We start from the raw sequence: 50710 nt of genomic DNA on the forward strand, positions 1-50710 counted from the left end.
AGTTAGCTCAGCAATACTTTGTTGCGTAAAACCACTTTTCTTTAGAACGGCGATCTGGCATCTTTGCGCATAGGTCAGTTGTTTGTAATGTCTCATTGTAAAATCTCTTGCCGGAGAAAAAGCAGTTAGCTTATGAGCAACTGACCACTTAATCTAGCCAAAACAAGTTATGCACTTACAATTTGAATCTAGGTGAGTTTTAAAATCATATCTTGATGAGGTATACCGTCTTCTAAATATTCACTTTTATAATCCTCAAAGCCAAAAGAGCGGTAAAAATCAAGCAAGTAAGTTTGTGCACCTATATAAATATCTCGCTCAGGCCATTGTGCTTTGCAGCAGTCTATAGCTTCAGTAATAAGTAAAGTAGCATACCCATTGCCACGCGCTCTTTCACTTACTAGCACGCGACCTATTGCGCTGTATTGCTCACTTTTGTCATAACAACGCGCATAAGTTTGTAGTTGCCCATTATCCAATGTATATAAATGCTGTGTATTTAAAGCAATATCTACATCATCAAGTTCAGGGTAAGGACATTTTTGTTCTACAACAAACACATCAACCCTCCCACGCATAATAGTAAAAAGAGTCTGTGTATCAAAAGCGTCAAACTGCTCACATTTAAACTGCATATTAAATCCTATAAGCAAAAAACCCAGCTTAGGCTGGGTTTATTAAAATCACTCGTTAGCTTAGTTAGCTTATACTAAGTAAATAAGCGCTCTAGCTGATCACACAACTGCGATAGATTCACATGATCGTGCTCTATGGTCAAATCTACATAACCATCGCCTTTAAAGGCTCTGTCTAGCTCTATAAGCACATGTGTTTTATGTGCCTCTGGTACAAACGATAATTCAATCTCCTGAATGCCAAATAAGCTGCGGCTATTAGGTTTATACTCAAGTTCTTGGTAACACCCAGATAATGACTGAAAAGTTGAAGCCCGTAAGTGGCCTTTTTCTACGTCAGCTTTCATTAAACTAAAACCTAACTTTTCCATCGCTTGCATACACGTTTTAACCGCTTCATTAGGGTAAATGTGTAAATGATCTTTATCTGTTGGGTCAAGTGCTAAGTCTATATCTAGGCCTGTTTCTAGCCATACATGTGATTGATTATAACCTGCATTAATTTCTGTAATAGGTGTTTCAGAATGAAGACGTGCTTCAAAAGGGATGTTTTTAACTTCGCCTGGCTCAATTGTACCAATATCTGTAATTCGCCATTGCTCAATTACATGATTAGTAAAATAATCGCCATCATCACCCGCAACTTTAACACGAGTCATTAATAATAAATCTAAGCCTGCGATATCTTGGCTAACATCCCCAGCTGTGATAACTATTTGTGCGTTAAAAAGTTGACCTGGTTGTAGGTGTTCAGTTTCTAAAATAGTGTCTACTTTTGCAGCACCAATACCTACCGACGCTAAAATCTTTTTAAACATATCTCTCTCCTTAAGCTGAGCTGCTCTATTATTTGCTCTGGCTTAAACTTCTTCGTTATCGCATCTTAACCATATTTAAAAGCTAATGTCAGTGAAAAAATGTTATTTACATACTATTTACGATTAAATAAGTGTTTAATGCGCATTTTTCATACGCAGCAAGGCAAGTAATTGATTAGACGCGTTCATTTTTAGGTCTATTATATTTTCAATGGCATAAATTTTTCGTTACACTGCAACACCAAATGAAGTGATATTAAGAATTATGGAACTAATCTATTTTGCTGCCGCGTTTGTTTGTGGTTTTGCCGTTTATCAATTAAAACTACCTCCTCTTATTGGATTTTTATTAGCAGGCTTTGCTTTAAATTTATCAGGATATAAAAGTACAGAGTTGCTCGATACAATTGCAGCCCTTGGCGTTACCCTTCTTCTTTTTAGTATTGGCTTGAAACTTAAAGTTAACAGTTTAATTAAACCTCAAGTTTGGGCACCTGCAACATTGCATATCATTTTTAGCAGTGCGTTATTTAGTGGTTTTATGCTGTTACTTGGCGTATTCGCTATTCCACTATTTGTTGATTTAAGTTGGCAAAGTGCTTTATTAGTTGGGTTTGCACTGAGTTTTTCGAGTACTGTATTTGCAGTAAAAGTGCTTGAAGAACGCGGGGAAATGGCAAGCTTACACGGTAAAATAGCCATTGGTATATTGGTAATGCAAGATATCTTTGCTGTTATCTTTTTAGCTATTAGCACCGGTAAAGTCCCAAATTTATGGGCAATTGCACTAATAATTGCTTTGCCTTTATTACGACCTGTAATGTATGGCGTATTGAACCGATCTAAACATGGTGAACTATTACCATTGTTTGGTTTTTTCTTTGCTCTAGTTGCTGGTTATCATGCATTTGAATTTGCAGGCCTAAAAGGCGATTTAGGTGCATTAATAATAGGAATGATGTTTGCCCCTCACAAAAAGGCAGGCGAGCTATCAAAATCCCTGCTTAATTTAAAGGACATATTGCTAGTTGGCTTCTTCTTAAGTATTGGTTTGAGCGCAGAGCTAACCACTAACTCCTTGATTGTTGCTATTATACTTATTTTAGTATTACCCGTTAAAATAGCGCTTTATTATGTGTTCACTAATATATTTAAACTACGCGCGCGTACATCATTACTTACTGCTTTTAGCTTATCTAACTACAGTGAGTTTGGTTTAATTGTATGTGCAGTGGCTGCAACTACAGGCATGATCACCTCTGAGTGGCTAGCTGTAATGGCAATTGCTGTTTCTATTACCTTTATAATTGCCTCCCCATTAAATAAGCGTTCAAACGAGTTGTACGTAAAAATAGAGCACTGGTTATTAAAGTTCGAAAGCAAAACTCGTTTAGCTGAAGAGCTACCTGTTAACCTTAACGATACTAGAATAGTCATTTTTGGCATGGGACGGATTGGTACTGGTGCTTATGAGACTATCAACGCGACTCACCCAAATGTTGTTGCAGGTATAGATATAAAACCTGAGGTGGTAGATAAGCACGTTAACAGAGGCCGCAACGTCTTAATTGCTGATGCAACCGACCCTGACTTTTGGCAACGAGTAAATCACTCGCAAGTAGAAATGGTTATGCTTGCGATGCCAAAACACATGCAAAATATTTTTGCCTTAGAGCAACTACAAGCCTCCGGTTATAAAGGTCAAGTAACAGCTATTGCAAACTACCCTGATCAACAAAAAGAACTAGAAGAAATGGGTGTTCATTCTACTTATAACTTTTACCTAGAAGCCGGTAGTGGTTTTGCAGAGCACGTTAAACAAGAACTATTTAACGAATAATTACTTTTTATGACGTCTATAATATAACAAGGCCTTAATCAGTTAAGGCTTTGTTATTAGTTTTTAAATAAAAAGCAATTCTATTTACATTCCTTTACAAGCCAATTCACCACAACAATGAAAAACAGGTAGACTAACTGTGTTGGTTAAATAAGAACCCATGTTCTAATAATAACTTAATTAGATCCCAGCTAATTAAAGTTCAACTAGGTTTATATCAACATAAAATTATTAAATCAGAGGGCCTACTCCCTCGCAAAATAGGCTGTTTCTTGCCCGTCACAGCCTATTTTATATCTCTAAAATCCCTTACACTTACGCATACTTTAAATACATAAGTAGTTTTTATGGATCCAAAACAACTAAAAATAGCTATTAATACCATAATGCCGTTTGGAAAATATGCAGGACGGCCATTGCTTTTACTGCCAGAGCCTTATTTAGTCTGGTTTAATCAGCAAGGGTTTCCTGACTCAAAACTAGGGAGTCAACTTGCGATGATGTATGAGGTAAAACTAAATGGCCTTGAGCAAATGTTAATGCCATTACTTGAAAAAAATAAAAATAGTTGAGAACTTTTTTAAGTACTTGCGGTCTATTATATTGCTACTTGTTGATTTTGGTTTTTAACCGCAAAAAAAGCGCCTCTAGGCGCTTTTTTTATGTCTTTAATTTGAGGGGTAAATATACAATAAATTTAGCACCACCTAAGCTTGAGTTTTCTGCTTTACACTCTCCTTGGTGCCACGATACAATTTTAGCAACTATAGCGAGTCCTAAACCAAAACCACCGGTATCCTTGCCTCTACTTTTATCTAGTCGAGTAAAAGGTTTAAATACATTTTCTCGCTCAGCGGGAGCTATCCCCTCACCATCATCTTCAACAATCAATACGATGTGTTTTGTCTCTTGTAGCAATGAAATTTTAACTTGTTTATGAGTGTATTTGAGCGCATTGCCAATTAAATTTTGAAATACTCGCGCCATAAAGTGACTATCACAGTAATAATTTAAATGCTCAGGGAGGTTTACAGAGAGCGTTGTTCGGGCTTCAAAGTTTAGCTTTTCAACAGTTGTTTTTACCAGCCCAGCTAAGTCACAGTTTATTGGCTGTAAACTAGGTTGTTGAGAGTCTAATCGCGCGTATTCAAGCATTTCAGAAACTAGTGACTCAAGCTCGCTAATGTCTGTTTGCATATTTGTTAGGTATTTCTCACCTTTTTCGTCAAGCATTTGTTCTTGCAGCATTACTATTGCAAACTTTAAACGTGCTAGTGGTGTTCTAAACTCATGCGACACCGATGAGGTAAGTTCTTGCTGCGCACTAAGTAAAAACTCAATACGTTGCTGCATTACCTTTAATGTATCAGTAATAGGTAAAAAGAAAGACTTAGAAGAGTCGTTTAGTTGAAAGTCTTGCAAACCCTCTACCGCTTCACACGCTTTACGTAGCTTTGCAAAGTCGCGCCATAGTAAAAAGCTCCACAGCCCAACAGGTATACCTACAATAATAAGTAGTAATAAATACGGCCAAACAGAAGATGATTCCTGCGTTAATACACCTACCGGTCCTACTTGAAGTAATGAATCATTACCGAGATCTACATACCAAACAATGCGTTGTTGCTTATCGTATAAGTATAAGTAGTGGTTTTGGTTGAGCTGCGATTGTTGTTTTTGAGGGAGTATTAAATCACGTCGTTCAATCACTTTACTTTCAAAGTTGTGCTTTAACTTTTTAAGACCATTTGAAGTTTGTGAGAGCAACCAGAGTGATTGCCCAAACTCATCATCTAAGAAGACCTGCTGTTGCGACTCTTCGTAAGGCCACAATTGCTCTATAACACCGCTCACTACAAACAAAGAAACGATGATATATAAATATAAGCTGGTAAACAGTTTTCCCATTAAAGCCGACTAACCTTAAATAGTTCTAAAGATCCCATGCATCAGAAACAAATAAGTAGCCTTGTCCCCATACAGTTTTTATACGATATGGCTTATCGCTGTTGTCGCCTAATTTTTTACGAATTCGTGATACGCGTACATCCACCGTTCTATCAAGTCCATCGTATTGGCGACCAATCATATGTTGGTGCACATGTTCTCGACTTAGTACTTCACCCGCATTTGACGCTAATAGCCATAATAACTCAAACTCGTGCGAAGTTAATACAATCTCCGAATCACTTAGTTTTACAATACGACTTGTTTTATCAATGACTAAATCACCAAACTGGAGCTCTTCGCTTGATTTTACCATGGGTTGTCCACGACGCAGTAATGCATTAATTCGCGCTAGTAATACACGTGGCTCTGCTGGTTTTATTACATAATCATCAGCGCCAAGCTCTAAGCCAAGTACTTGGTCGAAGTCTTCACCTTTAGCAGTCAACATTAAAATTGGTAGAGTAAATTTATCTCTTACTTGGCGGCAAACGCTAAAGCCATCTTTACCTGGCAGCATAACGTCTAAAATCATTAAATCGGGTGTATTGTTTTCTAGGTAATTAAACACTTCGTCACCACGGTCTAATACTTCGACTTCAAGGCCATTATGTTCAAGGTAATCTTTTGTTAGTTGTTGTAAACCGAGATCATCTTCAACAAGTAAAATTTTTGGCATTAGTTGCTCCTAAATTAAAAAAAGCTCCACGGAGAGCGAAGCCTACGCCTGTTTTTTTTAGCATGGGCGCTTTGTACTTCAACCTGTGTTTTTGCTATTAACACACCCGTATGAGGATTGATTAAGGAGTATATGGTCTCCACCTGAACACGCGCTTTATAATTAAATTGCCCAGAAAGTTGTTGCTCCCAGCATTGAAGCCGTTGCTCTTGCTGATACAAACAGACATCACTGTAGGTGTTTAATTGCCATTTAAATTGTAAATCAAGATCGCAAAAACCCTGCTGTTCAGAGACAACGCAGACTTTTGGAGAAACGCTAAAAAAAGGGGTTTGTGCCACACTAAAACCACTAAAAAAAGTGGTAATAAAGACAACTAATATTGAATACTTCATATTAAAAAGTACGATCGAATCCTATAAATGCAGTCATTGAATAAGTACGTTCAAAGAGCGGACTGCCATCCATAGCCGAATAGTCGTAATATGCTACATGAAAACGAAGAGAGTCAGCCTTACTCAGTGGCCAACGGGCGTCGATTTTAGCATAAGGTTGCCAACTACTACCAACGTCTATTTTGCCAAATTGAGTTTCACCCTCATTAAGTCCATAAAAATAGCTATTTAGTTCCGCAGATTTATAGTTTATTCCAAGTGTTGGCTTTATTTTGAGTTTTCCTATCACAGTATGATACTGCCACTGTAATGCTGCGCGTACACCTCGATAAACATCGGTTATATCATGCAGAGCCTGAACCGAAAAAACATGGTCTTCATTTACATAGTGATATGCAATACCCGCATCCAGTGCAATTTGCCGTTTATGTAAATTATCAATATCAACATAGCGAGAGGACGAGGCTTCATCTTGCATTACGAACTGATTGTTGAGGGCACTACTTTGTAGTGTAAATACATTTTTAGGGTGCCAGTCTATAAAAAAGCGAGACTCAGAGTTGAGTTCACCAACTAGATTAAAGTGATGCTTAGGGGTTTGCAAAAATGAATAACCAAGACGGCCATTATCAAAAAACCATTGCTCTGCATAAAACGCAACTTGAGGAATAAGCACGAGCGGAATATTATCTCCACCATGCAAAGGGTTGGTTATAACTCCAGCCCCCACGCTTAAACTCAAATGCAGACGATCGGTTGTTATATCTTGCTCTGTATAATCGTCAGCATGCTTGCTTGCCTGTGTTGCTTGCACCGAAAGGCAAACAAACAAAGTGCTAAAACATAGAGCTGTTAATAATGAGAAGGCATACCGCATCAGCGTAAATCAAAGTATCAAAATAAGTGAGTTCCCCATACTAGCAAGGTCTTTTTAAACTAGCTCTAGCTGGTTACAATTATTCACAATTTGTATACAAAAATGTTAACTTTATGCTTTTCGGACTATTTATCTTTCAAGGTAGTTGTGTCTAAGGATTGTACTTTGAGTTGCTTGTGCAGTTTTTGACTAATAGTACTTTAAGATACTTTGAAAATGAGGCACTACGTAGCAAATGCAATTATTCAAATAAAAAATTACTAAGAGCTAACTCGCTACAGCTCTATTGGGTTTTACCTGCTTGTTTACCAAAACTGAAGTTGGATTAAATCGCCCTAAATTGAGCGGCTTTAACCCAAATAAATCAGAAACCTCTGGCACTTATTAAATATCAGGGGCTATTTCTATACGATTTCGTCCATGTGTTTTGGCAATGTATAAGGCTCTATCTGCACGCTCAACTAAAACAGAACTATTTGTAAATGGCCGTAAAATTGCTAAGCCAAAACTTGCTGAAATAGCACGTTTTGCAGTTACATCATGCTTTTTACGAATCGCCAATTTTGCTATTGCTAAACGAATACAATCTGCAAATGCTATTATATCGTTAATAGTGTCAAAGTAGGCTGTTATGCAAAACTCCTCGCCACCATATCTATACACATTTGCAGCTTCAGTTGTATTTTCTCTCACTTTTTTAGCAACTAGCCTAAGGACTTCATCACCCTTTTGATGGCCAAAATCATCGTTAAAGCGCTTAAAATGATCAATATCAAACATAATGAGTACGGCAAGAGAGTCTTCTTGCGCTTGCTCTGAGTATTCGAGGCAAAAGTTTACAATATCAGAATCAAACTTACCTCGATTATAAAAACCCGTAAGCGTGTCGGTATCGGCTGNGCTGCTTCCTTTGAAATATTGAGTGCTTCTTTTAAATCTTTTATTTCATTGTAGGCAACGGCTAATTTAGTCTGAAACTCCCGAGCATAATCTTGCATTGCAATAGAATCGTCGGTTAAACGCTCAACACAACCTAGTATCTCATTGTAAGAGTTTACATCAACAAGCATATTTAATTCATTTTGTGAGTCGACTAAACTCGTCGTAAAGCTTTTAGAGTGATCAAGCGTTGTGCTTATATCTTGCTGAACTTGCTCCATAGTTGTATGAAATTTTTCAGTCATTTCTTGAAAAAAAACGAGATCGTCTTGCGTTAAATGTTTATCAAAAATTTCTTTTGCTTTGTCTTGTGAACATGTTTGTTGCAGAGCAATAACATGGTCTAACTCAGCATTTAATGAAGGTTTGTTTCCTTGAATATAACAGTACCAAATTGCATAGTTGATGGGTGTAACCGGCATTCGGTATTTTACCATCAAAGGAATCGCCTTTTTTAGGCATTGAGCAGAATGAGCAAGTGATACGGCGTGGTTCATAAATAAACTCTCAAGCGTCATTGTTTTTATTATTAGCGCTCAATGTTAAGTAATAGTAAACTTATACGCAACCTATATTCATACTATTTAACCAACTTGCTTATTCTCTGCGCGCATTAAATCGCTTTTGCATCTAAAGTTTGCGCAATATTCCACAAAGCACTGATTGCAGGGTCATTTAACTCTTTCCTTAATACTGCCAAACCAATATCAAACCCATCAGGCGCTTGCATTTTTGGTGTTAGTATTTGTACTTTATCTTGCAGCGGGCTGTTATCTAGCACTATTTTAGGGACCATTGCGACACCTAATCCTAAGCTCACCATAGATACCATTGCTTCGTGCCCAGCAACTTGTGCGTAAATTTTCCCGTGAATATTATTTTTGCGCCACCAGTGTTCTAACCTTTGGCGAGAAAAACCTTGTTCTGGCACAATAAATTCTAAATCAGACCAATTAATGTCATCACCATTCTGCGTTAGTTTTTGTGTGATCGGGCATTGAATTTTTGGTCCAATTAATAAAAGTGGAGAATGCCCTATATCTACAAAAGCAATTTGCGCCGGTAACTTATTTGGCTTAGCTGCAATAGCCATTAATTCATGCCCATCTAACACACGGTTTATAGCAAGTGCAGGGTCGCCTGTATTTAATGTTATTTCTATATACTGATGCTGCGCACGAAGCTGCTCTAATATTTGATGTAAAAAACTATAAGATGCAGTAACCGAGCAATAGATACTTACTTTGCCGTAAATATGTTGTTGTGGGTCTTTTACATTCGTTTTAAAACGCTGCCAATTAGCAAGCGTTGCTGTGGCGTAATCAATAAACGACTCACCCTCACGCGTTAATTTAACACTGCGGTTATCGCGTACAAATAATGCAACACCTACCTCTTCTTCCAAGTGTTTTATATTGCGGCTTAAAGTGGGTGCGCTTATATGACAAAGCTCGCTTGCGCGTCCAAAATGAAGTGTTTTAGCCAGTGCTAAAAAGTAGTTTAAATGTTTATGATCCATGCCAAACCCAGTATTTCATATTATGAAACACTTTAATTCAAATATATCATTTTACGCAAGCAACGATTTTACATATGGTGTTTGTAAGCGCAATAAATCTTGCGCATCTAACAAACATGACTTTATAGGACACTAACAATGGCGAATTATTTCAATACCTTACCTTTACGCGAGCAATTAGCGCAATTAGCGCAATGTGAATTTATGGACGCAGGCGAATTTGCCGATGGCGTTGACGCACTTAAAGGTAAAAAACTAGTTATTGTAGGCTGTGGCGCACAAGGTTTAAACCAAGGCTTAAACTTACGTGACTCTGGTTTAGATGTTTCTTACACATTACGTGCTTCAGCTATTTCTGAGCGTCGCCAATCATTTTTAAATGCGTCTGAAAACGGCTTTACTGTTGGTACTTATGAAGAATTAATTCCTACCGCTGACGTAGTACTTAACTTAACGCCAGATAAACAACATACCGCTGTAGTAAGTGCAATTATGCCACTTATGAAAAAAGACTCTACACTTGCTTACTCTCATGGTTTTAATATCGTTGAAGAAGGCATGCAAGTACGTGAAGACATTACTGTAATCATGGTTGCACCTAAGTGTCCTGGTTCTGAAGTACGTGAAGAATACAAACGCGGTTTTGGTGTACCAACTCTGATCGCAGTTCACCCAGAAAATGACCCTCAAGGTCTTGGTTTAGCACAAGCTAAAGCGTATGCAGCGGGTACGGGCGGACATCGCGCAGGTGTACTTAAATCATCATTTATCGCTGAGGTTAAGTCTGACCTAATGGGCGAGCAAACCATTTTATGTGGCATGTTACAAACTGGCTCTATTTTATGTTTTGATAAAATGGTAGAAAAAGGCGTTGATGCGGGTTATGCATCAAAACTAATTCAATACGGCTGGGAAGTAATTACCGAAGCACTTAAGTACGGTGGCGTTACTAACATGCTTGACCGCCTTTCAAACCCAGCAAAAGTAAAAGCGTTTGAACTAAGTGAAGAGCTAAAACTAATTATGCGCCCGCTTTATAATAAGCATCAAGATGACATCATCGACGGCACTTTCTCACGCACTATGATGGAAGACTGGAATAACGATGACGTAAACTTATTTAAATGGCGCGCAGAAACAGCAGAAACTAACTTTGAAAAGACCCCTGCTGGCGATGTAGAAATCTCTGAACAAGAATTTTTTGATAACGGTATTTTAATGGTAGCAATGGTTAAAGCAGGTGTTGAACTTGCATTTGAAACCATGACAGCAGCAGGCATTATCGAAGAGTCAGCTTACTACGAGTCATTACACGAAACGCCATTAATCGCCAATACTATTGCGCGTAAAAAGCTTTTTGAAATGAACCGTACTATCTCTGATACTGCAGAATACGGCTGTTATTTATATAACCATGCATGTTTACCATTACTTGCTGATTTTATGAAAAACGTTGATACAGACATTATCGGTAAAGGTCTTGGCGAGCACAGTAACCAAGTTGATAACCAAACATTAATTCAAATTAACGCTGCATTGCGCGAACACCCAGTTGAGAAAGTAGGTGCTAAATTACGTGGCTACATGTCAGCAATGAAAAAGATTGTTTAACCCTAAACAATAAATGTTTCGCTTGTTAGAAACCAAGCCCGTATGCTTTTTGCATGTGGGCTTTTTTATGCCTGTTAATAAAACTTTAACCAATCTGGTATATCTTTGCCTATTCTGCTTAGCCAATATTTAGTTCCAAATAAATAATGTGCTAATATGTTTTTCTATTTAGTTGTAAAATTAATTAATTAATATCATGACGATACAAAATCTTTCGATCACTCAAAAAATCACAGCTTTAGGCAGTGTTATTGCTATATGCGTAGCCGCACTGATTGGTTTGACTTCCCTACACAGCTCAGAGGATATTATTGAGCGACGTATGATTGAGTCAGAGCTCCCTAGTAAACTGCAAACAATCAGCAATCACATAGGCGGTGAAATCAACGAGTTACTCGGTGCTGCTCAGCAACTATCATCAAACGAATTTATTTTACAATGGGCTCAATCAAACAACCAAGACGATACATTACTATTAAAAGAATTAAATCGCGTTGCCCAGCAATACGATTTAGCCACAGCATCTTGGGCAAATAGAGACACTGCACAGTACTGGAACCAGAATGGGTTTTTGCGTGTGTTAAAAAACGATGCAGCCGATGGCTGGTTCTTTGCTTTTAAGCAATCAAAACAACCTTACTCTATCAGTATTTATCAAGAGTCAGCCAATGATGTGAAAATGTTTGTAAATCATCAGCAGGCTAATGGGACTGGTTTAGCAGGTCTTGCAAAAAGCATCACTGATATGCAAAAGCTATTACAGCAATTTAAAATTGAGCAAACAGGCTTTGTATTCATTGCAGATAAAAGTGGATTGATTCAGCTTCATAAAGATGCAAGTAAAGTAGCTAAAGCAAACATTGATGATTTATATACTGCAAATATCCACAGCCAACTATTTAATAGTAATGGCTTTGCACTAGAAGAAATTAATTTAAATGGCGAACCGACACTTGTAGCTGCTATGCCTATTAAAAACACCGATTTATATGTTGTAGCCCAAGTGCCAAAAAGTGAAGTTTTCGCAAGCGTAAACACCCTGCAATGGCAAATATTTACTTTTACGGTAATTACAGCATTGGTTGCGAGTTTAATCAGTTATTTGCTTGCTCGCTCACTTTCATCTCCACTTTCTAAAATGGCTGAGTTATTTTCACGCCTAGGCTCCGGCGATGCAAATTTAGCGTACCGCTTACCAGAATCGAGCCAACCAGAGCTTAACAATCTAAGTAACGGCTTTAACCAGTTTATAAATAAAATAGAAACAGCGATTACTCAAGTTGCCAGCGAAAGTCACGATATTAGAAAAAGCTCTGATCATGTATTTGAACAAGCAAAACGGAACTCCCAAGCAATAGACAACCAAAAAGAACAAACAATATCTGTCGCAGCAGCAATCAACGAAATGGGCGCTACAGTACAAGAAATAGCGCAAAGCGCAGCAAATACAGCTAAGTTAACCGATAACAGCCGCGAAAACACCATTCAAAGTCACAAACAAGTACTCCAAAGCCAAGCAACTATATCAGCCCTTGCCAGCGATATTGATGGCATAACAGAGCAAGTTACTTTGCTTTCTAAAAAAACGGTTGATATTGCAAGTATTGTTGACTCAATTAGAGGCATATCGGATCAAACTAATCTACTTGCTTTAAATGCTGCAATTGAATCTGCTCGCGCAGGTGAACACGGACGCGGCTTTGCTGTTGTTGCTGATGAAGTACGTGCACTGGCAAACCGTACATCGCAATCAACCACCGAAATTCAATCTATGATTGAAGAACTTACAAAAATATCTGATGATGTAGTTAATGATATTAGCCAATCGAAAGATAAAGCTCAGCAAAGCGTTGGTGCAATGCAAAGCTCTGTTGAATTACTTGATACGATAACCGAAACAGCAAATCAAATAAACGATATGGCTACGCTTATAGCGACTGCAACTGAGCAGCAAAGTAATGTGGTTGCCGACGTAAGTCGCAATATTGAGCAAATTAGCGAAATTAGCGATAAAGCAATGAGCGAACAAATCAATACAGAGCAAGCGATTCGCGACTTAGCCAACAGTGCACAAACACTTGATGCGCTTGTAGCTACCTTTGAAAAGCATCGCTAAGCAGCTCTGATATTACACGCCAGCTATGAGCAAAAACTATATTCGAAGATAGTTTTTGCTCATAACGAATATGCTTAATTTACACAAACTAAGTACTTTTGCTATCGCCAGTATTAAATGCTGAAACATACGCTTCCTTTTTAGCTCTAGGGAGCTTTTTTAATTGATACTCAAGCTTACTTGCTTCACTTTTATTACCTACTTGTTGTTGATGGATAAGTAAAAGAGGCCCTTTTCCTCTAAGGTTTTTAGCCCCTTTACCAGCTTGATGAGTTGCAAAGCGTTTTTCAACATTAGTCGTGATCCCTGTGTACCAATGACCAAATCGTGTTTCAACTATATATAAAAACCAAGTAGACTCAGTTTTTAAAATATTCGTTTCAATATGCTGTAAACTTTTTTCATTATCAGTGGTCAAAACATTACCTTAACGCCCTTAACATAAAACAATTGCTTAAAAGGGTTTTACCTTCAGTGACTAATCGGTATCATGCAGATTATAAAAAATAAGGATCACAACTAACAATGCAGTCGTTAAAAACTTTTTCTCTTTGGCTTATCGTCGCTTTAACACTTAGCTCAGCAGCAGGTTGCTCTAGCTGGGTATACCGAATTAACATTCCACAAGGCAACTTTTTAGAGCAATCGGATGTTGAAAAACTTCGTGTAAATATGACCCGAGAGCAAGTTGTTTATGTATTAGGTAGACCTATTGCCGAGGACGCCTTTGATAACAATACTTGGCGCTATATTTACAGCTTTAATAAAGGCCGTAAAAACGAACAAAATAAAGAGTTAGTAATTAACTTTGAAAATGAAAAGTTAGTTTCAATCTCAGGTGATTATGACCAACCTGAAAACTTTACTACACCGCTAGAGCAATAAACGTCTCAGGTAGTAAAAAAGGTGAGCATGGCTCACCTTTTTTATTGGTTTACTTAAAAAGCTTTTACCATTTTAAACGACGTTAGCGTGTGATTTAATCTGTTAAATTGTTCGAAGTTTATGCCGATTGGTATTACTTCTCGAGTGGGCGACCACCCGTTATTTTATTTGCACGCCCCTCTTCTTTTGCTTTTTCTGCACGTTTTCTGCGGGCATCTTTAGGATCTGCAATTAATGGACGGTATATTTCTATACGGTCACCGTCTTTTAATTCATAGTTAGCTTTTACAGTTCGATTCCACACACCTAACGTTAGCGATGTGGCATCTATTTCTGGGCACTTTTCTATAATACCTGACTGAATAACAGCTTGCTCGACTGTAGTCCCTTGTGGCACTTCAATTGATAAACACGTGGCCGTGGTCGGTAATGCAAAGACCACTTCAACATTAATCATACTCGCGCTCCATAAACCTGTTTTGCACGTTGAGTAAATGCACTCACCATATTTTTTGCTACATCGTTAAAAATCTTTCCAAAGGCAAGCTCTATTAACTTACTTGAAAATTCAAACTCTAGGTGCAAATGAACCTTACATGCTTTGGCGTCAAGCTCTTGAAAATGCCAGCGCCCTTTTAACGTCTTAAACGGACCATCAACAAGGCGCAGTAACACGGTTTGTTCATCAACAAAGGTGTTTTCGGTGGTAAACCACTTTTTTATACCCGCCTTAGATATTTCTAAACTCGCGGTCATGTTATTATCGTGCTGTGAAACAATTTTTGAGTCTGAGCAATTTGGTAAAAACTGTGAATAAGCTTCTACATCATTAACTAGATCAAACATCTCTTTAGTGCTGTACATAACCAGCGCACTTTTTTCTATTTGTGGCATACTCACTCCCAACTGTGTGGGCGAATTTTAGCAAGCTTTGCGCGTTTCCCCAAATTTTCATGCGGCTTAAATTAAAGCTAAATTTTTAAAAGCATTATTAAAAAAATCGATGTAAAACATCTCACATTACGTATATTATAGGGCACTATGGCTAAGAAAAATTCATCAAAATCGACAAGTAATACCATCGCGCTAAACAAAAAAGCGCGACATGAGTATTTTTTACACGATAAGTTTGAAGCAGGTATTGAACTACAAGGCTGGGAAGTTAAAAGTATCCGAGCTGGTAAAGTAAATATCACAGAAACTTATATTCATCTTAAAAATGGCGAAGCATTTCTACTTGGCAGTCAGATTCAGCCACTTATTAGTGCCTCGACCCATGTAATTTGCGACCCGCTACGTTATCGTAAATTGCTATTAAGCAGACGCGAACTTGACCGTTTATTCGGTGCTACAGAGCGCGATGGCTATTCTTTAATAGCTACAGCGATGTACTGGAAAAACTGCTGGGTAAAACTTGAGTTTCATCTAGCAAAAGGTAAAAAGCTACACGACAAACGCGAAGACGGTAAAGATAAAGACTGGTCGCGTGAAAAAGAACGCTTAATGAAGCATAAAGCATAATTAAAAACGCCTAATTTATTAGGCGTTTTTAATTTCACCTATATAAAAACTCAAATAATACCAGCTCGCTTAATTAAGTAATCTGTTTTGAGATAAGAAAATCGTGTCGATAACAAGACAAAACTTGTTATACCAATCTGCTTATATATGGGGTCTATTTAACGTTAAGAAAATTACGCTAGAACTAGGCAAAAATTTTTATATCTAGTTGTTCTAAATAAAAAATTTTTAACGACGTTATAGTGCAATTTAATTCGTTAAATTGATCAAAGATTTATGCAGGTTGGTATTACTTAGCCATTATCAGCAATTGCTCCTGCATTACCCCACCTCCTGTATCTAGCAGTCGTAAATCAGAAAATTTCAATGCCTTTAGCATCAACTTTAACCCCTCAAATTGATTAAGTATTACTGCGAATTGGTATTACATAATTGAATAAATTAAAAGCAGAAAAACAAACATAAGTTTTAATTTATAGAAATAAATTATTACAAATTATTTCTATCACTAGCTATTCCACACATGGCTTCATCTAGCTATATAACAATTATTAACTCTATGTCCTATTCACGCTTAGTTTCACCTAGAAAACAAAGTATAAATAAGGTCATAAAACCCACAAAAAAGCATTGAAACTAATACTTAAATCACAAATTAAGCTAATTGCTAACACTTAAGTTACATGATATTAATACCCGCGCTTGTTAAGCAAATAATTTTATAATATATCAACAAGGACTTAAGGATGAAGCAATCAACTGCATTTACACCAAGCATTATTGTGGGCGCAACACTCGCATTATCAGCAGGTTTTACAACAACAGCCTACGCAGCAGAAGAAGCTAAAAAAGTAGAGCGAATTCAGGTTACTGGTTCTCGTATTAAGCGAACTGATATTGAAGGGCCTTCTCCGGTACAGTCAATCGGTAGAGCTGAAATCGAAAACATGGGTTACGATAATTTACAGCAACTTCTAGAAAGAATGCCTGTAGCAGGTAGCGGTACTTTCTCTACTCGTGGTAACAACCAAGATTCAACCGCTAACGGTTCAGCTGCAGTAAGCTTACGTGGCTTAGGAGCCGATGCAACACTGGTATTAATTAATGGTCGCCGTGTATCAATTAGTGCCTTTGCTGAAGGTATCACCAACTCATTTGTAGATATTAACAGTATTCCTGTTTCTGCTATTGAGCGTATCGACATACTAAAAGATGGCGCTTCAGCTATCTATGGCTCAGATGCAGTAGCGGGTGTAGTTAACGTTATCTTAAAGAAAGATATTGATGGTGTTGAGATTAACCTAGGCTATGGCGGTACGGATGGTCCAAATTATGAAGAAACAACAGCAAGCCTAGTTTGGGGTACAACAAGCGAAAAAAGTAGTGCATCTGTTATTATCGATTACTTTAAAAACACATCTCTTTCTTCTGATGAAATGGGCAGCCTTGGCACTGCAAACCAAGCACCTTATGGTGGTGAAGATTTCCGTTCATCTCGTGGTTTCCCAGGCTACTTTTATGTGGATGGCGTTAAAACAATCGACCCTGCCTGTCCTGCTGAAAATGCAACTTCAAGTGGTAGCTGTTTATTTGATTACGGCCCATATGGATATGTTGCCCCAGCATCTGAGCGTGTAGGCGCTATTTCACAATTTGAATACCGCTTTGATAACGGCATTACTGGCTTTTTAGAAATGGCTGTTCAGCATAACAGCTCTGTCGCTGCAGGTGCACCAACACCACTTGATGAAGATGCAGGCCTTACGGTACCCGCTAATCACCCAAACAATCCATTTGGTGAAGACATTCAAATTGGTCGTTACCGTACAGTAGATGCAGGCGCTCGCCAATGGGACATTGAGTCAGACACCTTACGCTTTGTTGCAGGGTTAAAAGGCGAAATAAACGATTGGAGCTGGGAGACAGCGGTACAAAAAGGTCGCAGTAAATCACTACAAACAGGCGATCGTACACAAGGCTGGGTACGCACCGATTTCTTACAACAAGAAATTGATGCCGGTAACTATAATCCATTCGGTGGCACATATAACGACCCAGCTGTAATTGACAGAATCACAACTAGCTTAGTGCGTCGCGGTGAGTCTCATATGACCTCTTTTGACGCTAACATTACAGGTGAAGCGTTTAGTTTTGGTGGCGAAGCTGTAATGATGGCCGCCGGTATTGAGTACCGTGAAGAAGATGTAAATGATATCCCTGATGATCAATTTCAACGTGGCTTAATATTTGGTACTGAATCAGTATCAGCTTCTGCTGATCGTGAACAATACGCTGCATATGTTGAGTTCTCAATCCCACTTGCTGAAAACCTCGAACTACAATTAGCCGGTCGTTACGATGATTATAGCGACTTTGGTACAACAACAAATCCAAAAATAGCTCTGCGCTGGGCACCGACTGATGAAGTAACGGTTCGTGGTTCTTGGGCGCAAGGCTTTAGAGCGCCTTCGTTAGCGCAAATAGGCTTAGGTCCATCACAAAAAAGCCAATTTTTTGTTGATACACAGCGCTGTGAACAAACAGGATTAGATTGCCAAGCACTTGATTACAACATTGAGTTCTCTGGTAACCCTGATTTACAAGCAGAAGAGTCAGAATCATGGAACGTGGGCGTTATCTGGGCACCAACAGCTGAGTTTGGTTTAAGTGTTGATGTATGGAGCATTACTCAAGATAATAAAATCGATGAAGAAGAATTTGGTCCTATTTATGCTGCAGAATGTGGTAACCAAAATAGTACCGTATGTGTTCGTTTAGCTCCTACAGGCGGTGCAAGCTTAGGCACAATACAAAAAATACACAGCACATTTAAAAATTTATCATCGCAAGAAGTATCTGGTGTTGATGTTTCAGCAAACTATAACCACTCTCTTGATGACTTAGGTTTACTTAAATTTAATTTAGAGTGGGCATATCAGGATAAGTTTGAAAAAGATGGTCGTGATTACACGGGTGAATATGGCTACCCAGAGCATCGCTTTATTTTCTCAACCAACTGGGAAATTGGTGAGTTTAACACCAATGTAAATATCAGTTATGTAGGCGAATTTGAAGATACGCCTGATATCGACTTTGATGGCAATTTAGACTTTGATAGCAATACTTCACGTATGATTGACTCGCAAACGCTTGTTGATTTACAAACGTCGTACCGTATTACTGAGTCAGCTAAAATATCTTTAGGTGTTAATAACTTATTTGATGAAGAGCCACCATTTGCAATTGGTGATGGCGATGGCGATTTATATGGTTATGCATCAGCTGTGCATAACCCTCGTGGCCGCTACTTGTACACTAAAGTAAGTTTTTCTTTCTAAATAAAAGACACAAAAAAACCNGGTTTTTTATTTAAAACTAAGGGCTAAATTATAGCTCGCCTTCGTTTTCAGATAAGAACTTAGCAACGCCTTCAGGGCTTGCGTCCATACCTTTTTTACCTTCAGTCCAACCAGCAGGACATACTTCACCGTGCTCAGTGTGGAACGCTAGCGCGTCAACCATGCGAAGCATTTCGTCGATGTTACGACCTAGTGGCAAATCGTTCACTACTTGGTGACGTACATTGCCTTCTTCGTCGATTAAGAATGAACCACGAAATGCAACACCCGCTTCTGGATGCTCAACGTCATACGCTTTACAAATTTCGTGTTTAACATCTGCAACTAGTGCGTATTGAACTTTACCAATACCGCCGTCTGCAACAGCAGTGTTACGCCATGCGTTATGTGAGAATTGTGAATCGATAGAAACACCAATTACTTCTACGCCACGCTTTTGAAACTCTTCAAAACGCTTATCAAATGCAATAAGTTCAGAAGGACATACAAACGTGAAATCTAGTGGGTAAAAGAAGATAACTGCTTTTTTACCTTTAATTGTTTCATGAAGGTTATAGCTATCTACAATTTCACCATTACCAAGAACAGCTGCAGCGGTAAAGTCTGGTGCCTGGCGGCCTACTAATACACCCATTTTATTCTCCAAATATTTTGAGTTTGTTTTCAATTGCTTTCGCAATGCTGGTACTTATATGGGCGCTAAAAATTAAAAACCAATAGCGCACACATATAATTAATTGGCATTCTAAAGTTATTCACTACAAAAGAACAATCGCATTTAACGATGTGAGCAATCGAAAATAACGAACACTTACAACTTGCACTAATCTGCTTGAATAATAGGTCTATTTTGAAGTATAAATTACGTTGTAATTAGGTAGAGCTTTTGACGTTACTGAAGAAGGGTTAATACATTAAATTGTTTAAAAATTCATATAATGTGGTATTAATTTTTACAGGTACAAAAAAACCTGCAAATGCAGGTTTCTCGTTTAGATTTAATCCATTATATCTGAGGGCATATCGCCACGGATTTTTTGCCAAATCTCACCTGTTTGATGACCGTATTTACGCATCATCGAAATAGCACCATCGTGCTCTTTATTTTCTGCCAAGATTGTTAAATCTTTATAAAACTGACGTGCAAGTTCACGAGTTCCGGCATCAGAGAAGTAATGACAACCAATCTTTGAATAAAAGCCTCTAAAACCGTTGAGTATTAATACATAAATACGGTTATTACCCGCAACGGCTAATTCGTGATGAACTTTATAATCGTAGTCAGCAAATGCCTGCGCAGTGTCTTCTAGCTCATGACTTTGTGATAAAATTTCAATTACACGTTCAGGATTTAACTTAATTGCAGCACGTGTATAAATAGCACTAATATTAGTACGTGCAGATAAAAGCTGATCTGTCAGCTCTGGCATCTTGTCTTCATCTAAGCGCGCTAGTGTTTCAAGAATATTTAAGCCAGACGTTTCCCAAAAGTTATTTACTTTTGTTGGTTTACCATGCTGAATTGTTAACCAGCCATCACGTGCTAAACGCTGCAATACTTCTCTCAAGGTCGTTCTTGTTACACCAATTAACTCTGAAAGTTCTCGCTCGGCAGGTAGAATTGAACCTGGAGGGAAATCGCCGTTCCAAATAGATTCAACTATATATTCTTCAGCAAATCCTGCTGGGCTTTTCGCTTTAAAAATTCTCATCCAGTTCCCACTCGAATTAATCAACACTCATCGTTTTACACGAATAACTGACTGATTGTACCAGACGAAGCATAACTAACAAGTAAAGTCAGGTATATTAATAAGCAAATGAGTAGAAATTAAAGATTAATAAATAATAAAATTTAGGTTTTTCTAATATAGCTACAATGTATAAATATACAGAGCAATATTCATTGTAGGTACATTGTAATTATTGGTGTTTTTTATTTACACCATACCTAGCTGAATCAACTTAAAACACATAAGTACATTAAAAAAGAACACCTATGCAACAGAGCGCTCTAACTGCAACTTTAAAGAATTTTTTAGGCAATGCACCAATGTTGTATAAGTAAGCGATATAACTAAGCTTATGTATCGATGGGAACTAATAGAACATCATTTAGCCTCTGCTGAGGCTGCATTGAGTGGTCAATAATTTCATCTTATAAAAAGCGACTTCGGTAGCTTTTTTTTCCTTTTTGTTGCCGCATACATTATCCTAGGTCATAATCTAACGTCTTATTTAAACGCGGAATTTTTATGAACTGGCTTGCGCAATTACCCACCCAACGTACCCCGTGGCTTTTATTTACAGCTATCGTTTTTTTACTTGAAGTGAGCGCCCTTTTCTTTCAATACCAAATGGGATTGGCGCCTTGCATAATGTGCATATATCAACGTACAGCCGTACTGGGTCTATTAGGCGCAGGAATTGTAGGTTCGACTAAACCACAGAGCAAAGCAGTTCGTATATTAGCGTATGTAATTTGGGGTGTATCGAGTGTTTGGGGATATTTAATTGCTCGCGAGCATATTGATATGCAAACCACCACAGACCCTTTTGCATTTAGCTGTGAGTTTGAACCAAACTTCCCATCGTTTATGCCGTTACATGAATGGATACCTAGCTTTTTTCAGGCGACCGGGGATTGTGGAAATATAGATTGGCAATTTGTTGGTTTGAGCATGCCTGCTTGGATGGAAATTATATTTGGGATTTTCTCACTAACACTATTTATTATAGTTATTGGCCGTTTATTAATTAAAAAGTCGATTTGATATGTTTACATTTTTTTCAAGCCAATTAGATGAGCTTAAACACCTAAAGGTACGCAAGCGTCAGGACGTAATAGCACTTTCTTTAAGTATGCTATCGCCGACAGATAAAGTCTTACTACGTATTATTAAATTAATATTACTAAGTCCACTATTTTTAATATTCACGGTATTTAAAGGTTGGATATTAATCCCGTTTTTGATACTCGGCGGACTTTGCTACCCACTTTTAACAACACCTATTGAAATCAACTTTGCTAAAAAACACTTAAGCGATGCATTAAAACAATTTAATCAGGGCGCATAGCGCCCTGATTGTTATCTACTGCTATTAAAGTGAAATTTTCCCCTCTAATTTAGCTAATAGTTTTTTACCAATTCCTTTAACTTGCGATAAATCACTGACGCTTTTAAATTCGCCGTTTTCTTCACGATAATCCACAATTGCCTGCGCTTTTTTCTTACCTATACCTGGTAGCTTAGCAAGCATCTCTGCATCAGCATTATTTATACTAATTGTCTCAACTTGAGGCATTTGCTTAGTTACTTCCGATAGTTGTGCATATACGGTAGTTGCAGGTAGTAAGCATAATAAGCTTATTATGAATAAATTTTTTAACGTTTTCATCAAACTTGTCCCTATTCTTCTTTCTTAATTTTGAATGTTGCTCAGGAAAACCAAAAAGTAAGGAACTGAAAAGCTCATCATTTAAAGTGTACCTAAACGCATTATCACTATGATCCGAAATCCTGAAAATGCAGCTGGTACAACAAGTGATTGCTTAACTAAAGTAAAGTTACCGTTTTTTGTCAAATTTAAGACACCTAAAAATTAATACTTCGCGCTTGCAAATTTACGCCCAAACCATTACTGTACATAAAAACAGTAATCTAATGGTTTTTAGAAACCACGGTGCCAAGCAATTTTGCAGGAGAAATCATGGCTGTTGTTGTTAAATATGTTGTAGAACGAAACGGAGTCGAGCGTATGACGTTTACTACCAAAAAAGAAGCTGATGCTTATGACAAGATGCTCGATATAGCAGAATCACTTGAGCTAATGCTAGAAAAGGTAGACGTACCGCTTAGTGAGCAACAAATTGAATCACTTGCTTTAGAAATAGCGAAAAGCAAAGATGACTTTATGACCATATTAAAGGGCGGCAAAGATCCAGTTGTTACCAAAGCGCCAGCAAAAAGTAAAAAGTCAGATAACGTTGCATCAATTGAAGATAACAACGATAAAAAAGCAAGTTAACTCGTAGATTGTCCTCTCCTCGGACGGGACAAACTAAATAAAAAAGGGAGCAACTTAGTTGCTCCCTTTTTTATTATACCAATTCGCTTAATTAAGTGATCTATTTTGAGGGTGGAAAAACGTGTTGATAGCTAGGCAAAAAATTTGATATTTAGTTGTTCTAAATGATAATTTTTTAACGCCGGTAGCAACACGTTTAGCACCGCAAAATGATTAAGTATTATCGCGGATTGGTATTACTTACTACTCATTTTAAAATGAATAGTAATTGCTATTTAAAGCTCTTTTTCTACTTCATCAAATAAAGCAGTGATGTTTTGCTCTGGCTCTTTTGTTACTAAGCTAACAACAACAATTGCGATACTCGCTAAAATAAAGCCAGGTACTATTTCATACATAAAGCTACTTAAACTTTCACCATTAATAGTAAACGGACCATAAATCCAAACAAGCACTGTAAACGCACCTACTAACATACCAGATAAGGCGCCAGCAAAATTCATACGTTTCCAATAAAGGCTAAACAATACAAGTGGTCCAAAAGCAGCACCAAAGCCTGCCCATGCATTACTTACTAGGTCTAAAATAGAGCTATCTCTATCGTACGCTAAATAAATTGCAAACAGGGCAACAAATGCAACGCTAATTCGACCAACAGTAACTAGTTCAAAGTCGCTAGCATCTTTACGTAAAAATGTTTTATATAAATCTTCAGTCAATGAACTTGAGCTTACTAGCAATTGCGATGAGATAGTACTCATGATAGCAGCCAAAATTGCAGCTAGTAAAAAGCCAGCAATAAGTGGGTGGAACAATAACTCAGAAAGAATTAGGAAAATCGTTTCAGGATCTTCAACTATAATATTATTTTCATAAGTATAAGCAGCACCAAATATACCAGTACCAACAGCACCAAGGGCAGCAACAATCATCCATGTCATACCAATACGGCGAGCTTTAGGCATATCCTTAACACTACGTACCGACATAAAACGAACGATGATATGTGGTTGACCAAAATAACCTAAACCCCATGCCATTGCAGAAATAATACCTAATGCAGAGCCTGCTCCAATCCAGTTAAGCATATCTGGATTTACACTATGTAAAGTAGATTCTAGAGGTTGTTCAAGTAAAGAGTATGCAACGGTAGGCACTAGAATCAGCGCGATGAACATAATACAACCTTGCACGAAATCAGTTAAGCTAACCGCTAAAAAGCCACCAAACAAAGTGTATAAAACAACGACACCCGTTGTAATGTATAAACCCACTTCATAACTTAAACCAAATGAGCTTTCAAACAATTTTCCGCCGGCTACAACACCAGATGACGTGTAAAGAGTAAAGAAGACTATAATAACAACAGCAGATACAACACGTAATAAGTTTGACTTATCATTGAAGCGATTTGAGAAGTAATCTGGGATTGTTATAGAGTCATTTGCTTTTTCAGTGTACACACGTAATCTAGGTGCAACTAACAGGTAATTTAACCAAGCACCAATCACCAAACCAATTGCTATCCATGTACTACTAAAACCAGTAACAAACATCGCACCAGGTAGGCCCATTAAAATCCAGCCACTCATGTCAGATGCACCTGCAGATAGTGCAGCAACACTTGGTGATAGATTTCGTCCACCTAACATGTAACCTGATACATCGCCAGTAGATTGCTTATATGCATATAGTCCGATACCTAACATTACAACAAAATATAATGCTAGTGAAATAATCATTCCTGTTTCCAAATTAGCCTCCGCATAATTATTAATAACAGGCTCTTGATCCGAATATTGACTCTTAAAATATTATAATAAAGACACTATTAGGATAAAAACCATTCTCGCTGACTATATCATGCCTAACAATAAAATCTCCAACTTGTTGCTTCCAGCTGATACAAAAATACTCATGTTGAATAATTTTAAAGCGAATTGGTAAAATATAATAAATTAAATAGAAGAAACACCTTAATTTATAATGATAATTTATTAATCATGCAAATATACGTAATGCTATTTTGAATCTTTTGCCATATATTATTACAATACCCAATTACATCACTCTTACGGAACTGTTTATGTATTTTTACGCTGCACGTCAACCGATTTTAGATAGAGATAAAAAACTTATCGGTTATGAGCTTTTATTTCGTGATGGCGTTGATAACGTATTTCCCGATATAGATGGTGACGAAGCAACAACACGACTTATAGAGGGTAGCCAGTTTAATTTTGGTTTAGAAGATTTAACTGACAATAAACCTGCCTATATAAACTTCACCCTAGAAACACTATCAAAGGGTTACCCTACTCTACTAGGTAAAGACACTATAGTTGTAGAAATACTTGAAACTATCCAGCCTGGTAAGCGTTTATTAGCTATTGTTAAAGATTTAAAAGATAAAGGTTACACTATTGCTCTTGATGACTATATTCATCAACCTGTATGGCGTCATTTTTACCCATTTATTGATATTATTAAAATAGACTTTTTAGCATCCGATATAGATACAATAAAAACGGTTCTAAACGATTTAAAACCGCACTCACATATTAAGTTACTTGCCGAAAAAGTAGAAACCTATGAAATTTACCAACAAGCTTTAGAGCTTGGGTTTGATTATTTCCAAGGATTTTTCTTCTCAAAACCTGAAATGGTACAAAGTAAGGCTCTACCACCATCAGAAATGGCATTAGCTGAATTACTTTACGAAACATCAAGTGTTGATATGGATCTTAAGAAAATCACTGATGTGTTTGAACGTGATGTAAACCTATCTTATAAATTACTTAGGTATTCAAATTCTGCCGCATTTGCAAGACGTGCAGAAATAAGTACCATTAAGCAAGCCCTTATAGTGCTTGGCGCCAATGAAATTAAAAAGCTATTGTCACTACTGTTTGCAGCACAAGTATCAGCAGATAAACCTGTAGAGCTAATTAGGCTATCGCTTACGCGCGCTCGATTTGCTGAATTACTCGCTATATCCCATGGGCAGTTTAAAGATACTGGCATGGCATTTTTAACCGGTATGATGTCACTAATGGATGCTATTTTGGATGAGAGTATGGAAAGCGTCATGAAAAAGCTTCCACTTTCTAATGACATAAAAGCAGCGCTATTAAACGATGAAGGCTTGCTAGCAAAATATTTAAACTTAGTTAAATACTACGAACAAGCAAACTGGTCAGCTGCAAACGAGCTAACGAAAGAGCTAAATCTAGGTGAAAAAGTTCCCGATGCTTATCATGAAGCGCTAGCTTGGGTTAATGAACAAATGCAGTTAGTAGTGAACGAAAAATAAATATATAAACAGCAAATAAAAACGCCAGCATTTAGCTGGCGTTTTTGTGAGTGGCTTTTCAATTATAAACTTTCTAAAAAGTCTTCATCAAAATCAGCTGGCTCTTCTTTTATAGGTGGGTTGCCATCGTACAGCTCATAAATTTGACGCTGAAAGTAGATATCTTTTACAAATAAGTACGGATCAAGTGAATCATTTAATAGCCCTTCTTGTGGGATTAATGATGCACGCGCCTCAACTGCTTTTAAAACAAACACTAGAATAGTTTGTGGAGTCGTTAGCGCAACTTCGGGTAATACAAAGTTGTCGACTACATCACCGGTCAGGTTACGTGCTGTTGTAGGACCCATGCCAGGTAGCATTAAATAAGCGCCATCACCCACGCCCCATACACCTAACGTTTGTCCAAAGTCTTCATCTACAATTTCAAGACCAAGTGAACTGGCAACATCAAAAATACCAAAAATACCAACCGTAGAGTTAACTAAAAAACGCGCTAAGCTCACACTTGCATTACCCGGCTTACCTTGCAAACCCGCATTAATCATATCGACAGGTGCTGTAATATTACCTGTGAAATTAACAATACCATTTCTTACCGGTACAGGCGTTACTTCAACATAACCTACAGCAACTGGGCGCAATAAATAAGCATCCAGTACATCCATATTAAAGTCGTATAACGGACGATTAATACTTTGCAGCGGATCTCTGTCATCTACTTTGCTTTGTGGTACTTGAGCACACCCGGCTAGTATCAATAAACATAAAAAAGTAAAACTGTGTTTTAACATCTAACGTCCTTAAGGTATTAATGTATCAATTTGAAGTTGGTAGTCACTTACACTTTCACGCTTTAACGACTCTGAATGACCTTCTAGCTCACCAGAACTTGGCATAACCGAGTCATCTATAGAAATACGCGCCGAAATAATAATATTTTCTGCACTAGATAAGTTAAGCCCTGCAACCATTGCACTACTATCACTCAACTCAACTGTAATTGGAAATGAATAATTAGCGAGTTTAACAGCAGCTAATGGCATTGGCGAACCACTTACTGCTTTTGCAAATATAAACAAGATACCGTCTTTTGGCTGTTTATCTATAAGCTCTTTTGCAATGTCGACTGTAACTGCAATAGCACCTGTTGTAGTAGTAACTGGCATAACAGAGCCTTCCGTTTGCATTTGCTTCTCTATATCAGCGATACGCTCAGAGATCATGCTATAACGAGAATCATTTTTTTCCATACTCGCAAGTAAAACTTCAAATGCAGCTTTGGCTTGAGGCCAATCTTTACGCTCATAAGCAATGAGTGCTAATAAGGAAATTGCATCTAAATTGGTAGGCTCAACTTTTAGTACTTTTGAGAGCATACCTGCCGCACGAGTCATATTAGCTTCGCTGCCTTCTAGTAATAAAACTTGGCTATAACTAATAAGTACCTGCATATTATCAGGATTCATACGAAGTGCTTTATCAAATGACTGCTGCGCCATGTCAAATTCATTAAGCGACATAGCAACTCGTCCAAGTAGCATCCAAGCGACTTCGTCATCACCTGAGCGGCTAAGCTTTGTACGAAGTGCCAATGCAAAAGCCTGCAGCTCATTTTGGCTAAGCGGCTCACCTTTTTGCATTACAGCACGCTCGCCGTAATCAGCTAAATTATCCATTGCATCATGCCAAGCCGAAATTTGCTGCTGACTCCCCGTTAAACCATAAAAAACACCTGTTAGAGCAAGAACAAATGCGCCACCAGTTAAAGCAAAAATACGATTATTACCTTTGCTGTTTAGTGATTTTTCTGGTGATAACTCATTCAATAAACGGCGTTTTAATTCAATAATTGATTCTGCATGATTTACGGTATCAATACGCTGATTATCTAAATCGGTTTGTAAATCAACTAAACGCTGCTCATAAATGCTAATTAGCTCAGCATTGGCGTTATGAGTAATTGTTTGAACGCGCTCTTTTTTTAAAAAAGGCAACATCACAAACCCAAGAGCAACCAGTGTGAGTAAAGCAAAACACGCCCACATTAAAATCATTTAACTTTGCTCCTGACGTTTATTTTGTTCAATTAGCTTAGCTAACAGCATTTCGTCGTCACTGCTCCACGTTTGTTTTACTGATGCTTTTCGCTGGCGAATAACAATAAAACCAAAGCCGACTATGACAATTAATACAGGTAATACCCAAAGTACTAAAGTCGCTGGTGTAACTGGTGGGTCGTAATGAACAAAATAGCCAAAGCGGTCAATCATGTAATCAATCACTTCGTCTTTGCTCTTACCTTCTTTAACCAATACAAGCACTTTATCGCGCAAGTCTTTAGCAACAACAGCGTCAGAGTCCGCAATGTTTTGATTTTGACACTTAGGACAGCGCAGCTCTTTAGTTAGCTCTTCAAACAATATCGCTTGTTTGTTGTTATCAAATTGATAGCGATCTTGCTCTGCAAGCGCACCCATGCTTACAAAAAGGCTAAGCGTAAGTAGTAACCATTTCATTATTTAAGCTCCTGCATAATTGGCGCAAATTTAGCTCGCCATACTCGCGGGTTTATATCGCCCGTGTGATGCAACAAAATAGTGCCGTTTTTATCGACTAAAAATGTTTCAGGCGCACCCGAAACACCTAAATCTAACGACAAAGTACGATGTAAATCTAATATATTAAACTGATATGGGTCACCCGCACGTTGTAGCATATCGCTCACTTCGGTGCGAAGTGATTGCATATCAAAAGGGCCATCAAAGTCGGCGTCGTAACCTTGTACGTAATAAAGCCCAATAATTTTAACGCCTTGCTCACGCAACTTAGTTAAATAGCCAAGCTCAACTAAACATGTAGGGCACCAAGTCCCCCACACATTTAGTAAGTAAACCTCACCTTTTAACGACTCGTTAGTCCACGGCTTATTGTCTTGCATTAAATCAGGTAAATTAAATGCTGGCATTTCTTGGCCTAACCGCCCCGTTTGAATTTCACGAGGGTTAGCAAAAAGACCTTGGTATAAAAATACACACACAAAAGCAAACACCAAAAGCGGCGCAATAGCTAAAATCTTACGGTTCATAAAACACTCTCCGATGCAGCCTTACGCGTTGTTTTAGCTGATGTACGGTAGCGTTTATCAAATAAAATCATAAATCCAGCTAGGGAAATAAGCACACCACCAATCCACATCCAACGAACAAACGGTTTATGATAAATGCGAAGTGACCATGCACCTTGGCTCAACTGCTCACCTAACGCTAAGTATAAATCACGTGTAAAGCCTGCATCTATGGCCGCCTCGGTCATAAACTGCATACCAATATCATACTTACGTTTTTCGGCGTGTAAGCGTGTTACTAGCTCATTGTTTTTAAGCACCGATACAACACCAGCATGACCACTGTAGTTCGGCCCGCGAATAGTTTTAACACCATCAAAGCGGTATTCATACTCGTTAAGCTGAACTGTGTCGCCTTGTTTCATCGATACGTCACGCTCAACTGAATATGCTGATGTAAGCGTTACACCTGCAATAACAAACGAAATACCAATATGCCCAAGCACCATAGCCCAGTAACTTACACCTAATCGTTTTAAACCTTCTTTTAAGGTGCCGTGTACAGCAGATTTAGTATAAATGTCGATCCCAGTTGATATTGCAATCCAAACCGCAAGCGTAGTGGCTAGTAGCGTAAGTGGTTTTACTAAATCGTAACTTGAAAACAACCAAGCACAGGTAATCACTACACTGGCTAATACGCCCATTAATATTTTGTTTTGTAAGAAAGCCCATTTATTTTGCTTCCAGCGTAAAAATGGCCCTATCCCCATCAAAATAGCAAACGGCACTAAAATTATTGCAAACATCTTATTAAAAAACGGTTCGCCAATAGAAATACTGCCCAAGCCCATTTCTTTATGAACCATAGGTAATAAAGTACCCAGCAATACGATTAATGTAGCAACTACTAAAAATATATTATTGAGCCATAACGCCACTTCGCGTGATACAAACTTGTATCGACCTTCACTATGTACTTGCGATACACGCAGTGCATATAACGCTAAGCCACCACCTACAACTATGCCTAAAAAGGCGAGTATAAATAAGCCTCTATCAGGGTCTGTTGCAAAAGCATGTACCGATACAATAATACCCGAGCGCACAATAAATGTGCCTAATAAGCTCAATGAAAATGCTGCTATAGCAAGTAATACGGTCCACGATTTAAACACACCGCGTTTTTCAGTTACGCTTAACGAGTGCAGTAATGCGGTCGCAACAAGCCATGGCATTAATGATGCGTTTTCTACTGGATCCCAAAACCACCAGCCACCCCAGCCAAGTTCTGAGTATGCCCACCAGCTACCAATTGTAATACCTAGTGTTAAAAAGCCCCACGCAGTCATTGTCCAAGGACGTGACCATTTAGCCCACGTGTTATCAAGCTTGCCAGTTAATAGCGCAGCAATAGCAAAAGAGAAAGCAACTGATAGCCCTACATAACCCATGTAGAGTAATGGCGGGTGAATAATCATGCCCGGATCTTGAAGCAACGGATTTAAATCACGCCCTTCTACCGGGAAATAAGGAAGTAGGCGCTCAAACGGGCTTGAAAGTAGTAAGGTGTACATCATAAAACCTACACCTAAAAAACCAAGTACGCCCAATACTCGGGCACGTAGCACCCAAGGGAGTGATTTAGAACGCGCAGCAACAACGGCAGTCCAACCAGCTTGCATTACTAACCACAGTAAAATAGCGCCTTCATGGCCGCCCCATGTAGAGGTGATTTTGTAATACCAAGGTAGCGTACTACTTGAATGATATGCCACATACGATACGGTAAAATCATCCGTTACACTGGCGTAAATAAGTGCTGCAAAAGAGATTAAAACAAAAGCGAATTGCCCAATTGCTAAAGAGGGAGCTGCACGCATTAATCGAAGATTACCGGTATGCGCGCCCCAAAGAGGAAAAATACACAGTAAAACGCTTAGCACCATGGCAAGCGTTAAAGAAAAATAACCAATTTCTGGGATCATAGCTAATTACCACTATCTAAGTTGTATTTTGGTTTTTCGTGCTTAATACCTTTAACTGCCTCTGCAACTTCTGCTGGCATATATTCTTCGTCATGCTTTGCAAGCACTTCAAATGCTTCAATAACATTAGGTTCGATTAATACGCCCTGCGCTACAATGCCTTGCCCCTCACGAAACAAGTCTGGCAATATGCCTTGATAACGCACGGTCACTAATGGACCTGTATCAATTAGCTTAAAGCTTACTTGTAAGCTCTGTTCATTACGCTCAACCGTGCCTGGTACAACCATGCCACCAATACGTAGCTTTTGGCCAATGAATGGTTTTTCTTTATTAGGCCCTTTGCCATCAATAAGTTCGCTTGGCGTATAAAAAAGATTAATATTTTCTTGAAGTGCATAAAGCACTAAACCAATTGATCCACCAATACCAAACAGTACGGCAATAATTACCAATAGGCGCTTTTTACGTCTTGGATTCATGAGGCTTGTTCCTGTTTAGCTTTTTTAATTCGCGCTTCACGTATTATTTGTTGCTCAACTGAAGCCATAATACGTTTGGTATCTCTTAAAGAGTTCACTAAAATACCGAGTAAAATAAGAGCGCATGTACCAAAAGAAAGCCAGATATAAAACCCATAGCCTCCCATTGCAATAAAATCAGAAAAAGAGTCAAACTGCATAATTACCCCTTATTTAACAACAAACGCACCCACGGTCGGTGCTTTTCGCGTTGTAAAATTTCATTTTTAAGACGAATTAAAGTCACTGTTCCTACAAAAGCAGCAAAGGCTAAAATATTAACCATAAGTGGCCAAAACATACTTGGGTCTATTGCTTTAGTGTCTAGTTTTGTAATGCTTGCGCCTTGGTGTAGCGTATTCCACCACTCAACTGAGTAATGAATAATAGGTAAATTGATTACGCCCACAATCGCTAAAATGGAAGCCGCACGCCCTGCTGACTTCTTATCTTCAAATGCATGGTAAAGCGAAAGCACGCCAAGATATAAAAATAATAAAATAAGTTCAGACGTTAAACGCGCATCCCATACCCACCAAGCACCCCACATAGGTTTACCCCATGCAGCGCCAGTAATAAGCGCTATAGCTGTAATACAAGCACCAACAGGCGCTATAGCAATAACGGCAAGTTCGGCATTTCGTAGTTGCCATACAAGTGCAACAACAGCTGCAATAGCCATTGATGAGTAAGCCCCCATAGACAAAATGGCAGAAGGAACATGAATAAAAATGATACGGTAGCTGTCTTTTTGTTGGTAATCGGCAGGTGCAAAACCAAGCCCCCATACCCATCCAACAATCATACTAACTACAGTAACTACGGCAAAATAAGGCAGTAACGTATTGCATAACTGGTATGCACGCTCTGCTTTAGCATAGGGATGTAACCACTTCCACATTAACTTACACTCACTTTTAAAGCTGACGATATGGCAATTGGTGCGCTAATAATAGCAATAAGTAACATTGCACCAAGGATGGCAAGCTGCCCGCTATAATCCAGCGACATAGAGCTGGTATCGATAGCCGACGTTGCAAAAATCAAAACAGGAATATACAAAGGCAGTACGAGTAAACTCATCAAAATACCCCCTTTTTGTAATCCCACAGTAAGCCCTGCGCCTATTGCGCCAATAAAGCTCAATAGTGGAGTGCCTAATAATAATGTTAAAACAGTCGCTGTTAACGCCGTACTTTCTAGGTTTAACAACAATGCAAATAGCGGCGTCATTAATACAAGCGGTAAACCTGTTACCACCCAGTGAGCAGCCACTTTAGCAAGTACGGTTAACGATAACGGGTAAGACGATGCAATTAACTGCTCCAATGAGCCATCATTAAAATCATCTCTAAACAGTTTATCCAAGCCCAGCATGGTAGAAAGTAATGCGGCAACCCAAATAATTCCCGGTGCCATTCTCGCTAGTAAACCAGGCTCAGGCCCGATTGCTAACGGAAATAATGAAATTACAATTAAGAAGAACAAAATAGGATTTACAATTTCAGCGCGCTGGCGAAACGCAAGTTTTACATCTTTGGTAAATACCGCACTAAATAGCAACCAATAAGAATGTTGACGAGTCATTAGTGACGATACTCCAGTGTAACCGTTTGCAAGTTACTAAAATGGGTCGTTAAGTCTTGGTGAGTCGTTAATAAAATAGCACCACCGCTTTGTAAGTGTTCAGTAAATCGCTGCTGCAAAAAAGCAACACCGCTTTTATCAAGCGCGGTAAATGGCTCATCAAGTACCCATAATTTAGAATCACTTAACCAAAGCCTAACCAAAGCTACACGTCTTTGTTGTCCAGCAGATAACATTCTAACCGGTACATCTTCAAGTCCAACAAGGCCAAGTTGCGCTAAAATGGGATACAAGTCAGGCTGATTTATGTAGCCATTAATTTGTAACCAATGACGAACATTTTCAACTGCACTAAGCTGAGTATTTACACCTGTTTTGTGGCCTATAAAGAGTAGCTCTCTGGCATACTCTTCGTAATACTTAGATATAGGCTGTTCTTGAAATAAAACAGCCCCTTCATCAGGCACAGAAAAGCCTGCGATAATACGCAATAGCGATGTTTTACCAGCCCCATTAGGACCCGCTAATTGCATGATTTGACCGCTATTAAGGCTAAAATTAAGATCCGCAAACAAACAACGATCTTGCTTGATGCAGGTGACGGACTTAATGTGTAACAAGATGACGATTCTCTCTGCCAAAAATTAGGCGTTAGTCTACCATAATGATAGGGTAATACGAATATTGCTTTAAAATCGATTCACTTAAAATAGAGAAAACTTGATTTAAAATAATGAATACGCCAACGCAAATAACATTATCTAATTCATTGGTTATCAATCAATCGACAAACCCTCAAACCAATGAGTTATCGCAATTACCTAATGAGGTACTTGCCGCTAAAAACATTCAATTTTCGAAAGACTCGATTACGCTTGATGTATTTATTGATAAACATTGGCAAACATTAAGACTTGGCACTACAAGCGCACCTCAAAATTTACAAAAAATAGCCAGTGCTAACATACAACTTAGTCCCGATGGCAAACAGCTCAACATCTCGCCAAACACTACAACCCTTACTTTAAATCAACCAGTACAATTACAGCGTTTATTAAATTATGTAAGCACGGGCACTGAGGTACAAAGCAAACCAATGGATTTACAAGTGGTTATGTCCCCTACCCCAAAATTAGTAATTGATAAACTTAACGCCAGTATTGCCATAAATAAAGACGTAGCGCAGTTACTTTTAACCGAGCAGCCTTTAAAAGTAGTTGTTAGCACGACTAACAAAGGCGCACAGCTTAATGTTATTAATCGCTTTGCTGATAAAGTTCATACGCAACCACTTAGCCAAACTAAACTTACTAAATTACTCGTGGCCTTATTACCTAGTGCGCAACTTCAAGCAACACCTAAGCTAGCTATTTTGACTCATCCTCAAAAGTCAGGTTCGTTTACGACGCCTATTACTAATCAACAAGTTAGTGAGCTACCTAGCACGCCCATTAAGGTAAATTTAATAAATCAGGCTGATAAATTACTTATTAAAACCGATACTAATAATATAAAAGTGACGCTTAATAACTCATTTTCTAAACCGTTTAACGAGTTACTTTTAGCTCAAAAAAGCAGTGTTCCTGAAATACCTTTTTCTGCGTCCACTATTAAAGCAAGCCCACTGCTTACACCTAATAGCCCAATAAAGTCGTGGCTACAAAATAGCTTTAGTGATTTAAAAACACGAATTAATGATGCAGTTAAATATTTTGAAAGTAAGCCCTTTGCAGCAGCAAATAAATCTGAGTTAATGCCGCCGTCTGCATCATCTGCAATACAAAGGCCGGGCTTAGTTATGCAATTAACAGTATCACCGTTAAATAGAGTGAACATTACCCAAAATGTAAGTACTGCGTTAAATAGTAATACTAGCAATACTTTATCAGAGCACTTTTCAAGACTCCCGCCACTTGTACAATTAACTCAGCAAATAAAAGGAAGTGTTAGTGTTTGGCAATCACCTTCAAACACAGCAACAACCTACACGCCAATAACAAATAACATTACTCAAAACGAAGTGGCGAGCGCTAAGCCAAGTAGTTTAAACGCGAGTCAATTGAGTGATCTGAATATTAGTACCAACAGTAAAGTTGATACGTTAATTAAGCCTACAAGTGAAATTGTTACTAAAGGGCAAACAACTTCTTCAGTGCAACCAGTAATAAACGGCAACAATCAAAACAGTGTAAACCCAGCCTCGATTAAAAACATGCTCCCATTAGTAGAGCCGTTATCTAATATTGTCTCTCGTAGTCAAATGCTACAACCAATAGAAGCAAAGCTATTAAGCATATTATTAAAGCTTCCTGATGCCACAATCCCTACGGATAGAGTAGCTGGTAACAAACAGCTTTTAAGTAGTCAAATTACTGATATTACAAATAGAGCAATAAAAGAAACGCCCGATTTAACTCGCTTAATTAACCAAGCATTTAATCGCATGGTCTCTAGTAATAATATTAACCCTGCGACCATACAGCGTGAAGTATTAGCCACCTTACAGCCATCTCAATTAACGGGTGATATACTACAAAGTAGCTTCACTAAAGGACTTGAACAAGTTGCAGTGAGTATTTTAGCAGCCCCTATAATTAGCCAATCAGTAACACCGATAAGCTTTAATAACCAAACTGGCTTAGATGCACTTTTACAAGTACTCATACCTACTTTTAAAACAGGAAACGCGGGAGCAAAAATACTTGAACAACTGCAGCAAGCTCAAGTTCAAGCATTGGCTAGCGAAATCGTACACGTTAAAAATACACTTACCCAAGTAAGTGTTTCAACACCAAATCAGCAACCTGACACAAACCCGCTTGCACAATTTTTATTACCAATGAAATTGCCGCCTGAGGCCGCCCAAACAGAAATAACACTGGGGCAATATAAAAAGCCAAGCGCAGATAAATTAGAAGATAAAAATGTATGGTTTGTCAGGTTAAACTTTGATTATGCACAGATTGGGCAGTTACAGATTACCGCTGAGTTAATGGATAAAGCACTCGATTGCCAGCTATTAGCCTCGAGCCAAGAAGTAAGCGCAATTGCTCACCCTCACTTAGATAATTTAAGATCCAAACTAGCTAAGCATGGTTTACAAGTTGGAGAGCTCAACTTAAAGCGAGGCGATGCAAATAATCAGGCATTTTATAAATCTCATGCAATTATTAATATTAAGGTTTAGTAATGAGTGATACACCTATTAATAAGTCAGCCATTGGGCTTTTATACGAAGCTGGCAACACACCCACTGTAAGTGTAAAAGGGTTTGGTGAGTTAGCTGACGAAATAATTGCAGCGGCAAAATTAAAAGGAATTATGATCCACGAAGATGCTGCGCTTGCTAAAACGTTGTCGCATTTAAGCTTAGGGGAAGAAATCCCTAAAGAGCTTTATTATGTAATTGCAGAGCTTATTGCGTTTTCGTATGTATTAAGAGGTCAATTTCCGCCAGGCTGGCAAGACTTTCAAGGTAAGTTAAATATTAAAGCGTGAGATTATTTACACGCTTATAACTAAAAAGGCGCTAAGCGCCTTTTTGTTTATGTAGTGAAAACAGTAATTCGGCTTCTGCTCGCGGTAATTCGCATTCGCGTATCACCTCATCGAGGTCCGCACCTAACTCAACCATTTTTACTGCACGAGAGTAAATTTTAGCATCAGGGTCATCGTATTTTTGCGCAGCTTGTTGCTGTATCAAATCTTGATTTTGTTGCTCAACCTCAAGCACTCGCTTACCAATACTTAAAAGCCCTGTTCTAAGCTCTGAAATTTCACTTCGCAAAATATGAGTTTGCTCTGAGCTATCTTTAAGCTGCTGTAATACAGCATTAATTTCATTCACTTGTTTGTTTTTTAATGCAATTATTAGCGCAAGCGATATAAGTCCTACCGCTAACGCTGATATGGCTATACTAAGTAACAGCATAATTTATTTGGTAAAGCTTATATATCGCTTAACTCATCCCATTCATCATCGCTGAGTAACTTGTTTAAATCGACTAAAATCAGTAGCTCATTATCACGATTACAAACGCCTTGAATAAACTTAGCACTTTCTTCAGTACCAACATTTGGTGCACTATCGATCTCAGAGCTGCGTAAATAAACGACTTCAGATACGCTGTCGGCTAAAATGCCGATAACTTGCTCTTCAGCTTCAATAATTAATATACGAGAATTATCGGTTGCATCAGCAGCTAACAAACCAAAACGTGCACGAGTATCAATAACAGTTACAACGTTACCGCGTAAGTTAATAATACCAATAACGTAAGAAGGTGCACCTGGTACAGGGGCTATCTCTGTATAACGAAGTATTTCTTGTACTTGCATTACATTTACGCCGTAGGTTTCTTCCTCTAGCTTAAACGTAACCCACTGTAAAATTTCATCATTATTATCTGCGTTTTTATTTGCTGACAGTAATTTATCTTGATTCATGCTATTACCCCGTAATGGTCATTACTACTGACGGCTATCTAAGCCTTTCTCTAATAATATATTTAAATTATCTACATCTATTAAAGCACACATTTTTTCTTTTATAACGCCTGCAAGCCATGGGCGCTTACTTTTATTTGTACGCCATTTTACATCTTCTTTACTCAATGTAATGTTATTTATCAACTTTTCAGCTAATAAGCCCCACTGGCTATCACCTAAGGTAATTAAATACTGATAATCTAAAGACGCCTCTAATTTATCATCATACTTTTCTGGCATTACCCAACGAGCAGTATCAACAACATTAAGCTTTTCTTCTCTGTTGAGCATAACGCCTTTAAACCACTTTGGCTTACCAAATAAATGATTTACTTCACCTAATTGATGTATACCGCCTAATGCTTTTAATGGCACAGCCAATGTTAAACCAGCAACTTCAAAAAATAATGCCTGAAATTCACCATCAAAATAGTCAGATTGGCTANCTAGTGGTTATAATCTGAGGTTCTGGTTCTTCTGTAATCGTACTTATCGGCTCTATTACTTCATCGTCAATGGCTTTATTAACTTTTGCGGCTTCAAAAATCGGTTCAACTATTGGCTTAATTTCAGAATTAAGTAAATCTTGATCAAATATTTTTTCTGCCGCTTTTATCTGTTCTTTTGGTTTTAAATGAATATGTTCTTGCTGCGAGTCGTGTGGCATTTGCTCAAGTAATTTTGCGACTGGCTCAAGGTTATCTACAGGCTCGTCTTCACATAACAAAGCCCCGAGGTATTGTTTCATTACTTTTTCATTAGCAAATAATTGCTTACTCATTCATTAACCTTGTTCAATTAAATATTCTAGCAGTGCTTTATATGCGTATACACCACGCGAACGAGGACAATACTCTACAGGCACTTTTTGCGCAAAGCTTGCATCTCTAAATTTAGTATCTACCGGTATCACACCTGGCCAGACTTTATCACCATATGTACTTTGCAGTGTTTTATATGCTTCTAACGATGCTTTAGTACGTTTATCATACATAGTAGGGATTATAGTATATTGATAATCTTTCGCTTGAGAGGTTTGCATTAATTCCATAGTGCGCATCATTCTATCAAGCCCTTTCAGTGCTAAAAATTCCGTTTGCACTGGCACTAAAATTCGCTCACTTGCTGCAAGCGCATTAACCATTAACACCCCTAAAACTGGGGGGCAATCTAAAATGGCATAATCGTAATGTTCACTGATTTTTGCAAGCGCTTTTTTTAGTATTAATCCCATACCTGTTTTATTACCCATGCTTCTATCAAGCGTGGCTATCGCCATTGTTGCGGGTAAAATATCTAGGTTTTCAAGTGTTGATGGGCATAAAGCTTGAAGTATCTCTTCACTTTGCATGCTCGTGCCACGCGCAAAAATATCATATACGCTGACTTCCAAATCTTCTGAGTCAATGCCAAAGTAATAAGTGAGTGATGCATGAGGGTCTGTATCAATAAGCAACACACGCTTACCCTGCAAAGCTAAAATACCAGCAAGGCTCACTGCTGTTGTTGTTTTACCAACACCACCTTTTTGATTTGCGACAGTCCAAATCTTCACATTACATCCTAATTACTGTTCATTGCGCGTTGTTATGCGAATACCACCATGAGGCAAACGAATTATTTTTATTGTATCGTCATCTGAAGGAAGCTCAATTTCAGGCTCTTCCGCTACTGGCTTAACGGCTTGTTCATCACCTTTAATGTCTTGTATTGGTGGTAAACCATACTTAGAAAGTGCAATAACAACTTTACGATTTTCTGCTCGCCCTTGTTCTGTATCGTTACTTACAAAAGGTGAATATTGACCATAACCTTCTATCGCCATTCTGGCAGAATTAATACCTAATGCTTCCAGCTCTACTAAAATAGATGTTGCTCTAGCAACCGAGAGTTCCCAATTTGAGCGAAATATTTCATTGCGAATACTTTCATCATCAGTATAGCCACGCACCCTAATATAGTTATCTACTGGAGCAATAATATCTTTAACAATTTTGACGACTTGCTTTGCCCTAGAGTGTGCAACTGAGCTACCACTTGAAAATAACATACCTGAGCTTAGCTCTATAATCAGCCAATCTTGATTAAGCTCTAAGCTGGCTTCTCCATCACGAATTTCATCAATAAGCGCTGACTGCAGCTTAGCAAGTAAGCTATCGAGTGGTTTTCCTAAATATTTTTGTTGTATGTTACTTGTATCACTTTGACCGTCGAGTAACTCTGGTCCTTGTTCTTCTTTTAAAATACTTTCACCATAAAGAACTTCTTGTTCAGGTGTCACTCTATCAGTCAATATTCCATTACCATTGACGCCCTCACCTTGCTGGGAGTGCTGGCGGGCAGATTTATCAAAAACGTGTTCAAGGGAGTCTGACAATATTTGAAATTGTTCTTCTTTGTTGATCGCTATCGCATACAGCACCACAAAAAAAGCAAACATAATGGTCATGTAATCGGCATACGATACAAGCCAACGCTCTGTATGTTGACTTTTAGGAGCAGAGTGACGAAGTCGTCGGCGTAGCATGTTATTCGTCCACTAAATTAGGACGCTCTACACGGTAGGCTTCAAGCTTTAATTCTATATTTACTGGGCTTTCGCCAACGCTTATTGCAATCACGCCTTCGGCAAGCATTTCATGGTAAAGCATTTTTTGCTCTACACGCTGTTTTAACTTATTTGCCATAGGTAAAAACAATAAATTAGCTAAACCAACACCATAAATGGTCGCGATAAATGCCGTTGCAACGCCTGCACCAAGCATTTGTGGATCGGTAATAAACGACATTGCCTGTATTAAACCAAGCACAGCACCTAAAATACCAATGGTAGGACTGTAGCCCCCCATCGCTTCATAAACACGTGCAGCTTCAAGCAAGCGATCGCGTTCTAGCAGTAAATCAATTTCAAGCGTGTCACGTAGTTTTTGCTCAGAGCAGCCATCTACAAGCAAGCTTAAACCTTTTGCTGCATATGCATCTGGGTGAGCTAGCGCTTCATTTTCAAGCGCTAAGTAACCTTCTTGACGTGCCTTATGAGACCATCGCTTAACTTGCTCTATTGCATCTTCAATATCATATTGTGGCGCAACAAAAACCCAAGAGCTCATATTTAGCATTTTTTTAAAGGTACTTGCTGATGTTTGCAACATAACAGCACCAAGCGTGCCGCCTAATACAATAATAAGGGCAGGACCATTAAATAAAGCAGAAACAACGCCGCCTTCTAAAGAGTAACCTAAACCTATTGCGCCCAGTGCTACAAATAGTCCAAATATTGAGAGTTTATCCACAACCTACCTCTCTCTTGATACGTGCTGCAACATCGCTTAATGCTAAGCTTTCACTCGAAAGCCCCGCATTAGCAATGGCTTGAGGCATTCCATAAACAACACAGCTTTTCTCATCCTGTGCCCAAATAGTTGCACCCGTTTGCTTTAACATTCTTGCACCGTCACGTCCATCAGCGCCCATGCCTGTTAAAACGATAGCAAGCACATCGCCTTGATACGTTTTTGCTGCACTGGCAAAAGTTACATCTACACTCGGTTTATAACTTATTCTCTCGCTATGATCTTCAAATACGCGCAGTGTTCTATTTGCACCACGCCCTTCTACCATCATCTGCTGTCCGCCAGGCGCTAGATAAGCCGTTCCTGGTTGTAAGCGGTCACCTTGTTGTGCTTCTTTCACTTTTATTTGGCACAGACCATTTAAGCGCGCTGCGAATGCAGGTGTAAAAGCAGCTGGCATATGCTGAATAAGTAAAATAGGGTGAGGGAAATTAGCTGGCAATTGAGTCAGTATAGTTTGTAGTGCAACAGGGCCACCTGTAGAAGTGCCAATAGCCACAAGCTGATATTGCTTTCCACTTGCTCGCATTGAGGCAACATTTGAACCTGACGATGTTGTAGGTGCTGCTCTTTTAAAGCTTCTATCGGGTTGTTTTATCGAAGGCGTTAGTGTGTTTGTTCTTTGCGAAAGTGAGCTTGTTATCGGTTTAGTTGATATTACTGGCTTAGGTGGTGTTGCAGATTTAAACGTTCGCGGTAAACGTCTTCGCCCTATATCTTTCACTTTATTTTGCAAAAGCTTTATAGCGTCTTCATTATTGCGAGCGATGTCTTCAAATTTTTTCGGTAAAAAATCCATTGCTCCAGCATCTAGCGCATCAAACGTTGCTGTTGCGCCATCACGTGTTAGTGATGAAAACATTAAGATAGGCGTTGGATTACTCGCCATTATCTCTTTAACTGCGCTAATACCATCAAGCACAGGCATTTCTACATCCATAGTGATCATATCTGGACGTAGCTGAGCTGCTTTTTCAACAGCTTCTCTGCCATTCACAGCAAAGCCTATAACTTGTATGTCGCTATCTTGCTCAAGAATTTCGCTTACCCTGCGGCGAAAAAAGCTTGAATCATCAACAACTAAAACTTTAACGGCCATTTAGCTCTCTTATTAAATTTATGCGTAGGTATATATTAAATATATACCTACTTTATTATTAGCCTGCGTAATGTTTTAACATGTTTGGAACGTCTAAAATCAGTGCAATGCCACCATCTGAAGTAATTGTAGCGCCTGCCATACCTGGGGTACCTTGTAGTAACGCATCAAGTGGTTTAATTACAACTTCTTCTTGGCCAATTAATGAGTCAACAACAAAACCAATTTGCTGCGTACCAATTTGCACAATAACTACATGGCCTTTTGCTTTTCGCTGTGAACGATCTGAGCCTTTAACTAACCAGTGCTCGAGGTAGAATAACGGTATTGCCTTTTTACGCACAATAATTGTTAATTGCCCATCAACCACATTTGTTTTCGTTAAATCTAAGTTGAATATTTCACTAACACCAGCAAGTGGTAACGCAAATGTTTGTGCGCCAACAATTACCATTAAGGTCGGTAATATGGCTAAGGTAAGTGGTACTTTTATCTCTAAAATAGTACCTACGCCTAACTCAGATTGAATACTTACAGAGCCGTTTAATTGGGTGATTTTAGTTTTCACCACATCCATTCCAACACCACGACCTGAAATATCAGATATCTCTTCTTTTGTAGAAAAGCCAGGTGCAAAAATTAGGTTGTATGCTTCAGTGTCAGAAAGTCGACTCGCTTGATCGTGATCGAGCACACCTTTACTAATTGCTATTTTTTTCAGTTTCTCAGCATCCATACCAGCGCCATCATCTTTAATGGTCAACAAAATATGGTCGCCTTCCTGAGACGCAGATAAAGTAACATTACCTGTTCTAGGTTTACCTGCAGCCTCACGAACAGCTGGCATTTCAATACCGTGGTCAACCGAGTTTCGAACTAAATGCACAAGCGGATCAGCTAGTGCTTCCACTAAGTTTTTATCTAAATCGGTTTCTTCACCTACAAGTTGTAAGTCAATGTCTTTGTTTAAGCTGCGTGCTAAATCGCGTACTACGCGAGGGAAACGACCAAATACCTTTTTAATTGGTTGCATTCGCGTTTGCATAACCGCGCCTTGAATATCAGCAGTCACTACATCTAAGTTAGAGATAGCTTTACCCATTGCTTCACTGTCTGAGTTGGTCGCTAAACTAACCAAACGATTTCGCACAAGTACTAACTCACCAACCATATTCATAATTTGGTCAAGTCGTTTTGTATCTACGCGAACTGTCGTCTCTGCTGCTGGTGGCGCTGATTTTTTAGGCGTTGCTGGCGCTGCTTTAGCAACCGGTTTTTCTACTGGTTTAGAAGCGGGTGCTTTTACAGGTTCTGGTTTTTTTACAGGCACACTCGCTTTTGCAGCTGGTTTAGCTGGGATATTGGGCTGTTTCACAGCTGGAGTGCTTTCTATTGATTTAGGTGCAGTGCCTTTACCATGAAGTTCATCAAGAAGCGCTTCAAATTCATCATCACTAATTTCATCATCTGATGAATTAGCAGTATTTGACGCTGGTTTAGCTGGTTCTACAGGTGCTTTAACTACACTACTTTGCTCAGGTGCTTTACTCGCAACCTCACCAAAACTGCCAACTCCATGTAACTCGTCTAATAAGCTGTCAAATTCATCATCAGTAATATCACCATTAAAATCACTACTACTTGCTACTGGCTTTTCAACTGCAGGACCTTGTCCTTTACCGTGTAGTTCATCAAGTAAGTTTTCAAATTCATCTTCAGTGATTTCGTTTATTTCAGCATCACTAACCGAAGGAGTTCCGCTAAACATTTCATCAAATGCAAATGGATCTTCCTCATCAGCTATTGGCGTATCAATTACTTCATCAAGAGGTTGTTCAACGTCAGTTTCTGAAGCGACTCCGTTAAGCTCGGCTTCTGTTGGAGGTAGGCCCAAAATGTGGAGGGTTTGAAGTAACTCAGGATCTGCTGGTTCTGGCTTATCCCTATTTTGGATAGTCGCGAACATTTCATTAATGGTGTCGAGCGCTTGTAAAATAACATCCATTAACTCTGAATTGACCGTTCGCACGCCTTGACGTAGTAAATCAAATACGTTTTCAGCGCCGTGGCAAGCATCAACAAGTTCTGTCATAGCTAAAAAGCCTGCACCACCTTTTACAGTGTGAAAGCCTCTAAATATGGCATTTAGTAACTCGGTATCTTCTGGATTATTTTCCAGTTCAACTAACTGTTCAGATAAAAGCTCTAGGATTTCTCCTGCCTCTACAAGAAAGTCTTGTAAAATATCTTCATCGACTTCAAACATGCAGTTACTCTCCTCTTAGAAGCCCAAACTTGATAAAAGATCATCGACTTCATCTTGATCAGACACAACATCATTACGCGATTCTTTATCAATAATAGGGCCTTCAGGACCTGCTAAAGTTTGTGTGGCAACTGGTTCTTTTATTTTTTGTTGTTCTACTTTATTCGCTGTGTTGTCACTGTCATCTTGTTCAGCAAACGCTGTTAAAAGATGAAGTAAGCTTTCTTCTACTTCTCTAACAAGTTCTATAACACGGCGAATAACTTGACCTGTTAAGTCTTGATAGTCTTGAGCCATTAGTACATTTGTCATTAAGCTTTGAAGCTCATCCGTTTTATGATGAGAGTTATTCATAAACTTATCGATACTATGGCAAAGTTGTTTAAACTCACCAAGCTCAATCTCCCGGCTCATTAAACGATCCCATGTCGGTTTGATATGAGATATTTCATCTGCAAGTTGCTGAGCTATAGGTAAACTAGCCTCAACAGCATCCATTGTTTTATTAGCCGCATTTTCTGTCATTTCTATAACATAATTAAGCCGCTTTTTAGCATCTGGAATCGCATCTGTCGTTATGTTAGTTAAGCGAGTATCAAGCTCAAAACTTTTAAGTGCTTCGTGCAGTTGACGAGTCAACTTCCCAACTTCAGCAAATAATTTAGACTGCTCTTGCGAAGCTGTCTCTAAAATCAACTGATTAGCTTTATCTTGCTCATCGTTTTCTAAATAAATGACGAGTTGACGAGCTTGTTCTAACGTTATTTGAGGCGCAGCTGGTGCTGACATAAGCCTCTCCCCCATCATTAGCCTAAGCGTTCAAATACTTTCTCTAATTTAGTTTTTAATGTTCCAGCCGTAAATGGCTTAACAATATAACCATTAACGCCAGCTTGCGCTGCAGCTATTATTTGTTCTTTTTTAGCTTCTGCCGTTACCATCAGTACAGGGATATGTTTTAACTTATCATCTGCACGAATTGCTCTTAAAAGGTCAATACCTTGCATTCCCGGCATATTCCAATCTGTAACCACAAAATCAAATACTTGATTTTGTAACATAGGCAAAGCTGTAGACCCGTCATCAGCTTCTTGAACGTTAGTGAAACCTAAGTCACGTAATAGGTTTTTTATAATTCGTCTCATCGTTGAAAAATCATCAACTACAAGAATTTTCATGTTTTTATCCAAAACATCCCCCAGTGAGGTATTAACCTTAGTTTACTTACTACTAGTTTATCCAGTCATTGATTTTAGCTTTAAGCTTAATCATCGCCTGACCATGTATCTGACTTACACGCGATTCGCTTACATCGAGTATATGTCCTATTTCTTTTAAATTCATTTCATCGTTATAGTATAAAGAAAGTACCATTGCATCACGCTCTGGTAATGACTTTATTGCATTTAGCAAAGACTCATTAAACCGATCATTTTTAACATTATTAAAAGGTTTGTCTAGCGCTAAATCTTGGCCTACGGGAGTAATAACATCCTCATCTACACCAAGGTCTTCTATGCCTAATACTTTACTGGTATTAACATCATTTAAAATATGATGGTACTCATTGAGTGAAATTTCAAGTTTTTCAGCAACTTCTGTATCTGTTGGTTCGCGATTCAGACTGCTTTCGAGCCCAGTAATTGCTTCTGCAACTTGTCGGCTTTTACGGTGTACTGAACGAGGAGCCCAATCACCACGACGCATTTCATCAAGCATAGCCCCGCGAATACGAATACCGGCGAAGGTTTCAAAGCTTGCGCCTTTTGTTGCATCAAAGTTTTTTGAAGCTTCTATTAAACCTATCATTCCTGATTGAATTAAATCATCAAGCTGAACGCTAGGTGGTAATCGAGCAATTAGATGACATGCCACTTTTTTAACAAGTGATGCATGTTTCTCAACAATCACATTTAAGTTTTGTGTTGATTGATATCCCATAGCTCTATTCACCAATGTTGTCATAATTAGCCGTTTACTAGTTTCTCAATGAAAAACTCTAAATGCCCAGATGGTTGATTTGGTATTGGCCATTTAACTGCTTTTGTCGCCAGCGCTTTAAACGCGAGAGCGGCTGGCGAACTTGGAAAGAGCTCAACAATCACCTTTTGGCGACGTGTTGCTTTGCGCATATTTTCGTCATAAGGAACCGTTGCTACTAGCTCCATTGAAACATCTAAAAAGCGATCGGTAACTTTAGATAGTTTTGCAAACAATTCAGTGCCTTCACGCATACTGCGGACCATATTGGCAACAATTTTGAACTTATAAACACCGTGCTCGCGGCTTAATACTTTAATAAGTGCGTAAGCATCGGTTATTGATGTTGGTTCATCGCACACTACAACCATTACATCTTGTGCTGCTCGTGAGAAGCTTAGCACCATGTCTGAAATACCAGCGGCTGTATCTACAATTAAAATATCAAATTCGGTATTCAATTCGCTAAATGCACGAATTAGCCCGGCATGCTCAGATGGCGATAATTCAACCATACTTTGCGAGCCCGATGTAGCGGGTACAATTTTAATACCAGCAGGGCCTTCAACTAAAATCTCGTCAAGCTCACATTCACCTGACAAAACGTGTGATAAATTGCGCTCTACACGTAAACCAAGCATCACATCACAGTTTGCTAGACCTAAGTCAGCATCCAGCACTAATACTCTATTACCTTGTTGCCCTAGTGCAATAGCGGTATTTAGAGAAACATTTGTTTTCCCCACACCACCTTTACCACCGGTTACAGCGATAACTTTTACGCCGTTGTTATTGTTTTGACTCATTTTGCGCAGGCCGCTTGCTTGATCTAATACTGTGTTAATCATACATCCCTACTGTACTTGGCGCCACTGCTTGGTGCCTTGAATGTTGTGCTTTTGTTCTTTTTAAATATAACTGCTCAGCCTTTTTCACTAGTTTTTCAGCATTTGCAACACGAATATCTTCTGGCACTCGTTGACCGTTAGTAAGATACCCTATTGGAAGGCGATTTTGAATCGCAATACTAATAATCTCACCCAAACTTAATGATTCATCTAACTTAGTGAAAATACAACCACTTAACTGTACTTTTTTAAAGTGACGTACTGTTTCTTGTAATACATTAATTTGTGCCGTTGCGCTTAGTACTAAGTAGCTGCGAATATCCACACGTTGGTTACGCATTAACGTGTTTAACTGCTCAGTTAAACGTAAATCTCGCTGACTCATACCTGCTGTATCAATTAATACTAGACGTTTATTTCGTAAATGATATAAAACTTCAGCTAATTCATTAGCATCTTTAACTTGCTTTACACCACAACCAATAATACGGCCGTAAGTAGCAAGCTGTTCATAAGCACCAATTCTGTATGTATCAGTAGTTATTAAGGCCACTTTATCAGCGCCATATTTTTGTGCACCTAACGCTGCAAGCTTAGCAACTGTTGTTGTTTTACCAACACCTGTTGGGCCCACTAACGCATATACACCACCTTGGCGAAGTATTTCATTATTGGTTGTTTGCATTTGGTCTTCGACCATAGCTAGTAGGGCCTTCCAGCCTTGTTGGCGAGATACATCATCAGGTACAAAACATGCCATTTGTTGCGCTACTTCTTTATCAATACCCATACCGACTAAGCGGTCAACCATGCAAGCGCGTGTTGGATCGCGACGCGCCATATCTTGCTGCATTAAGCCTGATACTTGATGCTCAAGTAATTGACGAATTGCGTTCATTTCTTCACGCATTGTTGTCATTTCTTCGCTTTCATTATTGGGTGTTTGTTGGCGAGCCGTTACTGGACTATCTAAATCATCAAAGTCGCTGTCTAAATCATCAAAACCTAAGCTATCCGCTTGAGTTTGTGGACGAACTGGCGCTGCATTTTCAGGGGCAAACATATTTTTAGTACGCTGTTCCATAACTGGTTCTTGATAGTTATCGGTAGTATCAATACCTGATTGTGAAAACATTGATGCAAGTTCAGGGGAGCGAGGACGCGGTGATTGGCGCTCTAATAAAGCCTGTAGGCTGTCAGCCACTTTTGCTTGCGGCTCTGGTTTGGCACGCTGAGGCTCTGGTTTTACAAAATTATGCACACTTTGCTGTGGTACTTGAGCACGCGGCTCTGCAGTACGTTGTGGTTGCGATGCTACTTTAGGGGCTGCTTTGTCATAATCAACTGCCGCTACAATTTCTACACCGTTAGCCAGCTTCTTATTTGACATAATAACCGCATCAACACCTAACTCATCTTTAACTTCTTTAAGTGCTGTGCGCATATCTTTAGCAAAAAAACGTTTAATTTTCATGATTCAACCCCTGTTAAAATCTTATTGTTGGCCTACAGAGCTAACAATCTTGATCTGTCTTTCGTCTGGTACCTCTTGATAAGACATCACTCTCAATCCTGGAATGGTGTACTTAACAAAACGAGATAACACAGTGCGTAACATTCCTGACGTTAGCAATATAGAAGGTTCACCGGCCATTTCTTGATTTTGATGCGCTTGTGTCAATGACACTTGAAGTCGCTCTGCAAGTCCAGGCTCAATACCGGCACCTTCATCGCCTGCATTTTGTAATGACTGATGCAACATCTGTTCCAACTCAGGTGCCAAGGTTATGACAGGGATTTCTGATGACATGCCAACCGCATCTTGAACGATTAACCGACGCAGAGAAATACGCACTGCAGCCGTTAATACATCAGGGTCTTGGCTACGCGGACCATACTCAACAAGGGTTTGAACAATTGAGCGCATATCGCGAATAGCTACACCTTCATTCAATAAATTTTGCAGTACTTTTACAATTGCAGTTAATGGCAACACATCAGGTACTAGTCCTTCTACTAAGCGAGGGTGGCTTTTAGCAAGCATATCAAGCAGGTTTTGAACTTCTTCATGCCCTAGTAACAACGCCGCACTGTTAGTTAATAACTGGCTAATATGAGTGGCAACTACAGTTGCTGAATCTACAACGGTATAACCTAGCGATTGCGCTTCATCTTTTTGATCAGGCTTGATCCATACTGCATCAAGGCCAAACGCAGGATCTTTGGTTTCAACCCCTTTAATTGGGCCAAATACTTGCCCGGGGTTAATTGCTAGCTCGTCGCCATGTTTAAGTTCGCTTTCACCTGTTGAAACACCCATTAGCGTTATTCTGTAAGCATTAGGGTCAAGCTCTAAATTATCGCGAATATGAACAGGTGGTACTAAAAAGCCAAGTTCTTGAGAAAGCTTTTTACGTACACCTTTAATACGATTAAGTAGCTCACCACCTTGAGATTGATCTACCAACGGAATTAATCTGTAACCTACTTCTAAGCCAATTACGTCAACCTGTTGAACATCATCCCAACCAAGTTCTTTTTGCTCTTGTTTATTGGCAATACCTGTTGCAGCGCTTCCGCCACTGGCGGNTCGGCTTCTGCTGCAGCGGCTTTTAACTTAGTTTGCTGTGTGTAGTAAGCTAAATAACCCAGTAACGCACCTAAACTTAAAAAAGCAAAATGCGGCATACCAGGCACTAAACCCATGATGATCAAAATACCTGAAGCAATAAAGAGTGATTTTTCGTTACCTAGTTGTTTCTTAAATTGGTCACCCATATTGAGCGACTCATTTTGACGTGTTACAACAATCGCGGTACCAATTGAAAGCAGTAAAGAAGGGAGTTGAGCAACTAAGCCATCACCAATGGTAAGTAATGTATATACTTCCATTGCGTTGCCAAAACTCAAATTATGTTGAATCATACCGACAAATAAACCACCAACAATATTGATGATTAATATAACAATACCTGCAATGGCATCGCCTTTTACAAATTTACTCGCACCATCCATTGAGCCGTAAAAATC

The 50710-nt window shown here is 38.8% G+C and carries 49 protein-coding genes and 3 pseudogenes; 13 read left to right on the top strand and 39 right to left on the bottom strand.

Annotation, left to right across the window (positions count from 1 at the left end; translation table 11 throughout):
- Nucleotides 1-188: 188 nt before the first annotated feature.
- Both L654_RS0112235 and L654_RS0112240 read right to left on the bottom strand, forming a co-directional pair.
- Nucleotides 189-635 carry a GNAT family N-acetyltransferase gene (locus L654_RS0112235; RefSeq protein WP_024608149.1) on the bottom strand — a complete coding sequence of 149 codons (447 nt, stop codon included), beginning with the start codon at nt 633-635 and terminating at the stop codon, nt 189-191.
- Nucleotides 636-709: 74 nt separating this feature from the next.
- Nucleotides 710-1453 carry a sporulation protein gene (locus L654_RS0112240; RefSeq protein WP_007586609.1) on the bottom strand — a complete coding sequence of 248 codons (744 nt, stop codon included), beginning with the start codon at nt 1451-1453 and terminating at the stop codon, nt 710-712.
- A 265-nt stretch (nt 1454-1718) separates the two neighbouring features.
- Here L654_RS0112240 and L654_RS0112245 point away from each other — a divergent pair, with 265 nt between their 5' ends.
- Both L654_RS0112245 and L654_RS0112250 read left to right on the top strand, forming a co-directional pair.
- A complete protein-coding gene (locus L654_RS0112245) occupies nt 1719-3293 on the top strand; it encodes a cation:proton antiporter family protein (RefSeq protein WP_007586608.1) in 1575 nt (524 codons plus the stop codon).
- A gap of 347 nt (nt 3294-3640) precedes the next feature.
- Nucleotides 3641-3865, top strand: coding sequence for a DUF3820 family protein (locus L654_RS0112250; RefSeq protein WP_007586607.1), 225 nt, complete (start codon nt 3641-3643; stop codon nt 3863-3865).
- An 88-nt stretch (nt 3866-3953) separates the two neighbouring features.
- Here the strand turns inward: L654_RS0112250 and L654_RS0112255 are convergent, their stop codons facing one another.
- The 6 genes and pseudogenes from L654_RS0112255 to ilvY all read right to left on the bottom strand — a co-directional run bounded on the left by L654_RS0112255 (nt 3954) and on the right by ilvY (nt 9649).
- A complete protein-coding gene (locus tag L654_RS0112255) occupies nt 3954-5201 on the bottom strand; it encodes an ATP-binding protein (protein WP_024608150.1) in 1248 nt (415 codons plus the stop codon).
- Between the two features lie 25 nt (nt 5202-5226).
- Nucleotides 5227-5919: a response regulator gene (locus tag L654_RS0112260; RefSeq protein WP_007584133.1), complete on the bottom strand. Its 693-nt coding sequence runs from the start codon at nt 5917-5919 to the stop codon at nt 5227-5229.
- 14 nt (nt 5920-5933) lie between these two features.
- Nucleotides 5934-6314: a DUF3019 domain-containing protein gene (locus L654_RS0112265; RefSeq protein ID WP_024594036.1), complete on the bottom strand. Its 381-nt coding sequence runs from the start codon at nt 6312-6314 to the stop codon at nt 5934-5936.
- Nucleotide 6315: 1 nt separating this feature from the next.
- Complete coding sequence (locus tag L654_RS0112270; RefSeq protein WP_024608151.1) at nt 6316-7128, bottom strand: MipA/OmpV family protein; 813 nt, start codon at nt 7126-7128, stop codon at nt 6316-6318.
- Nucleotides 7129-7575: 447 nt separating this feature from the next.
- Nucleotides 7576-8627, bottom strand: a pseudogene (locus L654_RS01000000126020) (GGDEF domain-containing protein).
- 116 nt (nt 8628-8743) lie between these two features.
- Nucleotides 8744-9649, bottom strand: a complete 906-nt coding sequence (gene ilvY, locus L654_RS0112280) for an HTH-type transcriptional activator IlvY (RefSeq protein WP_007584128.1) — start codon at nt 9647-9649, stop codon at nt 8744-8746.
- 138 nt (nt 9650-9787) lie between these two features.
- Between ilvY and ilvC the strand changes: the two genes are divergently transcribed.
- Both ilvC and L654_RS0112290 read left to right on the top strand, forming a co-directional pair.
- On the top strand, nt 9788-11260 hold the full coding sequence (gene ilvC, locus L654_RS0112285; protein ID WP_024608152.1) for a ketol-acid reductoisomerase: 1473 nt from the start codon (nt 9788-9790) through the stop codon (nt 11258-11260).
- 196 nt (nt 11261-11456) lie between these two features.
- Nucleotides 11457-13376, top strand: coding sequence for a methyl-accepting chemotaxis protein (locus tag L654_RS0112290; RefSeq protein ID WP_024589916.1), 1920 nt, complete (start codon nt 11457-11459; stop codon nt 13374-13376).
- 88 nt (nt 13377-13464) lie between these two features.
- Here L654_RS0112290 and L654_RS0112295 read toward each other — a convergent pair whose 3' ends face one another.
- Complete coding sequence (locus tag L654_RS0112295) at nt 13465-13794, bottom strand: GIY-YIG nuclease family protein (protein WP_007584123.1); 330 nt, start codon at nt 13792-13794, stop codon at nt 13465-13467.
- A 107-nt stretch (nt 13795-13901) separates the two neighbouring features.
- Between L654_RS0112295 and bamE the strand changes: the two genes are divergently transcribed.
- Nucleotides 13902-14261, top strand: a complete 360-nt coding sequence (gene bamE / locus L654_RS0112300; protein WP_004335706.1) for an outer membrane protein assembly factor BamE — start codon at nt 13902-13904, stop codon at nt 14259-14261.
- 133 nt (nt 14262-14394) lie between these two features.
- Here bamE and L654_RS0112305 read toward each other — a convergent pair whose 3' ends face one another.
- Both L654_RS0112305 and L654_RS0112310 read right to left on the bottom strand, forming a co-directional pair.
- Nucleotides 14395-14718, bottom strand: coding sequence for an RnfH family protein (locus L654_RS0112305; RefSeq protein ID WP_007584122.1), 324 nt, complete (start codon nt 14716-14718; stop codon nt 14395-14397).
- A complete protein-coding gene (locus L654_RS0112310; protein ID WP_007584120.1) occupies nt 14715-15155 on the bottom strand; it encodes a type II toxin-antitoxin system RatA family toxin in 441 nt (146 codons plus the stop codon). Before L654_RS0112310 ends, L654_RS0112305 begins: the two co-directional genes overlap by 4 nt.
- A gap of 147 nt (nt 15156-15302) precedes the next feature.
- On the opposite strand from L654_RS0112310, the gene smpB reads away from it, so the two are divergent.
- Nucleotides 15303-15782 (top strand): SsrA-binding protein SmpB, encoded by a 480-nt coding sequence (gene smpB, locus L654_RS0112315; RefSeq protein ID WP_024599180.1) that lies wholly within the window; start codon nt 15303-15305, stop codon nt 15780-15782.
- Between the two features lie 746 nt (nt 15783-16528).
- Nucleotides 16529-19120, top strand: a complete 2592-nt coding sequence (locus tag L654_RS0112325) for a TonB-dependent receptor (RefSeq protein WP_024608153.1) — start codon at nt 16529-16531, stop codon at nt 19118-19120.
- Between the two features lie 49 nt (nt 19121-19169).
- Here L654_RS0112325 and L654_RS0112330 read toward each other — a convergent pair whose 3' ends face one another.
- The gene (locus L654_RS0112330; protein WP_007378637.1) at nt 19170-19775 is read right to left on the bottom strand and encodes a peroxiredoxin C; all 606 of its coding nucleotides are present in this window, start codon (nt 19773-19775) and stop codon (nt 19170-19172) included.
- Nucleotides 19776-20139: 364 nt separating this feature from the next.
- Nucleotides 20140-20853, bottom strand: coding sequence for a fatty acid metabolism transcriptional regulator FadR (gene fadR, locus L654_RS0112335; protein WP_004335692.1), 714 nt, complete (start codon nt 20851-20853; stop codon nt 20140-20142).
- Between the two features lie 543 nt (nt 20854-21396).
- Here fadR and dsbB point away from each other — a divergent pair.
- On the top strand, nt 21397-21915 hold the full coding sequence (gene dsbB, locus L654_RS0112340; protein WP_024608154.1) for a disulfide bond formation protein DsbB: 519 nt from the start codon (nt 21397-21399) through the stop codon (nt 21913-21915).
- Nucleotide 21916: 1 nt separating this feature from the next.
- A complete protein-coding gene (locus tag L654_RS0112345) occupies nt 21917-22219 on the top strand; it encodes a DUF6170 family protein (RefSeq protein ID WP_010553884.1) in 303 nt (100 codons plus the stop codon).
- A gap of 24 nt (nt 22220-22243) precedes the next feature.
- Here the strand turns inward: L654_RS0112345 and L654_RS0112350 are convergent, their stop codons facing one another.
- Nucleotides 22244-22540, bottom strand: coding sequence for a helix-hairpin-helix domain-containing protein (locus tag L654_RS0112350; RefSeq protein WP_024608155.1), 297 nt, complete (start codon nt 22538-22540; stop codon nt 22244-22246).
- Between the two features lie 312 nt (nt 22541-22852).
- Between L654_RS0112350 and L654_RS0112355 the strand changes: the two genes are divergently transcribed.
- Nucleotides 22853-23170: a YebG family protein gene (locus L654_RS0112355; protein WP_007584105.1), complete on the top strand. Its 318-nt coding sequence runs from the start codon at nt 22853-22855 to the stop codon at nt 23168-23170.
- A gap of 275 nt (nt 23171-23445) precedes the next feature.
- Here L654_RS0112355 and putP read toward each other — a convergent pair whose 3' ends face one another.
- The gene (gene putP / locus L654_RS0112360) at nt 23446-24924 is read right to left on the bottom strand and encodes a sodium/proline symporter PutP (RefSeq protein ID WP_024589928.1); all 1479 of its coding nucleotides are present in this window, start codon (nt 24922-24924) and stop codon (nt 23446-23448) included.
- Nucleotides 24925-25256: 332 nt separating this feature from the next.
- On the opposite strand from putP, the gene L654_RS0112365 reads away from it, so the two are divergent.
- On the top strand, nt 25257-26483 hold the full coding sequence (locus L654_RS0112365; RefSeq protein WP_007584100.1) for an HDOD domain-containing protein: 1227 nt from the start codon (nt 25257-25259) through the stop codon (nt 26481-26483).
- A gap of 62 nt (nt 26484-26545) precedes the next feature.
- On the opposite strand, the gene L654_RS0112370 is transcribed toward L654_RS0112365, so the two are convergent.
- Genes L654_RS0112370 through ccmA form a run of 10 tightly spaced genes read right to left on the bottom strand, consistent with a single transcriptional unit; the run spans nt 26546 to nt 34266 of the window.
- Nucleotides 26546-27277, bottom strand: a complete 732-nt coding sequence (locus L654_RS0112370) for a VacJ family lipoprotein (RefSeq protein WP_007585858.1) — start codon at nt 27275-27277, stop codon at nt 26546-26548.
- A gap of 9 nt (nt 27278-27286) precedes the next feature.
- Complete coding sequence (gene ccmI, locus L654_RS0112375; RefSeq protein WP_024608156.1) at nt 27287-28540, bottom strand: c-type cytochrome biogenesis protein CcmI; 1254 nt, start codon at nt 28538-28540, stop codon at nt 27287-27289.
- Nucleotides 28541-29002, bottom strand: a complete 462-nt coding sequence (locus tag L654_RS0112380; protein ID WP_024608157.1) for a cytochrome c-type biogenesis protein — start codon at nt 29000-29002, stop codon at nt 28541-28543.
- Nucleotides 29002-29571: a redoxin family protein gene (locus L654_RS0112385; protein ID WP_007585852.1), complete on the bottom strand. Its 570-nt coding sequence runs from the start codon at nt 29569-29571 to the stop codon at nt 29002-29004. Before L654_RS0112385 ends, L654_RS0112380 begins: the two co-directional genes overlap by 1 nt.
- The gene (locus L654_RS0112390; RefSeq protein WP_024608158.1) at nt 29568-31538 is read right to left on the bottom strand and encodes a heme lyase CcmF/NrfE family subunit; all 1971 of its coding nucleotides are present in this window, start codon (nt 31536-31538) and stop codon (nt 29568-29570) included. Before L654_RS0112390 ends, L654_RS0112385 begins: the two co-directional genes overlap by 4 nt.
- A gap of 2 nt (nt 31539-31540) precedes the next feature.
- A complete protein-coding gene (gene ccmE, locus L654_RS0112395) occupies nt 31541-32020 on the bottom strand; it encodes a cytochrome c maturation protein CcmE (protein ID WP_007585848.1) in 480 nt (159 codons plus the stop codon).
- A complete protein-coding gene (ccmD, locus tag L654_RS0112400) occupies nt 32017-32220 on the bottom strand; it encodes a heme exporter protein CcmD (RefSeq protein WP_007585846.1) in 204 nt (67 codons plus the stop codon). Before ccmD ends, ccmE begins: the two co-directional genes overlap by 4 nt.
- A gap of 2 nt (nt 32221-32222) precedes the next feature.
- Nucleotides 32223-32960 carry a heme ABC transporter permease gene (locus tag L654_RS0112405; RefSeq protein WP_007585844.1) on the bottom strand — a complete coding sequence of 246 codons (738 nt, stop codon included), beginning with the start codon at nt 32958-32960 and terminating at the stop codon, nt 32223-32225.
- A complete protein-coding gene (gene ccmB, locus L654_RS0112410) occupies nt 32960-33646 on the bottom strand; it encodes a heme exporter protein CcmB (protein ID WP_024608159.1) in 687 nt (228 codons plus the stop codon). The genes L654_RS0112405 and ccmB overlap by 1 nt, the downstream gene beginning before the upstream one ends.
- Nucleotides 33646-34266, bottom strand: coding sequence for a cytochrome c biogenesis heme-transporting ATPase CcmA (gene ccmA / locus L654_RS0112415; protein ID WP_076915509.1), 621 nt, complete (start codon nt 34264-34266; stop codon nt 33646-33648). Before ccmA ends, ccmB begins: the two co-directional genes overlap by 1 nt.
- A gap of 113 nt (nt 34267-34379) precedes the next feature.
- Here ccmA and L654_RS0112420 point away from each other — a divergent pair, with 113 nt between their 5' ends.
- Both L654_RS0112420 and L654_RS0112425 read left to right on the top strand, forming a co-directional pair.
- Nucleotides 34380-36833 (top strand): flagellar hook-length control protein FliK, encoded by a 2454-nt coding sequence (locus L654_RS0112420; protein ID WP_024608161.1) that lies wholly within the window; start codon nt 34380-34382, stop codon nt 36831-36833.
- Nucleotides 36834-36835: 2 nt separating this feature from the next.
- Nucleotides 36836-37144 carry an EscU/YscU/HrcU family type III secretion system export apparatus switch protein gene (locus tag L654_RS0112425; protein WP_024589934.1) on the top strand — a complete coding sequence of 103 codons (309 nt, stop codon included), beginning with the start codon at nt 36836-36838 and terminating at the stop codon, nt 37142-37144.
- A 31-nt stretch (nt 37145-37175) separates the two neighbouring features.
- On the opposite strand, the gene L654_RS0112430 is transcribed toward L654_RS0112425, so the two are convergent.
- The 14 genes and pseudogenes from L654_RS0112430 to L654_RS01000000126030 form a co-directional block, all read right to left on the bottom strand.
- Nucleotides 37176-37577, bottom strand: coding sequence for a DUF2802 domain-containing protein (locus L654_RS0112430; protein WP_007585829.1), 402 nt, complete (start codon nt 37575-37577; stop codon nt 37176-37178).
- A gap of 17 nt (nt 37578-37594) precedes the next feature.
- Nucleotides 37595-38092, bottom strand: a complete 498-nt coding sequence (locus L654_RS0112435; protein ID WP_002959294.1) for a chemotaxis protein CheW — start codon at nt 38090-38092, stop codon at nt 37595-37597.
- A 24-nt stretch (nt 38093-38116) separates the two neighbouring features.
- Nucleotides 38117-38915: pseudogene (locus tag L654_RS01000000126025) on the bottom strand (chemotaxis protein CheW).
- 3 nt (nt 38916-38918) lie between these two features.
- Entirely contained in the window at nt 38919-39689 is a 771-nt protein-coding gene (locus L654_RS0112445; RefSeq protein ID WP_007585827.1) for a ParA family protein, read from the bottom strand.
- A 12-nt stretch (nt 39690-39701) separates the two neighbouring features.
- On the bottom strand, nt 39702-40661 hold the full coding sequence (locus tag L654_RS0112450) for a flagellar motor protein MotB (RefSeq protein ID WP_007585826.1): 960 nt from the start codon (nt 40659-40661) through the stop codon (nt 39702-39704).
- A gap of 1 nt (nt 40662) precedes the next feature.
- Complete coding sequence (locus tag L654_RS0112455) at nt 40663-41427, bottom strand: flagellar motor protein (RefSeq protein WP_007585825.1); 765 nt, start codon at nt 41425-41427, stop codon at nt 40663-40665.
- On the bottom strand, nt 41420-42586 hold the full coding sequence (locus L654_RS0112460) for a chemotaxis response regulator protein-glutamate methylesterase (RefSeq protein WP_024608162.1): 1167 nt from the start codon (nt 42584-42586) through the stop codon (nt 41420-41422). Before L654_RS0112460 ends, L654_RS0112455 begins: the two co-directional genes overlap by 8 nt.
- A 58-nt stretch (nt 42587-42644) precedes the next feature.
- Entirely contained in the window at nt 42645-44852 is a 2208-nt protein-coding gene (locus tag L654_RS0112465) for a chemotaxis protein CheA (RefSeq protein WP_024608163.1), read from the bottom strand.
- Between the two features lie 15 nt (nt 44853-44867).
- Entirely contained in the window at nt 44868-45641 is a 774-nt protein-coding gene (locus tag L654_RS0112470) for a protein phosphatase CheZ (RefSeq protein WP_007585814.1), read from the bottom strand.
- Nucleotides 45642-45658: 17 nt separating this feature from the next.
- Nucleotides 45659-46042, bottom strand: a complete 384-nt coding sequence (gene cheY / locus L654_RS0112475) for a chemotaxis response regulator CheY (RefSeq protein ID WP_008132609.1) — start codon at nt 46040-46042, stop codon at nt 45659-45661.
- A 40-nt stretch (nt 46043-46082) separates the two neighbouring features.
- Nucleotides 46083-46793 carry an RNA polymerase sigma factor FliA gene (locus L654_RS0112480; protein ID WP_007585810.1) on the bottom strand — a complete coding sequence of 237 codons (711 nt, stop codon included), beginning with the start codon at nt 46791-46793 and terminating at the stop codon, nt 46083-46085.
- Nucleotides 46794-46819: 26 nt separating this feature from the next.
- A complete protein-coding gene (locus L654_RS0112485) occupies nt 46820-47680 on the bottom strand; it encodes a MinD/ParA family protein (protein ID WP_007585809.1) in 861 nt (286 codons plus the stop codon).
- Nucleotides 47673-49154 (bottom strand): flagellar biosynthesis protein FlhF, encoded by a 1482-nt coding sequence (gene flhF, locus L654_RS0112490; protein ID WP_024608164.1) that lies wholly within the window; start codon nt 49152-49154, stop codon nt 47673-47675. The genes L654_RS0112485 and flhF overlap by 8 nt, the downstream gene beginning before the upstream one ends.
- A 21-nt stretch (nt 49155-49175) precedes the next feature.
- Nucleotides 49176-50710: pseudogene (locus L654_RS01000000126030) on the bottom strand (flagellar biosynthesis protein FlhA); the annotation flags it as partial.

It is taken from the genome of Pseudoalteromonas sp. TAB23 (genome assembly GCF_000498075.1).
GTDB lineage: Bacteria > Pseudomonadota > Gammaproteobacteria > Enterobacterales > Alteromonadaceae > Pseudoalteromonas > Pseudoalteromonas arctica.

Bases quoted from the DNA above. Each gene is read 5' to 3' on its own strand.
- L654_RS0112235 (WP_024608149.1), bottom strand. From the start codon at position 635: ATGCAGTTTAAATGTGAGCAGTTTGACGCTTTTGATACACAGACTCTT.
- L654_RS0112240 (WP_007586609.1), bottom strand. From the start codon at position 1,453: ATGTTTAAAAAGATTTTAGCGTCGGTAGGTATTGGTGCTGCAAAAGTA.
- L654_RS0112245 (WP_007586608.1), top strand. From the start codon at position 1,719: ATGGAACTAATCTATTTTGCTGCCGCGTTTGTTTGTGGTTTTGCCGTT.
- L654_RS0112250 (WP_007586607.1), top strand. From the start codon at position 3,641: ATGGATCCAAAACAACTAAAAATAGCTATTAATACCATAATGCCGTTT.
- L654_RS0112255 (WP_024608150.1), bottom strand. From the start codon at position 5,201: ATGGGAAAACTGTTTACCAGCTTATATTTATATATCATCGTTTCTTTG.
- L654_RS0112260 (WP_007584133.1), bottom strand. From the start codon at position 5,919: ATGCCAAAAATTTTACTTGTTGAAGATGATCTCGGTTTACAACAACTA.
- L654_RS0112265 (WP_024594036.1), bottom strand. From the start codon at position 6,314: ATGAAGTATTCAATATTAGTTGTCTTTATTACCACTTTTTTTAGTGGT.
- ilvY (WP_007584128.1), bottom strand. From the start codon at position 9,649: ATGGATCATAAACATTTAAACTACTTTTTAGCACTGGCTAAAACACTT.
- ilvC (WP_024608152.1), top strand. From the start codon at position 9,788: ATGGCGAATTATTTCAATACCTTACCTTTACGCGAGCAATTAGCGCAA.
- L654_RS0112290 (WP_024589916.1), top strand. From the start codon at position 11,457: ATGACGATACAAAATCTTTCGATCACTCAAAAAATCACAGCTTTAGGC.
- bamE (WP_004335706.1), top strand. From the start codon at position 13,902: ATGCAGTCGTTAAAAACTTTTTCTCTTTGGCTTATCGTCGCTTTAACA.
- L654_RS0112305 (WP_007584122.1), bottom strand. From the start codon at position 14,718: ATGATTAATGTTGAAGTGGTCTTTGCATTACCGACCACGGCCACGTGT.
- L654_RS0112310 (WP_007584120.1), bottom strand. From the start codon at position 15,155: ATGCCACAAATAGAAAAAAGTGCGCTGGTTATGTACAGCACTAAAGAG.
- smpB (WP_024599180.1), top strand. From the start codon at position 15,303: ATGGCTAAGAAAAATTCATCAAAATCGACAAGTAATACCATCGCGCTA.
- L654_RS0112325 (WP_024608153.1), top strand. From the start codon at position 16,529: ATGAAGCAATCAACTGCATTTACACCAAGCATTATTGTGGGCGCAACA.
- L654_RS0112330 (WP_007378637.1), bottom strand. From the start codon at position 19,775: ATGGGTGTATTAGTAGGCCGCCAGGCACCAGACTTTACCGCTGCAGCT.
- fadR (WP_004335692.1), bottom strand. From the start codon at position 20,853: ATGAGAATTTTTAAAGCGAAAAGCCCAGCAGGATTTGCTGAAGAATAT.
- dsbB (WP_024608154.1), top strand. From the start codon at position 21,397: ATGAACTGGCTTGCGCAATTACCCACCCAACGTACCCCGTGGCTTTTA.
- L654_RS0112345 (WP_010553884.1), top strand. From the start codon at position 21,917: ATGTTTACATTTTTTTCAAGCCAATTAGATGAGCTTAAACACCTAAAG.
- L654_RS0112350 (WP_024608155.1), bottom strand. From the start codon at position 22,540: ATGAAAACGTTAAAAAATTTATTCATAATAAGCTTATTATGCTTACTA.
- L654_RS0112355 (WP_007584105.1), top strand. From the start codon at position 22,853: ATGGCTGTTGTTGTTAAATATGTTGTAGAACGAAACGGAGTCGAGCGT.
- L654_RS0112365 (WP_007584100.1), top strand. From the start codon at position 25,257: ATGTATTTTTACGCTGCACGTCAACCGATTTTAGATAGAGATAAAAAA.
- L654_RS0112370 (WP_007585858.1), bottom strand. From the start codon at position 27,277: ATGTTAAAACACAGTTTTACTTTTTTATGTTTATTGATACTAGCCGGG.
- ccmI (WP_024608156.1), bottom strand. From the start codon at position 28,540: ATGATTTTAATGTGGGCGTGTTTTGCTTTACTCACACTGGTTGCTCTT.
- L654_RS0112380 (WP_024608157.1), bottom strand. From the start codon at position 29,002: ATGAAATGGTTACTACTTACGCTTAGCCTTTTTGTAAGCATGGGTGCG.
- L654_RS0112385 (WP_007585852.1), bottom strand. From the start codon at position 29,571: ATGAACCGTAAGATTTTAGCTATTGCGCCGCTTTTGGTGTTTGCTTTT.
- L654_RS0112390 (WP_024608158.1), bottom strand. From the start codon at position 31,538: ATGATCCCAGAAATTGGTTATTTTTCTTTAACGCTTGCCATGGTGCTA.
- ccmE (WP_007585848.1), bottom strand. From the start codon at position 32,020: ATGAATCCAAGACGTAAAAAGCGCCTATTGGTAATTATTGCCGTACTG.
- ccmD (WP_007585846.1), bottom strand. From the start codon at position 32,220: ATGCAGTTTGACTCTTTTTCTGATTTTATTGCAATGGGAGGCTATGGG.
- L654_RS0112405 (WP_007585844.1), bottom strand. From the start codon at position 32,960: ATGTGGAAGTGGTTACATCCCTATGCTAAAGCAGAGCGTGCATACCAG.
- ccmB (WP_024608159.1), bottom strand. From the start codon at position 33,646: ATGACTCGTCAACATTCTTATTGGTTGCTATTTAGTGCGGTATTTACC.
- L654_RS0112420 (WP_024608161.1), top strand. From the start codon at position 34,380: ATGAATACGCCAACGCAAATAACATTATCTAATTCATTGGTTATCAAT.
- L654_RS0112425 (WP_024589934.1), top strand. From the start codon at position 36,836: ATGAGTGATACACCTATTAATAAGTCAGCCATTGGGCTTTTATACGAA.
- L654_RS0112430 (WP_007585829.1), bottom strand. From the start codon at position 37,577: ATGCTGTTACTTAGTATAGCCATATCAGCGTTAGCGGTAGGACTTATA.
- L654_RS0112435 (WP_002959294.1), bottom strand. From the start codon at position 38,092: ATGAATCAAGATAAATTACTGTCAGCAAATAAAAACGCAGATAATAAT.
- L654_RS0112450 (WP_007585826.1), bottom strand. From the start codon at position 40,661: ATGCTACGCCGACGACTTCGTCACTCTGCTCCTAAAAGTCAACATACA.
- L654_RS0112460 (WP_024608162.1), bottom strand. From the start codon at position 42,586: ATGGCCGTTAAAGTTTTAGTTGTTGATGATTCAAGCTTTTTTCGCCGC.
- L654_RS0112465 (WP_024608163.1), bottom strand. From the start codon at position 44,852: ATGTTTGAAGTCGATGAAGATATTTTACAAGACTTTCTTGTAGAGGCA.
- L654_RS0112470 (WP_007585814.1), bottom strand. From the start codon at position 45,641: ATGTCAGCACCAGCTGCGCCTCAAATAACGTTAGAACAAGCTCGTCAA.
- L654_RS0112480 (WP_007585810.1), bottom strand. From the start codon at position 46,793: ATGGGATATCAATCAACACAAAACTTAAATGTGATTGTTGAGAAACAT.
- L654_RS0112485 (WP_007585809.1), bottom strand. From the start codon at position 47,680: ATGATTAACACAGTATTAGATCAAGCAAGCGGCCTGCGCAAAATGAGT.
- flhF (WP_024608164.1), bottom strand. From the start codon at position 49,154: ATGAAAATTAAACGTTTTTTTGCTAAAGATATGCGCACAGCACTTAAA.